Origin of the sequence: Neobacillus sp. GCM10023253, from assembly GCF_042653105.1 — a bacterium.
Classification (GTDB): domain Bacteria; phylum Bacillota; class Bacilli; order Bacillales; family Cytobacillaceae; genus Neobacillus; species Neobacillus citreus.
Genome location: NZ_JBHSHV010000003.1, coordinates 1,268,281 through 1,325,951, shown reverse-complemented (window position 1 = coordinate 1,325,951; position 57,671 = coordinate 1,268,281). Strand labels below are relative to the sequence as shown.

Below are 57,671 nucleotides of genomic sequence, written 5' to 3'. Positions count from 1 at the left end.
GGTGAAATTCTTAACAGCAGACGAGGCAATCGGGGAAATTCCCGAAGGTTCCAGTATTATGGTAGGGGGATTCGGTTTCCCTGGTATGCCGCGTCATCTTTCGAGGGCGCTAGTTAGACGGGAAGAGCTCCGTGATCTTACCCTAATCACAAATAGTCTTGGAAGTGTATCCATTCTGAATGATTTGTTTGAGCAAAATCGCATCAAAAAAGTAGTAGGGAGTTTCTTTTCCACAAATAAGGAACTTGTGAAAGCGAATCGTGAGGGAAGTGTTGAAATCGAGTTATTGCCGCAAGGGACATTTACAGAAGCGATTCGTCTAGGCGGAGCAGGGATTCCAGCATTTTTCACCCCAACAGCTGCGGGAACAGATCTGGCCCGTGGGAAAGAAACACGTACATATAACGGACGCGAGCATGTCCTTGAACAATCACTGACTGCTGATGTGGCAATTATCCGTGCCCATAAGGCTGATAAAGCGGGTAATCTTGTCTATAAAAAGACAGCGCAAAACTTTAACCCAGCCATGGCAACTGCAGCCAAATTAACGATTGTGGAAGTAGACGAAATTGTGGAAATTGGTGAGTTGGATCCGGATAAGATTGTTACACCATTTATCTTTGTTGATATTGTTGTAAAAAGGGAGGAAGTGTAAGATGAGCTACTCTGTTAAGCATTATATAGCATGGCGTTGTGCACAGGAATTATCTTTAGGTTGTGTAAATCTTGGAATTGGAATCCCAACCCTGGTGGCAGATTATTTGCCAAAGGGAGTTGTTACCCTGCATTCTGAAAACGGCATCTTGGGTGCCGGACCAGAACCCGGACCTGACTTTGTTGTTGATCCGGAAAATATGGATTTGGTGAATGCTTCAGGTGTTCAGCCAATCACAGCACTGCCGCATGCTTCCTATTTTGATAGTTCATTATCATTTTGTATCATGCGCGGCGGCCATCTTGATGCTACTGTTATTGGAGCCCTGCAGGTTTCCGAAACAGGAGATATTGCAAGTTGGGCAGTACCAGGAAAAGATGTTCTTGGTGTAGGAGGTGCAATGGACCTCGTTGTTGGAGCAAAACGAGTCATTGCCGCGATGACGCACCTATCACCTAAAGGAGAACCGAAAATCCTTCCGGAGTGTACCTATCCTTTAACTGCAAAAAATCGCGTCGACACTATCGTTACGGAGTATGCTGTATTTAAATTCCGTGAAGGGAAGCTTTATCTGGTAGAAATGGTGGATGAACTTACTTTCGAACAATTGAAGGAAATGACACCTGCTTCTTACGAAATTGCAGATGACTTCAAATGGGTAAAGAGAGATTCTATAACAGAAGAGCAACTTGTATTAAAATAGAATTTGGTATCTGAAACGATACAATATCAATAAAATAGGAAACCTCAAAGGTTCCCCAGATTGCCGAGAAAGGGTATTTTTCTCGGCAATTTTACATTTTGTTTAATTCATTAATGATTGTCCCTGCTAACTGGCCTGTTGATATTTCCGCTCCAGTCACCTTCTTTTCCTCGAGGAGGTACATGTTGTAAAAGGGGATGAAGTGTCCGAATATGTTCCTCCTTTCGGACAAAATCGCTTGAAAAAGTGAAGGAAGTGTCCGAACCCGTGCTATCTTCGGACAAAATCGCTTGAAAAAGTGAAGGAAGTGTCCGAACCCGTGCTACCTTCGGACAAAATCGCTTAAAAAAGTGAAGGAAGTGTCCGAACCCGTACAATCTTCGGACAGAGGCACTTGAAAAAGAGGAGGAAGTGTCCGAACCTGTACAACCTTCAGACAACAAAATTGCTTGAAAAAAGGGGAGGTGTCCGAAAACCCCGGTTATACGGACTTTTATCCAAACAAGTAAATAAAAGGCTATCGAAGTTTTTTCGACAGCCTGAGAACCCTTTGTATTCGTTTTTTAATTTCGCCTACCGCTGCCCAGAATGTAATGACTGGGATGGGTAAACCGGTTATTTCGCATAAAAGTTTTCGGTATAGTAAGGGTGCGACTCGTTATTAAATGCGACACCTACACCAAGATATCGATATCCTTCACGCAAAATATTTTCCCGATGGCCGAGCGAGTTCATCAGTCCTTCATGGGCAAAAATACTGCTAAACTGTCCATAGGCAAGATTTTCACCAGCCAAGTGAAAAATAATATTGTCTTCTTTCATTCGATCAAACGGGGATTGTCCTTTAAGATTGGTATGGTCAAAATAGTTATTAACAGCCATATCCGAGCTGTGCTTTCGCGCTGTTTCTCTCACGTGCTCATCCCATGTCAGGACAGGAAGCTGATGATTCACTCGAGCAGCATTGGTTAAATCAAACATCTGGTACTCAAAGCCCTCTTTTAATTCAGGACTTGCTTTCGTGTAGAAATCATTTTTCTCATCCTCAATGTCTTTTCTGATTATCTGCATCGCAGTAACCGTATTGCCCTCGTGTTTATCATAAAAAATAGTCACATACGCATTATCCTGCAAATATACATCAAAATCCCTGTCTTCCTCAAACTGGTAGACATACCGTCCTTTTTGAATTTGCTTTAGAGGATTACCCAGGATTGTATGAACCTCGTCCTTTGAGCTTCCGCGCTTTATCCCATTTGCAGAAGAGATTAAATCCTGGTCCGTATATACTCCTGAAGCTTTATTGTTTCCATCGTACATCACCATTAAAAAATTATGGTAATTAGTGTGGTAGGCGTACCAATTGCGCCCATACTCATTAAGGGAAGATCGTTTGGCTGCTCCTACATTCATTTCAATTTGTTCTTTAGTCTGGCCTAATTCAATATTTGATATAGAAAAGAGTTGTTTGTCAGGTGTTTGCAGCTCAATTTTTTCAATCGGTTCTTCTTTTTTTGGTGTCTTTGGAAGTTCTTCCAAGTTTACGTTTAACTGTTTCAGCAGCTGTTCAACTTGGGCAAATATTTGACCAATCGCTGACATGATTTCCGGAATATTTACCTCTGATTGGATCTTATCAATTGCTTGCACCTTATCGGTCTGGTCTAATTTTTGTTCAATTAGAGGGGCTGAATAATTAAATAAAAATAATAATGAAATAATAGCTAATATTCGAGTCAAATTTTTCCACCTCCATAACTAATTTCATTCTCGCCAATCCTACTGTTATCTATAAGTGTCTCTATGGGTTTAGTTACTATTTTAACAGAAAATGTTGCAAATTCGCTTATTCTTAATTTTTTGATGCCTTCATATCATAAAATTAAAAAGGTTGGACAAGGTGATTACTATTTTTGAGAAATTTTTTGCTACGATGGTTGGAAGTCTGCTGCTTGGTATCGGGGTTAACGGGTTCTTTATTCCTAACCATTTAATCGATGGCGGGATTTTGGGAATCGCTCTCATTATTTATTATTTTTTTAAATTCCAAACTGGGTTATCAATGATTGTATTAAGTCTCCCAATATGTATATTGGCATTGCTAAAAGAAAAGGCATATTTTTTAAGCAGCATTCAAGGGCTGCTTGTCTCATCATTATTTATTGATTTGCTTGCACCGCTTCGAGACGAATTTTCCGTTTCAAGTTTGACCGGTGCGCTGGTCGGAGGAATCATCATTGGAATCGGCGTGGGGCTTATGCTCCGTCATAAAACCAGTACAGGGGGTACGGATTTACTTGCCAAACTTATATCGAGACGCTTTTCGATCAATCTGGCACTAACCATTATTTGCATAGATGGACTGATTGTTTTGGCAGGATTCACGGTACTGGATGTTCATCACTTTCTTTATTCATGTTTGGCTATTGTAACTGTAGGGATTATCACATCCTTAATTGAAGGTTATTAACGTTGTGCTAATTGACTAATGTAAAAATAAAGAATCATTTCTATTAATGGTATATTTTAATAATGCTGAATCAAAAAAGGCTAAAAGCGAGAACTTAATAAAAATTAGCATTAATAAAAAGGAGAAAATATCATGAACGAGATGAAAGAAACACCGCATATCAAACCGAATGGGGCGGAAATTGCGGAAACCATCCTTTTACCTGGTGACCCCTTACGGGCAAAATTTATTGCGGAGACGTATCTGGAAAATGCACAGCAATTTAATTCCGTTCGGAATATGTTCGGATATACCGGAACGTATAAAGGGAAGAAAATTTCCGTCATGGGGACAGGAATGGGAATGCCAAGCATGAGCCTCTATTCCTGGGAACTGATACATATTTTTGGGGTAAAAAATTTAATAAGGATTGGAACCTGCGGAGCGATTCAGGATCATATGAATTTGTATGATCTTGTACTGGCGATGGGCGCATCAACAGACTCTCGTTATGTTCACCAATACAATTTACCCGGTGAATTTGCCAATATTGCATCTTTTGAATTATTGGACAAAGCAAAGAAAGCGGCCGATCAAAAAGGGCTCCCAGTGCATGTTGGAAATATTCTGACCAGTGATATCTTCTACAATGCTGACCCTACCGCACTGGAAAAGTGGCAGAAGATGGGGATTCTATCAGTGGAGATGGAGACGGCCGGACTTTATCTGAACGCGGCCTATGCAGGGGTAAATGCCCTGACGATCCTAACTGTAAGCGACCATATCCTTCGCCGTGAACAAACAACCCCAGAAGAAAGACAAACCGCCTTTACAAACATGATGGAGGTTGCGCTGGAGTTGGCATAAAGAGATGGATACATGAAAGGTGTCGGTACGAGGACCTGACACCTTTTTTCTACCAGCCAGCGTATTGTTTGACCAAATCCATATTGATTTTTTGCTCCTGAAGATCGGAAAAGGATTGATCCAAAATGGAGATTGCCAGGTCAATTTCCTCCTTAGAGATGGTAAGTGGAGGAGTGATTTCAATAACATTGCTGTTGATTCCGACATAAAAGACAAGCAGACCCAGTTCAAAGCATCGATAGCAAATAGCGGCTGTTTTTTCAGCTGCAGGGGTTTTTGTGAATCTGTCTTCCACTAATTCTACTCCAATCGCAAGACCTTTTCCACGAACATCGCCAATCCATTCGTACTTTTCTTGAAGCTTCTCTAGCTGCTTTAAGAAGTATTCTCCGTTATCACGTGCATTTTCTATTAATCTTTCATCTTCGATAATTTGCAGTGTTTCCAAGGAGGCAGCACTGCAAACAGGGTTCCCGCTTGTTGTAAACATATGAATACCGGTACCAACATCAAGAATTTCTTTTCTGGCCACTACGGCACTGACAGGCAGACCGCCGCCAAGGGATTTGCCGAGTACTACGGCATCTGGAACCACATCACAGTGATCAAACGAAAACCATTTTCCCGTTCTTCCTAAGCCAACCTTCACTTCATCAAATATTAGACTAATCTCATACCGCCTGCACAACATTTGAAGCCGTGGCAAGAAGTCCTCAGGGGGTACAATTAATCCGCCATCACTTTGAATTCCTTCAATAATGATTCCCGCTGTATGTTCTGGTGGGCAGATCGTTTTAAACACTTCTTGTTCCAAATATTGCAGCACTTGGTCTGTTAATCGATCCGTAACCCCAAAGGGTGGCCTGTATGGATTGGCATAAGGGATTTTGACCACATTTCCGCTTCCGATAAATTGCGATTGGGCAGGATGTCCTGAGAGGGAAAGGGAGCCCATGGTCTGTCCATGATAAGAACCCATAAAAGAAATCATTCGCGTACGGTTCTTTGCCAGCGGAACGAGCTTGGCGATACAATCATTGGCGTCTGAACCTGAATGACCTAGCCAAACTTTTTTAGGAAAATCACCTGGGGTGATTTTGATTAGTTTTTCTGCAAGAGAGACCATTGTAGGTTCTGGTGCAGAGAGCTGGGAGGTAAACGATAAGCTCTCATATTGCTCCTTGAGTTTGCTGCTGACCCTAGGATGTCCATAGCCAATTCCGGCAACCGCCCAGCCCGCTGTTAAATCGAGATATTCCGTCCCGTTTTGACCGGTGATACGAGTTCCTTTTGCTGATTGAACAGCAATCGGGTAAAAGCGGATTTTTAAACTGTTGGCAATCACTTGTTCTTCAGCTTTTAGAAAGGTCTGGCTCAAAATTGTTCCCCCTTTTATGAATAGATAAGATATTTTTTCAGCTTGTAATTTAGATTCTGCCTTGAAATACCAAGCTGTTCTGCTGCTTTTGTGATGTTTCCTCCAGAATGGTTCATCGCCTGTTCAATCATGATGCGTTCGAGTTTTTCAATTTGCTCGGGCATGGAGCCTGATAATTGGACGGATGATTCAGTTGCTAATGGTTGTTCGTAATTCTGAATTTTATTTTTCATAACCGGCGGTAAATGGTCAAAACCGATCGTGGTTTCGTCATAAACAAGATTTAAGCAGCCTTCGATAACATGCTCGAGCTGGCGGACATTTCCAGGCCAGTGATAACGGTAAAAGAAATGGTAAACTTCCGCTTCTAATCCGTTAACGGATACATCCAATGCTTTGGCATGTTTTGCAATAAAGTGGTGGGCCAATGTCCGGATATCGTCCTTTCGATTACGTAAAGGGGGAATCACCAGATTGACCACCCCAAGACGATAATATAAATCCTCACGAAGCCTGCCTTGGGATATCGCCTCAAGAGGCTCTTCATTCATAGTTGCAATCACCCTAACATCAATATCAATGACTTTTGCTGACCCCAAACGCTGAACTTTTCGTTCCTGCAGGACTCGAAGAAGCTTAGCTTGGAGGTTCGGGCTCATCGAATTAATTTCATCCAGTAAAAGGGTTCCGCCCTGTGCCTGTTCAAATAAGCCGGCGCGATCCACTGCACCGGTGAAACTTCCTACAGTCGTTCCAAACAGGAGGCCTTCGAGTAGGGATTCCGGCAGAGCTGCGCAGTTTTGAGCAATGAAAGGATTGTTATTCCGCGGGCTTTCATTATGGATGCTTTGAGCAAACAATTCCTTACCTGTCCCGGTTTCACCAATAATTAGAATGTTTGATTTAGACCTCGCTGACCTTCTCGCTTGTTCGATGGTTTGAGCCATTTCACGGCTTGAGAAAACAATGTTTTCAAATTGAAAACGGGTATGATTCTTTTGTAATGTTAGGGTTGAAGGAAGAGCAGAAGGGCTCTTTGTTTGTTTTTGAAGCTCCATAATGGTATCAGCTAATTGTTTTTGTTCCGTAATATCTTTTGAAATTTCCATTGCAGCGGCCCTTTGTTCCCCAAGTAGCAGCGGAACGGTACGTACAAGAGTCGTAACCGGTTTCCCGTTTGTTGTGAAATGTGTTTCTCGATGATTCAGTGTTCTTCCGGTACGAACGGTCGTCAATAGTGTACTTGTGTGTTCATCCACATTCCAGATGTCATGAACCCGTTTATTTCTAACTGCTTCCGGTTCTAAAGAATCCACTTCCCCAGATTTGCGATTGTAAAAAAGAATCTTACCGTGTTCATCAATAACACAAATCCCTTCCTCAATCTGGTCTAGGATAACGTCAAATAATTGCCTGACTTTATTCATTTCATTAATTTGTTCCTGCAACTGCTGGCTATGAGTGATGTCTTTTAAAAATAAATAGTAGGTAACACTTTTATCCATGTTTTCATGGCAGCCAATATTTCCGACAAACTGTTTGGTCCCCAAAGAAATCTGGATACCCGTTTTTCCCTTTTTCTGAAAGCTCTTCTCAAACTCTTCAGAGGGAATAAGTTCAAATACAGAAGATCCGATTAGATTGGAGGGACTGCCTTGAAATAACCTTGCCGCTGGGCGGTTTAAGGAAATAATTTTTCCATCTACATTGATAACCATCATACAATCAAAGGCATGATTCCATACTTCTTCTAATAATGGATGCTGATCAACATTCAATTTCATCACCTGTCTAACATGAAAAATAATGAGCGAAAATTTTTTGTCGCTTTAATAAAGGTAAATGTCCTATTTTCAAAATATTATCATAATGACAACAGGTTCAACACATATATTTTGAATTTTAGTAAAAGTGAAAAAGAATGACCGAAAAATATTTTTCAATAGAAAAAATTTTTTCTCGGAAATTACAGCCTTTATTAAAGAGGAATTTTATTTTTTCCTTGTTATGATAAGGATTTTTGAGTAATTTTCTGAACTTTAATAGTTGGCACGAAATTTGCAAGATTTTTGACATACAACAAAGGAGGGAATCAAATGAGAGTATCATTACAGGACTGTCAAGCGATTGATGTACATGCACATCCATACATAGCCTATTCGGAGCCATTTACAGCGGATGAGTTTGTAAGAAAGCTGTCGCTTGCTGTCATTCCGAATCAAATCCCAGAAAACTATCAGCGGGTTGCTAAACAGCCATATCCGGGAAGTAATATGTGGGTGCAAATTTTGATTCAGCGTTTAGCAAAATATTTTTCATGCGAGCCGACGCTTGAAGCAGTTGTGGAACAGCGAAATGCGAGGGCACTAGATTTCAAAAAGTATACACGGGAGCTTTTTCAGGATGCCAATATTACCGGAATCGTCGGAGACTTTGGGTATCCGCAGCCGCCGCTGTTAAAGCCCGAATATGCAGATTTATGCGGAGCGAGAATCTGGGAAATTTATCGAATTGAACCAGTAATGGTCCGTTTAAGCGAGGAATGTCAAACTTTTGAAGAATTTCAAGAGCAGTATCGTTCAGATTTAGCAAAGGAGTTGAAAAAAGCTGGAGTAGTGGGATTAAAGTCGATTATTGCTTATCGCAGTGGTCTTGAAATTGCGCCTATGAATGAACAGCTTGCCGCCGAAGAATATGCAGAATTTAGAGCTAACACAAGGGAAACGGCGAAAAGCTTCCGCGATTATTGCTTGCATGTTGCCATGGAGGAATGCACTTCATCGGATAAGGTTATGCATATTCACACAGGTGTTGGAGACGGTGAAGTGGTACTGCCAAAAGCAAGCCCTAGTTTTCTATTAGAAATGCTAAGAGATGAGAAATATCAAGATACAAAAGTGCATCTTGTTCACGGGGGCTACCCTTGGGTAGAAGAAGCGGCATTCATTGTCAGTATTTTACCTAATGTTTATATGGATATTTCCTTGCAGAATCCATTTAGCGGCCACGGGGTCAAGCGAATTCTATCACAAGTATTTGAATTTGCGCCATTTGATAAGGTGATGTATGGTTCAGATGCCTTTACGGTACCGGAAATGAACTGGCTTGGTGTTCATTTATTTAAGGAATGCTTCGAGGAGGTATTAACCTCTTGGGTAGAATCTGATTATATGGATGCCGAAACAGCAAGAGTCATTGGAGAAATGGTACTATTCCGTAATTTCGAAAATATTTATCAGAAATATTTAAAGGGGGCGATTGGATGAGCAACAATAATCAATTAGGGCTTGAATCACAGAAAAAGCTTGGCTACTGGTCAATTTGGGCACTTGGTGTAGGTGCCGTTATCGGCGATGGGATTTTCCTATTGATGGGGCAGGGGATTGCGACCGCAGGACCTGGAGCGATTCTAGCCTATGGTGTAGCAGGACTGTCGCAGTTATTCTTGATGATTGCGCTAGGGGAGCTGGCTGTCGGAATGCCTACTGCAGGAGCCATGTCTACATGGGTCGAGCGATTTATGGGAAAATGGTGGGGCTTTTTGTCAGGTTTTACCTTTGCACTCGGCTGGGTTATTGCCGGAGGAAGTGTTGGGCTCGCATTAGGGAAAATTACCATGTGGTTTTTTCCGCAGCTAAAAGGTGACTTATGGCCAATGTTTTTTGCCATTTTCTTTATTACCCTTTTTGCTGTACTGAATATTCTTGGAACAGAAATCGCTGCCAGAACACAGTTGATTCTCGTCGTGATCATGACGCTCGTCATGGCTCTTTTCTCGATCATTGGTATCAAAGATATGAACTTTGAAAACTTCTCACCATTTTTACCACACGGAATGGATGGGTTCTGGTCAGCGATTCCACTTGGAACCTACGCTTATTTAGGAGCAGTTACGCTTGCAACTGCTGGAGGAGAGGTGAAAAATCCCAAGGATCTGCCAAAAGCGTTAATTTGGTCTAGTTTAACTTTCCTTATTTTGTATTCAGCAGCACAAGTTGTATTGCAGGGATTAATTCCTTGGGACCAAATCACCATGGATAGTTCTCCATTTACTGAAGCTGCAGGAATGGTATTTGGTGTTGCCGGTGCCTACATCATGAATATGACCGCATGGATTGCGGCAGCTACTTGTATTTTAATGGGTACACTTTATGCATCCTCAAGGATTTTTTACGCACAGGCAAAAAGCGGATTTTTACCTTCCTTTTTTGCGTATGTTCACCCAAAGACTGGTACTCCTGTTTACGGAATTATTGTGGTTTGGGCGTTGTCAGTAGGATTAGTCATTTTAGGGGTGTTGAATCCTGATTTCCTATATGTTGAACTTTCTACTCAATTGGTTCTAGCCTGGCTGGTTTCTTGGACATTGGCACTAATTGCCGGAATTCTTTATCGTAAAAAAGCTCTCCAAGAGGTCCAGCAACTTCCATGGAGACAGCCGCTTTATCCGTTATTTCCAATCCTTGGCTTCGTGGGAATTGGAATCGTCTTCTACGGAACCTTTGTCGGCTCGCCAATGACCTTGGTTCGCGGCGCAATAGGCATGGTAGTCCTGTATGTGCTATTTAAGTTATTTAATAAGTCTAAAAATCTATCAAACACTTCACGTAAAGATACAACAATGTAAGGGGGCATTCAACAGTGCTTACCAAAAAGGAATTGGCAGTACAAAAAGACCTTGAAACAAAACTTTATGAAATACGCCGTCATCTTCATCAGCATCCTGAACTTTCCTTTCAGGAGCATGAGACCTCTCGCTTTATTGCTTCCTGTCTGAAAGAGTGGGGAATAGCTTATCAAGCGATTGGTGAAACTGGTATTTTCGTAGATATTATCGGTGAAAACGGCGATGGGGCACATATCGGAATTAGGGCTGATATTGACGCCCTTCCGATCCACGAACAAACCGGTCTCGATTTTTCATCGAAGAACCCAGGGGTTATGCACGCTTGCGGCCATGACGGCCATACATCGATTCTCCTTGGAACGGCTTATCAGTTATATCATTTAAAAAGCCAATTGTCTGGGAGAGTCCGCTGCATTTTTCAGCCAGGAGAGGAAGCAGATGGAGCGGCCGAGCAGCTTATTAATCTAGGAGTCTTAGAAAATCCGTCTGTTGATGCCATGCTGGCTCTTCATTTGTGGCCCCACCTCCCACATGGGACGGTCGGTGTAAAGTATGGGGCAATTACCGCTTCCTGCGACGATTTTGAAATTATCGTAGAAGGAAAAGGCGGCCATAGTGCACGGCCGCATCAAGCGATTGATGCGATTACGATAAGCTCGCAGATTCTTCAAGCATTGCCAACGTTAGTCACAAAGGCAAGCAATCCGGTGGAGCCTGTTGTGGTCCATGTTGGAAAAATTAGTGGAGGAACTGCCAGCAATGTTGTCGCAGACAAGGTAGTAATGGAAGGGACAACAAGGGCAGTTAACAGAGAGACTCGAAAAAGACTAGCTGCACAAGTAACAGAAATGTGCCAGAATATTGCCCAAGCCTTTGGCGGTAAGGTCATCGTCAACTATAAAGAGAGCCATCCTCCGGTTATCAATAGTGATTGGGTGACGAAAGCATTGGAGGAAGGGGCAAAAGAGCTTCTCGGACCGGAAAAGGTGTTCCAATTGAAGGAGCCATCGATGGGTGCGGATGATTTTGGGGCTTTTACGGAAAAGGTTCCAAGTACATATTTTAGGCTAGGAGTCGCTCAGGAGGGGAAACCTGCCTTTGATTTACACCATCCGCAATTTGAGTTTCATGAATCGATCATTCCCGTTGGGGTCGAGCTATTCACCCATGTCATTATGAGCAGATTGCATAAAGGAGTCGAATAAATATGATCACAAAAGAACAGGTACTAGATATTGTCGCGAAAGAAAAGATTGAATTTATCCGTGTGGAATTTCTTGATTATGCCGGCGTAACGCGCGGAAGAACGATCCGTCCGGCACAGCTTGAGGATGCAATGGAAAAGGGAGTCAATTTTAGTACAGCCATTATGAGCTTTGATACATTTGATGAGTATATTCCGAATCCTGCCTATGGTCCGAATGATGGAGATTTCTTCGCTGTACCGGATCCGAGCACTTTTGCTATCCTTCCTTACCGAAAGAATACTGCCCGCATGCTGTGTGACTTGGTTGATATTAATGGGGAACCATGGCACGGTTGTCCAAGAGGTGCGTTGAAACGGTTATTAAATGAGGTAGAAACTCTCCTAGGCGGAAAAATGTACATGGCTTTTGAGCAGGAGGCTTACCTTTTAAAGGACCAAGATGGACAGCTTGTTCCTGCCGATAACAGCCATTGTTTCTCGTCCGAAGGCGCCGATTTGCAAGAGGATTTCATCCAAGACTTTGTTTATTCCCTTGAAGGCATGGGAGTTACAACTGAGCAAATCTCAAGTGAATATGGCCCGGGCCAGCTTGAAATCAATTTAAAATACACCAACGCTTTAAAAGCGGCAGATGACCAAGTCACTTTCATGCATCTATTCAAGCAGATTGCCCGCGATAAAGGAATGGTCGGGACCTTAATGCCTAAGCCTTTTCAACACTTAGCCGGCAGCGGACTACATGTCCATATCAGCCTTTACGATGAGGCTGGTGAAAACCTTTTTGAAGATCCGACAGACCAACGCGGACTTGATATGTCCGAAAAAGCTTATCAGTTTATCGGAGGACTTTTGAAGCATGGTTCTTCTCTGATTGCAATTGGGGCACCAAGTGTTAATTCCTATAAAAGAATGCAGCCTGGTTCCTGGGCACCTGCTCATATCTGTTACGGCTCAGGAAATCGTTCTGTATTGGTACGTATACCAGAGAAAAGAAGAGCCAGACGGTTCGAATATCGTGGTGCGGATGGAACATGCAACCCGTATCTTTTAGCGGCTTGTTTGGTAGCGGCAGGTTTAAGAGGTATTCAAAACCAGCTTGAACCAGGCGAACCAGTTGATTTCGATGTAAGTGCTGCATCCGAGTTCCAATTGAAGGAAAGAAATATTAGCTGGGTGCCAAGAAGCTTAAAGGAAGCGGTTGATTATTTGGCACAGGATTCCGTGTTGGCCCAAACCATCGGCAGATCAATTTGGGAAGAATTTATCAAGATTAAAAGAACAGAATGGGACAAATATTCCCGCTACGTAAGCGATTGGGAACGAAATCTTTTTTCTGCCAGATTTTAAGAAACCTCTTAAACAAAGCAAGGGAGAAGAAAATTGAGAATACATTATCTACAAAATGACCCATTAGCCACATTAGGTTTAATTGAAGATTGGGCTTTGGAAAGAAATTATTCTATATCATGCACGACTGTCTATGAAAATGAAGCTTTTCCCTCGATGAACGATTTTGACATGCTGGTGATTTTAGGCGGGAGAATGGGAGCATACGAGGAAGAGCTTTATCCATGGCTTGTGGACGAAAAGAATTATATTAAAGAAGCGATCGATCAGGATAAATGGGTGCTGGGGATTTGTTTAGGGGCGCAGCTTTTGGCCGATGTTTTGGGCGGTAACGTATCTCCCCATACCCATCAGGAAATCGGCTGGCATCTGATTGAGGTAACTCCTGAAGCGGGGGAAATACCCCATTTTAATGGAGTGCCTTCTACATTTCATGCGTTCCAGTACCACGGGGATACCTTTGACCTGCCAAAGGGGGTTAAGAACCTCGCACAAAGTGAAGGGTGCAAGAACCAGGCCTTTGCTTTTGGTGAAAGGGTAGTTGGGCTGCAGTTTCATCCTGAATTTTCAGAGGAGATTATTGAATTCCTTCAGGGTACCTTTGGAGACCAAATTACACCCAACCGCTATATCCAAGAGCCAGTAGCTTGGCTCAAGCAGAAGGAATCAATAGATGGCGCTAGGACTGTATTATTTACACTGCTAAATAATATGGAAGCGGGATTTTTAAAATAGTAAGACAACTGATTTTGCAAGCACTATTTATGTTAATAGCGCTTGCTTAATTTATAATAATATTATGTTAACCTTAGCCTATCTTGGGCTTGGTGTGTAATAAATTTCCCATAATGAAGCACTCTAAAAATGGAGGTGAATTTTATGGAAAAAGAAAATAACCAAATTTCCGAAAATCAAACAAAAGAAACTGATGAAGCTATAATGAATAGAGTGAATCAAACCTTCGATAAAATTTCTCAAGATGTTAAAGATATGATCAATGAAAGTAACCAGTTATCATGAAGAACGCCAGAAATGGCGTTTTTTTGTGTACTTCGTGTTATTCCATTCATTATTGAATATGATAAATTAAATTTATAAATAAATTTTCCGACCCCGTATCTTTTCGTCTCCCAATAAACGTTTAGAGTGTAGAGAGTGCAAAAGGAGTGAAAACCATGTTACACAAGCTTAACCCGAAAGTCGATGAACAAGTGGATTCATACTGGCAGGAGCAGTATCCAAAACTAAAGCAGTATTGTCACTTTCTTACTCAAAACACTTGGGATGGCGACGATATTGCACATGAAACCTATCTAAAAGCATTAAAGTATGAAAATCATCCGCAAAGGGTAACACCCGCCCTTTTAAATAAAATTGCTTATAACCACTGGGTGGACGTCATTCGAAAAAGAAAAAAGGAAAGCATTCAAGAGGATACTGAATTTACCGGTGCATGCCTCAACGTTACTCGGGATCAACTATTCAATACGGTTGAGATGCTCATCAATCATTTCACCCCAAAGCAGTCGATTATCTTTTTATTAAAAGAGGCCTTTCAATATCAAATAAAGGAAATTGCCGAAATCCTAAACACATCAGAAATGGCGGTAAAGGCCAATTTGCACCGAGCGAAAAATCGTCTTGGAAAATTAAAGGATGAAGACCAGACCCCGACTGCAGAAACATATTGGAATATCGATGAACGCGAGCAATTAGCAGAACTCTTTTATGAAGCATTAAAGAGCGAAGATCCAACGCTTCTTATTGAAAGGCTATCTTCATTTATCAGCGAAATTCCAAAAGCAAAGTTTATTCAAACCTTCTCTCCTTCAAGCACTCTCTGTATGGCTGCTTAGCCAAATAGCTTAAAAGGAGACGGTTATGATGAATACAATTCCATATGTGATTGAAAACACGAATCGCGGCGAACGATCCTATGATATATACTCGCGCTTGTTAAAGGATAGAATTATCATTATTGGCGATGAAATCAATGACCATGTGGCCAACAGCGTGGTAGCGCAGCTTTTATTTTTAGCGGCGGATAACCCCGAGAAAGAAATTTCCCTTTATATTAACTCTCCGGGAGGATCGACATCAGCTGGATTCGCCATCTTTGATACAATGCAATATATTCAGGCGGATGTCCGCACCATCTGTACCGGAATGGCGGCATCGTTTGGAGCCATGCTGCTCCTGGCTGGAACAAAAGGAAAACGGTTTGCCCTGCCAAACAGCGAAATCATGATCCACCAGCCGTTAGGAGGGGCTAGAGGGCAGGCAACGGAAATCGAAATATCTGCCAGACGTATTTTAAAACTCCGCGAGCACATTAATCAAATCATCGCTGAACGTACTGGGCAGCCGATTGATAAAGTGGCAAAAGACACTGATCGTGACTTCTTCATGAGCGCCGAAGAAGCCAAAGAATATGGGATAATAGATGAAATTTTATATCCGAAGCGTTAACAAAAACCGCCTGGACGACAAATCCAGGCGGTTTTTCATGTAAATGGCATACCATTATGGCTGCTGACTCCAGCAGACCGTTCTTTTTTGATTCCAAACCACACAAAAAAGGACCCAAAGACAACAAACAACGGCTCCAGCCAATTGGCTTCCGGCCCATTGGTAATTCGATGAAGCTGGAAAATCCAATGAAAGACAACAATATCAAAGCTCAAGAACAAACCAGCGGCGACGGTAAACCCATTAAAGAATGAACGTGAAAAGAAGCGGTAAAAGACAGCCATCAAGATCAAAAGTACAAGCAACCCTAAAAAGACGGCGCCAATCCGCTGCGCTTGCGTTTCAGCCTTCAAACCCATCGCTAAGGCATCAATTAAATGAAAGAAAAAATCTGTAACAAAGAATGCCGTAATCGCACCAAGAATCCGCAATTTATATTTCCCCTTTTAGTAAAAAATGAAACCACTTTTAAAATTATATTCTAATAGACAAGCTTCGTTAATCTTTTTTTGAAAAAGAAATACATACATGAACCTCCACATTTTGGTCATAATGATATAGGTAGTAAATCATGACCAACAAAACGGAGGAATTATCATGTATACATCAATCCAAGAATTCGTGCAGGAATGGAACCAAGAGGCGGGGTCTACACAAAAAATCATGGATGCGTTGACCGACGGTTCCCTTCAGCAAATGGTGTCAGCGGATGATCGTTCGCTCGGGAGAATTGCCTGGCATGTCGTCGCCAGTACACCGGGAATGTTAAAGGAATTCGGTATCAATGTAGCCCAGGTTGAAAACGAAGGAACAGTCCCAACTTCAGCCAAAACTATCGCTGATGCATTTCGCAAGGTAAGTGCCGACACCGTGGAAGCAGTCCAGCAGCAGTGGACCGATGACTCTTTAAAAGATATGAAAGATGTTTTTGGGATGACGATGCCAAAGGCAGTTACCCTAAATCTTCTCATCAAGCACGTCATCCATCACCGCGGCCAGATGACCGTGCTAATGCGTCAAGCCGGACTTCAGGTACCTGGTGTATATGGTCCTGCCAGAGAAGAATGGGGCCAAATGGGAATGGAAGCACCAGCCATATAATCACTTTTCGAGCACACTAAAAAATAGTGTGCTCTTTCTTATGGAAAAAGGAAGGGAAATTTGCTCGGTTGGTTGAATATAGATGTAATTAAACTATAAATAACAGAAAGGTGGTAGAAATATGGAGGTTACACCAAGACCTGCATCCACAGTCGTGTTATTGGATCATCTCGATAGAGTTTACTTGACACAAAGACCGAAAACGATGAAATTTATGGGAGGTATTTATGTATTCCCCGGGGGAGCGGTAGATGATAGCGATGCCATCCATGATGATGAGTATATAAAAAACGAAAAGCGGGATGAATCAATAAGCCAGTCTTACTATATCGCCGCGGCACGTGAATTATTTGAGGAAGCAGGCATTCTTCTTTGTCAAACAGTCGACGGTACCCCAGTTCTTTTGGAAGAAGATACCGCCCTGGAATACCGCCGTCTGTTAATTAAAGGAGAAATTTCCTTTTTACACATGTTAAAAAAGGAAGCGCTTTATCTGAATCTAGAATACTTAACTTATTTTGGCCGAATTGTCACACCTAGTCAAAGCAAAATTCGCTTTGATACAAAATTCTTCCTAGCCAGGCTGCCCGAGGGTCAAACGCCAATACCAGATGAAAATGAAATTGATGATTCTTTATGGATTCATCCCCAAGAAGCTCTAACTCGATATGAAGAGGAAACAATTCCATTAGCACCGCCAACGATTCATACATTGAAAACGATTGTTCATTATGTAAAAAGCGGTCAACTTTCGATGCCGGAGTTTAATCGATCAGACTACAAGATTGTTTTTTAACATATAGGCTTCTTCATGCTGTGTGACGGATTCCTCGTTTATCAATTTGATTAAATGTGCCTCAGTTGTTCTTTTTGCCACTTCAAACACACTAGGATGAATGGAATCTTGATAAATCAAATTCGTTAAATCGACAGAAGTTAAACACTGATGTTCTTTCAGCAAGTCCTTAATTTGGTTTTCACGATACAATCTTCGGTTCAACACAAACTCAATGTGCTCATACGGCGTTGTAACCCATTCCCCATGGCCAGGACCGATTTTACTGATCTTTAACTGTTGCAGGCGATGGAGGGTTTTAAAATAATCACCCATGTCACCATCCGGAGGGCCAATCCAGGATGTTCCTTCCGCGACGATATTATCCCCTGCGAGGAGAATTTGCTTAGAAGGAATATACAGGTTCAACTGGCCAGCCGTATGGCCAGGGGCATGAAGTATATGTACTTCCTCACCCGCAACACGGAGAACGTCCAAATCATTTAAAAAAGAAATATTGCTCCAAGGTGAAATGGCTGATTGAGTTTCCTCTTTTTCAAGGTGATGACAGTACACAACCGGATTCCAGTCGATAAGCTGACAAACACCAGGAGCATGGTCAGGATGGGAGTGTGTAAGAATAATCGTTTTTGGGACAGCGATTTCATTTTCAACAAGGGCATTTTCTATTACACTTCGCGTTTCCGGCTGGTCATATCCGGCGTCAACCAAGATACTTTCCTCCCCATTCCCAATCAAATAGCAGTTGGTTGTCATATGGGGAAGTAAAGTAGGGGTCGGAACGGGCACACGTATTATCTTAAGATCATTTACTTTTTTCATAAAAATACATCCTTTCATCCTTTTTCGGCAGATTTCTATTTATTTACTAATTTATTCATCGTGCTAATGAAAAAATCCTGCTGAAAAATAGAGAAAAGGATGCACAGTCATTTTACTTCGGCCATTTTTGAGTTAAGGAATGAATAAACGTCTTCACATTTCGCTTTTCTTCCATGATAGGCGAATATATATATGAAAGAGTTCGATTAAAAGTTTGATTTTTTACATGAATAATAGATAGCAGTCCTTGCTTGACCTCCCTGTCAATAATACTGCCGGACAGAAGTGACAGCCCCATTCCGTTAATGAGCGTTTCTTTTATTCCTTGGCTGCTGCTGATGGTTAAAAAGGATTTGACCTTCAAACCATTGGAACGAATAACATGATTTAAATACTCACGGGTTCCCGAACCATTTTCCCGTGTTACCCATGTTTGATTCTGAAGGTCAGCCATGGTAACTCCTTTTTTTCGAGCGAGTTCATGATTGTTCGATGAAACCACGAATAACTCGTCTTCCATAAAAGGGTGGACCGATAGTTCCTTTTCATTTGTGTGACCCTCAATTAATCCAATATCCACTTTATACAATTTTACTGATTGTGCAATTTCCTCTGTGTTGCCGATCACTACATGAAGATCCAATTCCGGATAATCTTTCTGCAGATCAATCAGTAAAGCCGGGAGGATGTATTCCCCAATCGTAAAACTGGCCCCGATGATTAATTCACCTTTTATTGAATCTTGGTGTTCAAGAATGTCCTGGCGAGTTTGTTCATAAATGGTAATCATTTGTTTGGCTCGTTCGTAAAGTATCTCACCCGTCGGAGTGATTTGCAGGAATTTTGGAGAGCGCAGAAATAATTTTGTTTGAAATTCTTTCTCAAGATTTTTGATATGTAAACTCACACTGGGCTGTGACATTAGCAGCAGCTCTGCCGTTTTTGTGAAATTTTTCACCTCTGCAAGGGTGACGAACGTTTTTAATTCTTCGTAATGCATAGGAATCCCGCCTTATTATTAAAAAAACTAATAGTTTCGATAATTAATATTTATTTTACTAATGTTTAGATATTCGGTAAAGTGAAAATGACATATTCGCAAGCATACTTTTTCTATAATTCCTACTTGACTTATAGGAATAGTAAAACTATTATAATAGTAATCAATTTTTCAATGAAAATGATGTCTTAAAGCAATTTCAAAATGGCTTATTTTCCTTAGGGGAGTGATATTTTTTGCAACTTCAGGTATTGAACAGTCCATTTACTGAGGAGCAGGCAGAGCTCCTAAATCGTCTTCTGCCAAGCTTAACGGAATCGCAAAAGGTCTGGTTAAGCGGGTACTTTGCTGCCTCTGCGAATTCAATTGCATTGGGAGCACCGGCAGGTCAGCCTGCACAATCCCAAAGCGTATCCAAAGAGGTGACGATTCTTTATGGATCGCAAACTGGAAATTCCAAGGGTCTGGCGAAAAAAGCAAGTCAGGCACTTGAGGGGATTGGATTTAAAGCAACCGTTTCGGCGATGAGTGATTTTAAACTGAACAATTTAAAAAAGGTTCAAAACCTGCTCATTATTGCTAGTACACATGGTGAGGGTGAGCCGCCTGATAACGCAAAATCCTTCCATGAGTTCTTGTTTGGAAAACGGGCGCCAAAGCTTGACGGTCTGCAATTTTCCGTTTTGGCACTTGGAGACAGCTCATACGAGTTTTTCTGTCAAACCGGAAAAGATTTTGACAAACGTTTGGAAGAGCTTGGCGGCACTAGACTTTATCCACGCTTTGACTGTGATGTAGATTTTGACGAGCCGGCTGGTGAATGGCTGCAAGGTGTTCTTGGCAGCTTGAATGAAGTACAAGGGGGAAGTGAAGCATCAGCCCCTGTTCCTGTAGGAACAACTCAAACTGCTGAGTCTATGTACTCAAGAACAAATCCATTCCGTGCGGAGGTCCTTGAAAATATTAATTTAAATGGCCGCGGTTCGAATAAAGAAACTCGTCACCTTGAATTATCGCTTGAAGGATCTGGTCTAAGTTTTGAGCCGGGTGACAGCCTGGGGATTTATCCAGAGAACGATCCTACGCTAGTTGAACTGTTACTTCAGGAATTAACATGGAGTCCGGATGAAGTTGTTACCGTAAAACAAGGGGATGCCCGTCCACTTAAAGATGTGCTTACTTCTTATTATGAAATTACCGTATTGACAAAACCACTGCTTGAAAAAATCGCTCAGGTGTCAACAAATGTTGAGCTTAAGGAACTTGTTGCAGCAGGCAATGAGGATAAATTAAAGGCTTATATTGAGTCCAGAGATTTACTAGATTTGATCCATGATTTTGGTGCTTGGGGAGAATCGGCACAAGAGTTTGTATCCGTATTACGTAAAATTCCAGCACGACTTTATTCCATTGCTAGCAGTTTGTCTGCTAATCCGGATGAAGTTCATTTGACTATTGGCGCCGTCCGCTATGAGGCACATGGCCGCGAACGGAAGGGTGTCTGCTCAATTTTAACAGCGGAGCGTCTGGAAGCAGGAGATACCTTGCCTATATTCATCCAGCATAATGAAAACTTTAAACTGCCTGTTAACCAGGATGCGCCGATTATTATGGTTGGGCCGGGAACAGGGGCTGCGCCATTCCGTTCATTCATGCAGGAGCGTGAAGAAAACGGTGCGGAAGGTAAAGCTTGGATGTTCTTTGGCGATCAGCATTTTGTGACGGACTTCCTCTATCAGCTTGAATGGCAAAAATGGCTAAAGGACGGCGTACTTACAAAGATGGATGTAGCGTTTTCTCGCGACCAGGCTGAAAAGGTATATGTGCAGCAGCGCATGTTAGAGCAAAGCAAGGAATTGTTCCAGTGGCTTGAGGAAGGTGCTTACTTCTATATTTGCGGTGATGAAAAGCACATGGCACATGATGTCCATAACACTTTAATTGAAATTATTGAAAAAGAAGGCAATATGAGCCGTGAGAAAGCGGAAGAGTATGTAGCCGAAATGCAGCAGCAAAAACGCTATCAGCGTGACGTATATTGATTTGGTTTTGAAAGGAGTCTTTTCAACATGGTGAACTCAATTTTAAAAGCACCGGATGGTAAGCCAAGTGATGTCGAGCGTATAAAAATAGAAAGCGACTATTTACGCGGCACGCTGACGGAAGTAATGCAGGACCGGTTAAGCGCAGGTATTCCTGATGATGACAACCGTCTGATGAAGCATCATGGCAGTTATTTACAGGATGACCGCGATCTTCGTAATGAACGACAAAAACAGAAATTAGAACCAGCATATCAATTTATGCTCCGTGTCCGTGCACCAGGCGGTGTTGTAACACCGGAACAATGGCTGGTATTGGATGGGCTTGCCGATAAGAACGCCAACGGCACCATCAAACTGACTACTCGTCAATCATTCCAATTTCATGGCATTTTAAAATGGAATATGAAAAATACAATTCAGGAAATCCACAACACATTGTTAACGACTCTTGCTGCCTGCGGAGACGTGAACAGAAACGTGATGTGTAACACAAATCCATATCAATCCGAGATACATGCGGAAGTGTATGAATGGGCGAGCTATTTAAGTGAATATCTATTACCTCGTTCTAGAGCTTATCATGAAATCTGGCTCGATGAGGAAAAGATTGCTGGCACACCAGAAGTAGAAGAAGTGGAGCCATTATATGGACCAACCTATTTACCACGTAAATTCAAGATTGGTATTGCTGTTCCGCCATCAAATGATATTGATGTGTTTTCTCAGGACCTAGGTTTGATTGCAATTGTAGAAGACGGTAAGCTTGCTGGTTTCAACGTAGCAATTGGTGGCGGCATGGGTAGCACACATGGCGACAAAGCAACCTATCCACAGGTTGCGAAAGTCATCGGATTCGTTACTCCTGACAAAATAGTCGAACTGGCTGAAAAGACCATTTCGATTCAGCGGGATTACGGAAACCGCTCTGTTCGCAAGAATGCCCGTTTCAAATATACTATTGACCGCCTTGGATTGGAGACGGTTAAGGCAGAATTAGAAAACCGCCTTGGCTGGAGCTTGGATGAGGCAAAGCCGTACCACTTTGACCATAATGGTGACCGATACGGCTGGGTGAAAGGCGTTGGGGGCAAGTGGCATTTTACCTTCTTTGTTGAAAATGGACGTGTGAAAGATTTTGAAGATTACAAGCTGAAAACAGGCTTAAGGGAACTAGCCAAAATCCATACTGGTGATTTCCGTTTAACACCTAATCAGAATCTTGTGATTGCCAATGTTTCAAGTCAGAAAAAGAAAAAAATTTCCGAATTAATGGAGCAATATGGCTTAACTGATGGTAAGCACCATTCGGCTCTACGCCGTAATTCAATGGCGTGTGTTGCGCTCCCAACATGCGGATTGGCATTTGCTGAAAGTGAACGCTACCTGCCACAGCTAATTGAAAAGATTGAAGAGATTGTAGATGAGAACGGACTGCGTGATGAGGAAATTACAATCCGCATGACTGGCTGTCCGAATGGTTGTGCCCGCCCGGCGCTATCAGAAATCGCGCTGATCGGGAAAGCGGTCGGAAAGTACAATTTGTATCTTGGGGGCGCTTTTGACGGCAGCCGTATGAACAAAATGTACCGTGAAAACATTGGTGAAGCAGAAATTCTAAATGAATTGAGCGTCCTTCTTGGCCGTTATGCGAAGGAACGAAATGAAGGAGAGCACTTCGGAGACTACGTTATCCGTGCTGAAATCATTAAAGCTGTTACAGACGGAACTAATTTCCACGACTAATAAATAAGAAGGGGCATGAAGCCGCTGTGCATTAGGCAGTGCGGGTCATGCCCCTTTTCTTACTTTTATTTGGAGTTTGATAGGTTGCTAGAACAGCACCTATAATGGTTATGATGCCTCCTAGCAGGGTTGCCAACGACACGCTCTCTCCTAATAACAAAACACCAAATACAACGGTCCAAATGGGCAGCAAATTGATAAATGGCGCAGCTAGTGCCGGTCCAACCATTTCTACTCCTGCGCTCCAGGAGAAGAAGGCAACAACAGAAGCCAACGTGCTAACGTAGACGACTGCAAGCCAGGCAGAACCTGTCATATGGATCATTCCCGTATCGACGGTGCCTATGCAGCTTAACGCGCTCCATAGGGTACCATAAAAGGATGCGCCGGCCGTCATGGTTAACGGATCCATACTTTTCCCGTAGCGTTTCAAAAGAACGGTATACATTCCCCATGCCAAGCAGGATAACAGAATCTCAATTTCTCCGATTAGGGAGCTGTGGGATGCCCCGCTTTGTTTTCCCTGAATTAAAATCATCACACCAATCACTGAAATGACAGCACCAATCCACGATTTAGCATGAATCTTATCCTTTAAAACAAACGGTGTAAACAGCAAGATGGCAATCGGAATCCCTGCAGATATCATTCCAGCTTGAGAAGCACTTAAGGATCTTAATCCTAAGTAATTTAAGGTTGAAAAAGCAAACACCCCAAAAAACCCAAGAATCAAAAATTCCTTCCATTTTTTTCGGATAGGGAAATCCTTTTTATTAAAGGCAAGTATTCCCCAAAGAAGGATCGTTGATATGCCCCACCGAATCGTGTTTAGCAGCGTTGCCGGCAGAGCAGGTGCCAGAAAACGACCGCATATGTAATTACCGCCCCAAAGAATGGTGGCTAAGATTAATAGTGCAACACCTTTTTTCATGTAAATTACCCTTTCTAGTTAGTCTGAAACATTCAGTTTATACTATTAAATTATGATACTACTTTAAAATTATTTAGGAAAGCGAATGGTTTCAATTTTTCAAAACATTTAGAAATAAATTCTTGCATATAAGGATTTTATATTATACTATTTAAAATAATATCAATTTTCAATTATATGCTTTAGTAAAATAGCATTAAATTGAACTATTTATTTTTCAAAAAAGGAAGCGACTAACATTGAATTATCCATTTGCATCTCGTACTCAAAGCTTTGAATCATCTGCTGTCAGGGACATCCTAAAAGTGACGCAACAGGCTCATGTCATTTCATTTGCCGGAGGACTGCCAGCTGAGGACATTTTCCCAGTGGAAGCGGTAAGAACTGCCTATGATAAGGTTTTTTCCTCAGGAAACAACGCCTTACAATACGGTTTAACTGAAGGCTTTATCCCGCTTCGTGAAATGATTCAAACTAAAATGGAGCGAAAGGGAATTACATCTTCCCCTGAAAATATATTGGTTACAACAGGATCCCAGCAGGTCATTGATTTGTTCTCAAGAATCATGCTAAGCGAAGGGGATGTCGTTCTAACCGAGGACCCTACATATTTATCTGCCTTGCAGGTGTTCCACTCATACGGGGCGGAGGTAATTGCTGTCCATAGTGATCAGGAGGGAATGGACCCTGAGGATTTAAAGGTTAAACTGGAACAATACCAGCCTAAATTTGTTTATGTCATTCCAACTTTCTCCAATCCTGACGGCAAGGTTTGGAGCGCGGAAAGACGCCAGCATTTACTAGATCTTTGCTATCAATATAATATTCTGATATTAGAAGACGATCCATATGGGGATATTCAATTCCATGACGACGAGTATTACCAGCCGCTGGCATCACTTGATGAGAAACGTACCCATGTCGTTTATACGAGTACCTTCTCGAAATCTGTTGTTCCTGCACTGCGCACAGGCTGGGTAACCGGTCCGATCGAAATCATTCAAATGATGGCGAAAGCCAAGCAAATGAACGATTTGCATTCGAGCAGCCTAGACCAGCAGGCACTATATTATCTGCTGCGCGATTTCGACTTGGATTCCCATATCCAAACAATCCGCCGCGAGTATTATCTTCGAATGACGATTATGCGGGATTACCTTGCAAAGCTCGGCACTGACTTGTTCAAATGTGCTGAACCGAAAGGCGGCATGTTTATGTGGGTGGAAGCCAATGAAGAGATTAATACCACCGCATTGCTGCATCAGGCAGTTGAAAAGGGTGTAGCCTTCGTTCCAGGAGCTCCATTCTATGTAGGTCAGCCAAAGTATAACACCTTCCGCCTAAACTTCAGCCATTCTTCACCTGAACGGATTCAGGAGGGAATGGATCGGTTGGTAAGTGTCCTGCTGAAGCCGGCACATTCTAAATAAATTTAAATTGAAAAAAGTGTTAAGGATTAATTTCCTTAACACTTTTTTTGATGAGTCAATGCTTACTCATTGGTAAATTTCGACAACATTTTTAACCTATATTTGTTATGATTTCAGTCGTAAACGGAAAATGTCCAACCTATACCTTTACGGAAAAGGGGTAAATAAATGAACCGCAGCCAATTGCGTATTATTGATTTAAGTGTTCCATTGGATATTCGAGCGAAGGAGCCTTTCCCACCTGAAATCCTCTATGAATCGCACGAACAGGGGGCCGAGCAGGCCGCCAAAATCCTAGGATTAAAGGGCAGTGATTTTCCAGACAGCGCTGCCTGGGCGGTAGAAACGGTCACGCTGACAACACATACCGGAACACATGTTGACGCGCCGTGGCATTATGCGGCCAAAACAGCAGGAGAACCATCAAGAACAATCGACGAACTGCCTCTCGAATGGTTCTATGGCAACGGTGTTCTCTTTGACTTTAGCGAAAAACAGCCGGGCTATGAAATCCAAATAGAAGATTTAGAAAAACAATTGCAAGAAATGAACTATCAGCTGAAACCTTATGACATTGTCTTAATAAGAACTGATGCCGATAAAAAATATTTCGAAGAGAACTATGCTGCTGTCCACGCTGGCGTATCGGCGGATGCAACACGCTGGCTCATTCAAAAAGGAATAAAAGTCATGGGAACAGACGGCTGGGGCTGGGACATTCCGCTTTATCATCAGGCTGCCGATTATAAGCAAAATCCGCGTGATGGCGTCCTGTGGGCGGCCCATTATGTTGGAAAGGAAGCAGAATATTGCCAAATTGAAAAACTGGCAAACTTGGATTTACTGCCAAAACGATTCGGCTTCAAAGTAGCGGTTTTTCCAGTCAAAATAACAGGTGCCAGCGCAGGCTGGGCGAGACCAGTTGCCATTTTTGAATAAAGGAGACAATAGGAATGAAATTTATAACATTTATTGATGCAAACGGCCGCCAAAAAGCCGGCTGGATTAAGGATGAGAACGTTTATGATATAAATCTTGTTAGCAACGGTGAGCTGCCTGATAATCTATTAGAGTTAATTAAGAACTATTCCGGATATTTGCCAGTTTTGAAGAGTTTGGAGGGCATTGCGGAGCCATCTGCTCAGTTAAACGAAGTTACACTAACAGCTCCACTGCCAAATCCGCCAAGTGTAAGGGATTTTATGGCTTTTGAATTGCATGTGTTGAATGCCAGGAAACTAACAGGCCGCAAGGTACCCGAAGAATGGTATGAAATACCTGCCTTTTATTTTACCAACCATTTAGTTTTGTCGGGCCACAATGAAAAAATAGAACGTCCTCCCGGCTGTTTCGCGTTGGATTATGAATTGGAGCTGGGCTGCATCATTGGCAAGGAAGGGAAGAACATCAATGCAGAGGAAGCTGAAGACTATATTTTCGGCTACACCATATTTAACGATTGGTCGGCCCGTGATCTGCAGCAGAAAGAGATGAAAATCGGGCTAGGGCCGGCGAAGGGTAAGGACTTTGCGACCACCATCGGACCTGTCATCGTCACGAAGGATGAGCTTGAAAAATATCGATCCGGCCGCGGCTTTGATTTAACGATGACAGCCAAAGTAAATGGGGAACTGCTATCAAAAGGAAATGCTAAAGATCTCTATTACTCATTTGGGCAAATGATCGAAAGGGCATCGGCTGGAGTAACGCTCTACCCTGGAGATATCCTTGGATCTGGAACTGTCGGAACGGGCTGCCTCCTCGAGCTTGGACAAGAGGTTCACCGATGGTTAGAGCCCGGCGATTCCGTAGAGCTAGAAATCACCGGCATCGGTAAATTGAAGAACCAGATTATTTAATGCATGCTGAAGCCGCCGATATGTGAGGGCGGCTTTATTTGGCTAATAAGAAAGTATAAACTTTCTGTCGAAAGCTTTATACTTTCTTTACGCATAAGTGCAACCACGCCTCTGTCTTCGCCCTTAGGGGCTTGCCAATCGGCGAGTTTTCTTTATACCACTGATAGCAAAAAATAACAACAAGGATAAGTTCAATAACGTCACCGCCATAGTACATAAGCAAACTGCCAGACTCAGCCTGACTAGCTGGAACCCCTGCAGGTGGATGGGCATAAATGTACTTGGAAAGGATTCCGTGCCCGGCTAACGCCGCTACCATCACAATTCCACGGTATATAAAGCTCCTTCGATGCGATATTGGATCAATATACACAAGCGCGGAGGTAAATACATATCCTCCAAGAAAGACATGTAAATGGACTGCCACGTAAACAAGGGTGTGTTTATGCATAGCCATATAAAGGTCACTTGTATAAAGAACCCAAAGTCCTCCGACGTTTATCAGGGATGCAACAACCGGATCACTAAGAAAAAGAAAATATCTCTTTTTTAAAAAGGTAACAAGTCTCCGAGCAGCATTCACGTTTAATGTTCTTAAAATTATTGTCATCGGAGCCGCTAATACCATTAATAAGGGAGCCAGCATGCCCAAAAGCAGGTGGCTGAGCATATGTGCTGTAAAATCCTGATGGGCCCGCATAGCTAAGGGTCCGCTAACCGCGGCAACAGCACAAAATATAGCTAAAACAAAGAAAAATGTCCGGTTCAACGGCCATGTTTTTTTTCGAAATTTTAATAGGGAAACTGCTAACAGATACAAAAACAATACCAACATGAGCGGCAATAAAAGGACAACCTGTAAAAATGTATCGTCCAAAAAATGAGTAACATGATTATTGGAGTGCATTTTCTGTCATTTCTCCTGAAGGCAAAGATTTTCTCCGTGCTCGGTGCAGAAGAATGAAGCCTGCGATTATAATCATTATTGCCAGAATGTTCCATACGATGTCATAGGGCAATATTTCAACGTTATAGCGAATCTGGTGAAGCTTCATCAGTTTGTGCTGTATGATGCCATCATACAGATTAAATAAACCTGCACCGAGGCACATACCAGCTAACCACCTTGTTGTCTCCCATGCGTTCCGGCGGCGCAGATCTGCCACCATAAACAAAGCCCCTACAGTCGCAATCCAACTAAACGCATGGAAAAGTCCATCAGAAACCAGACCAATACCTGTAGTGGATTTGTCATAGAAGTGATGCCAGTGGAGAAGCTGGTGAAAAAAAGTCTCATCTATAAATGCCACCAATCCAATACCAAACAGGAACCCCGACCAGACATTTCGAGTAGAATAAACTTCGTGCTTATTTTTTTGTTTTATCGTTCGAGCCATATTACCAACCTCGTTTAATTGGCTGTTATTTATAACAGTCCATTTTTTTCTATTATTACTTTATCCGAAATAGAATAGCCATAATCAAGAATTAGGACTAAAGAACTAATTTAACCAGAAATGACAAGTTTCCTCCTTCTACTTAATAAAGATAGTTACGACAGACAGAAAATTTTTAAAGGGGGATCTACAATTGAAAAAGAAAAAGTTTCTTCTCTCTATGATTTTTGTTGTGGTCATGTCTATGATTCTGGCAGCATGCGGTTCTAGCACGAAGGAGGAAGAGACCACAACCGGTACAAGCGGCGGTGAAAAAGCAGAAGAAAAGCCAAAATTCATCAGTATTTTGACCGGTGGAACAGGCGGGACCTATTATCCACTGGGCGGTTCTTTTGCCAAGATTATTAAGGATGCCACAGGAATAGAAGCAAACGCTGAGACTTCAGGAGCTTCCGCAGAAAATATGAACACCTTAAAAAATGGTGACGGAGAAATTGCTTTCACCCAGACCGATATTGCGGCTTATGCTGTTGAAGGTAAGCTGATGTTCAAGGAAAAGGTCGGAAATATTAAGGCTATTGCCACCCTCTATCCGGAAACCATTCAAATTGTCACGACTAAGAAATCAGGTATCAAATCCATAGCAGATTTGAAGGGGAAAAAAGTTTCTGTGGGAGCACCAGGTTCCGGAACAGCAGCAAATGCAGAGCAAATTCTCGAAGTACATGGCCTTAGCTTCAATGATATTCAAAAGCAGGACCTTTCCTTTGATGAATCTACCCAAGGAATTCAGGACGGGACAATTGATGCAGCATTCGTAACGGCAGGTACGCCAACCGGAGCTGTAGAGAGCCTATCCGCGACAGAAAACGTGGTGATTGTCCCGATTGCCCAGGATAAAATCGACGCGCTGATTAAAAAGTATCCATACTATATCAAGGATGAAATCCCATCCGGAACTTATGGGCTCAGTTCTGTGGTTTCTACTGTAGCTGTCCAGGCCATGCTTGTAGCAAGAAGTGATCTGTCAGAGCAAGTCGTATACGATATCACGAAAGCCATTTTTGAAAATCTCGATAAAGTGACCCATGCCAAAGGGAAGCTCATTAAAGTGGAGAATGCCCTAAATGGGGTAGGGATTGATGTCCATCCCGGAGCAAAAAAATACTTTGATGAGAAAGGCGTCAAGGCCCAATAAAACTATCTTGTTCACAATTATTGACCGGCTCTGGCATACGCTAGCCGGTCTCGTTTTCTTCATTATTTAAGGAGGAAAAATGAAAATTAAAAAAATAGCACAAATATTCATTGTGCTAGCTATTTGCTTATCTATCGCTATGCTTGTAATAGCACTCATTCCACTCCGGCAGGCGCTTGTGTTCACACCGGTTCATTCAAGTGCCAAAGCCGCTTTTATTCTAGTAAACAATGAATCCACCTTTCAAATTAAGTACACCCATTCAATCCACCTGTCTGACGTAGTGGAAAGCTACAAAATCACCGCTGATCAGCAAATTCAGCAATATGAATTAGAGTATGAGGATACATCAATTGGAATGCCGGCAAATGCCGATAAGGGTGAACGTTTTGAACAGCTCAACGGAAAGTATTACATCAAGAACATGAAACGAATTTTCCCATCCTTTTATTTGCGAATCGGACAGGTCCGGGCCAATCACCGCGTCATTTTTAATCATAAGGAATATCCTTTAGCGCATACCATTAAACCGGGAACAGTCGTTAATGTAGAAATACGGAAACTGAATATATTTCAAATTTGGAAAGGAGTGAACATCCTTGAGTACTTATGAGGAAGCACTGTCTGAAGAACAACAGCAGGAGCTTTTAGAAAAATACGACCCGGAAGCAGGTGCAAGAAGGCTGAAGGGCAGGATTGGCTGGATTGTGTTTGCCATTCTGTTGGCCTTTTCTTTATTTCATCTCTATACGGGAATTTTCGGAGTATTAACTGCCCAACTGCAAAGGTCCATTCATTTAGGTTTTGCATTAGCGCTTATATTTTTACTTTTTCCGGCCAGCAAGAAAAAACGTGGGAAAGAGCATAAGGTTGCTTGGTACGATTATATTTTAGCCGCAATTTCAGTGGTTGTTGGCGCCTATTGGCCGGTCATGATCGATGACTTGGTATTACGGGCTGGCATGCTTACCGATCTTGACTTTTATGTTGGTTTGGCAGCGATTGTATTGGTGTTGGAAGCGACCCGCAGAGCGGTTGGTTTGCCCATCACGATTATTGCCATCGTTTTTATGGTGTACGCTCTATTCGGTCCATATATGCCCAGCTTTTTAGCGCACCGCGGCTTGGACCTGGACCGACTCGTGCAAACGATGTTTTTTACGACGGAAGGCATATTGGGAACACCGATTGCGGTGTCTGCTACCTACATCTTTTTGTTCTTATTATTTGGTTCTTTTTTAATTAAAACAGGAGTGGGCGAATACTTTAACGATTTGTCGATTGCGATTGCGGGCCGAAGTGTCGGCGGGCCGGCCAAGGTGGCGGTTTTCTCAAGTGCCTTGCAAGGAACAATCAGCGGTAGTTCTGTCGCCAATGTAGTAACGTCTGGGGCCTTTACAATCCCGATGATGAAAAATCTTGGTTATAAAAAGGAATTTGCCGGGGCAGTTGAGGCAGCCTCATCAACCGGGGGACAGTTGATGCCTCCTGTAATGGGGGCAGCGGCCTTCCTCATGGTCGAGTTTATCGGAAACGGGATTTCTTACTGGGATATCGCTAAAGCTGCGGCGATCCCAGCTGTCCTGTATTTTACCGGAATTTGGATTATGACTCATTTCGAAGCTAAGAAAATCGGCCTTCGCGGGTTGACAAAGGAAGAGATGCCAAACCGGAAAGAAGTATTCAGCAAGCTTTATTTATTGCTTCCGATTGTTGCCATCGTTCTGTTGTTGATGTCCGGGATGAGTGTAATACGCGCGGCTCTTTGGTCAATCGTCATCACCGTGGTGGTAAGTGCATTAAAAAAAGAAACCAGAATCGGCTTTAAAGGAATCATCGACGCATTGGCAGATGGTGCGAGGTCGGCCCTCGGAGTGGCCGCCGCTACAGCAGCCGCCGGCATCATTGTTGGGGTGGTGACGAAGACGGGGCTGGGCCTGAAAATGGCGAATGGCTTGCTCGATTTATCCGGTGGATATTTGTTGCCGACTTTATTTTTGACAATGATCGCTTCTCTGATATTGGGCATGGGTTCTCCGACGACAGCCAACTATGTCATCACCTCCACGATAGCCGCACCAGCCATCATTTTATTAGGGGTTCCAGATTTATCAGCCCATTTATTCGTGTTTTATTTCGGGATTGTCGCCGATATTACACCGCCAGTGGCCTTAGCTGCGATGTCTGCAGCGGCTATATCGGGAGGTGAACCATTCCGGACAGGGGTGGAGTCAACGAAACTGGCGATCAGTGCATTTATCATCCCGTATATGTTTGTGCTTTCACCGGAATTGCTAATGATTAATACAACCTGGACGTATGTTATTTGGGTGGTCTTTACGGCGTTTATCGGGATGATTGCCATCAGTGCAGGTGTAATTGGTTTTTGGATGAGAAAAATGCACTGGTTAGAACGGATTGTCGCCTTGATTGCCGGTTTATGCTTAATTTATCCGGAAAAAATAAGCGACATTGTCGGGCTGGTGGTATTCGCGCTTTTATTCGGCCTACAGGTAATGCATAAACGAGGAAATGCTGCGAAAACTAGTCCCTAAACAAAAAGCGGTTCCACCATAAAGTTCTAAGGTGGAGCCGCCTTTTTATATCCCGTCATGGGTTACTTCAGATGGAAACATCAATCAATACGATTTCCTCTGAGGCAAGTGCCTCTTTAAAAACTTTTTCAAAATATGACAACGTTTCGATCCGGAAACCTTTAATGCCGAAGCTATCGGCCAATTGGACAAAATCAGGATTCCCGAAGGTAAGGCCGTAGTTTTCTCCAAACATTTTGTTCATCGTTTGGACTTCAAGCTTGAGCATTGAGTCGTTTAAGACAATGATGATAAAAGAAAGGCCTAAACGCTTGGCGGTTTCGATTTCGGAAATATTCATTAAAGCTCCGCCGTCTCCGGTAATGCAAATAACCTGGTCGGAAGGGCAGGCAAGCTTCGCACCAATGGATCCCGGAATGGCAATCCCCATTGAAGCCAGCCCATTTGAGATTATCGTTCTATTCGGCTTTTTAGGCTGATAGGTTCGGGCAATTGCAACTTTATGGGCCCCTACATCGGAAATCACAATTGCGTTTTCGTTGGTGCATTTTTCAACTATATGAAGAATGTTTTCGATCGTTAAATTCGAATCGGTTTGCTCTGTTTGATAAGCTGTTTTTATTTTTTCCTGAAGGCCGCCGCCAGATGGGGCCCAAGTTTTGTGCGGAAGCTTTTGCTGCACAAGCATTTCAAGTGTTTTCTTGATATTTCCGACCAATTCAGCTTGAACTGGGTAATACTCATTTACTTCTGCCGGAACTGTATCAATATGGAAAACCGGCAGTTTTTTTGGATTCCAATCCTTTGGCAACTTTTCAACAACATCAAACCCTATGACAATGAGGAGGTCTGCCTCTTCTAGTCCAACTAAAACTTCGTCCTGCTCATTAAAGCCAAAGGTAAAATATTGCTGACGGTGATCTTTTGGCAACACCCCTTTGGCCATAAAACTATGTGTGACAGGGACATCGAGGGCCTCGATAAAGGAGAGCAGTGCGTCCCCGGCATCCTGACGGATGACCCCGTTTCCGACAATGATAAATGGCTTAAGATGATTTTCAATAAGGCGGACGGCATATTTTATCGCCTCCATATCAGGAACCAAGTCTGGAATCGGCGGCACCGGCAAAGGTTTGTTTGGGATCATCTGTGCTGCCAGATTTTCCGGGAGGGTGACCACTACAGAGCCGGGTTTTTCTAATTTTGCCGTTCTGAAAGCTTTTCGGATTGTAGTTGGAAGGGATTGAGACTCCAGAATTTGCGTGCTCCATTTTGTGACAGGTTCAAACAACTTGACAATGTCGACAAATTGATGGGATTCCGGATGCTGCCTATTCAAGCCTGCCTGGCCGACAATGGCCACGACCGGTGAATGATCAAGCTGGGCACTGGCAATGCCAGTTAATAGATTGGCGGCACCGGGTCCAAGAGTGGACGTACAAACACCAGGTTTATTAGCTAGCCTCCCATAAACATCTGCCATAAAAGCGGCACCTTGTTCGTGCCGGACATTTACAAACTGGATCTGCTCCGATTTTGACATGGATTCGGCAAAATCCAGCGTTTCCTTTCCGACAATTCCAAATATATATTCCACACCTTCGTTTTCCAGGCATTGTACAAGCACATCCGTTACTTTCAAATCATTCATCTCCCCAAAATTTTTTCATACTCTAGTTTTTACCAAATAATGTCCAAAAAATCTGCCCGTTTTCATTGTTCCTGAACGGGTGTCCCTGTCCCTGATACGCTTTTTACATATAATTACAAGAAAGCATTTTTTATAAGGTGAGGTGGAACAGTGAATCAGACAGTTCTCGTGGTTGCAGCACACCCCGATGACGAAATCCTCGGAATCGGCGGAACGATAAAAAAATTAATTAATCACGGCTATAAGGTTGTAACCGTTGTTGCTGCAAAAGGGAGGAAGGAAGAGGAGAATCATATCAAGCCCTTTATGCAAAAAGCAAACGAACAACTAGGGGTGGAAGAAACCGTTTTTTTAGAAATGCCGAACCTGTTATTAGAAATGATGCCCTTGCACGAACTTAATAAGGAAGTGGAAAAACTAATCGCCCAATATGACCCATGCATGATTTTTACCCATCATTATGGCGACCTAAACCGAGATCATCAGGTTCTGTTTCAAGCGGTCCTTACGGCAGCCCGGCCGCTGCCCGGCAGGAGACCGATAGAGATTCTCTGCTTCGAAACAGTTTCCTCAAGCGAATGGAGTCAGCACACAAATGACAAGGAGTTTAAACCTAATTATTTTGTCGATATATCCGATACCATTCATGATAAAATCAGTGCCCTAAAGCATTATGATGTAGAAATGCGCCCTTATCCTCATCCACGTTCTTATGAGGGAGTCACCTATTTGGCTCGAGTCCGCGGGATGACAGTCGGTGTCGAATATGCCGAAGCATTTGAAATCATCAGGAGGGTTTGGAAGTGACTGAAGAACAAAAAAATGAACCACCCTCCACACAAATCTTATTCCCGCAGCTCATCGCCCAAATGGACAAATATTATGGATTAACAGAACAATTGGAGGATAATGGAAAAAGGTGTCAGACACCTTCTTCTATAAGTTCTCAAAAAGATAAATTGCGTATTTTAATGACAACTTTTTGGGAATATCCGTTTGTGGGGGGCTTGCAGAATTATATTGCTGCTTTGAAGAGCGGGCTTGAGGATTTGGGGCACCAGGTCGATGTTTTGAGCCCGAATCAATTTCCAAGGGATGAAGTGAAAAAGCTTCGGTCTGAGATTACCGAGAATGCAAAACAATTTTTCATTAACCGTTATGGGAGTTATAATCAAAAAATTTTAAGAAATTATTGTGATTTATCTGTTTTTGAAGCTTTGGCAAAAAGTGTGGATTTAAAAGAATACGATATTATTCATTCGCAAGACCGGTTTACTGCACTGGTGATGGCAAAATTAAATCAGAAATATAACAAACCACTATTATTCACTCCGCATGGTTTTATGACCCAGCGCCGCTTAAAGTTCAATCTAATTGAAAAAGGCTCGTTAGAGGAATTCTACTTTTCTGAAATTGATAGACAAGCCGTAATCAACGCCAGTCATATCGTCATCTTATGCGAAGTATTCAGGCCTCTTTTGCAAAGTCTAGGAGCAGAAGATGAAAAGATGACGACCGTTTATACCGGTATCCAATTTGAAAGAGTGAAAGCGGCGAAGCAGAGGGACAGCATCGTGATTACCTGCGTTTCCCGTCTTCGCCCGCGCAAGGGCCATAAATATTTATTCGAAGCACTTGCCCTTCTTAAGAAAAAACTAGGAAATGTAGAAGTCCGTATTGTTGGTGACGGGGAGATGCGGGAGGAACTCGAGAAGCAGGTTCTGGACCTTCAACTGAAGAATGTTAAATTTTTGGGAAAGAGGACCGATATTCCGGATCTTTTAAGCGAATCTGACATCTTTGTCCTACCCACGACGAGTGATACTTTGCCAATTTCAGTCATTGAAGCGATGTTTGCCAAGCAAGCCATTTTAACAACTGATTGCGGCGGCATCCCTGAGATCATCCGTGATGAATATTCCGGACTGATAGCAGAACCCGCCAATTCCAAACAGCTCGCCAAAAAGCTGCTTAGGCTCGTAAAGGAACAGACCTTAAGGAAAAAATTGGCGAGACAGGCACGGAACTATGCGAAAAAACAATTAACTGTGAATTATATGGCTCTAAAAATAGCTGGAATCTATCAATCTTTATTATGAAAGGAGGGAAACGTGTGCATCACGATATCCCTGCCGTCGTACTTGATATGAGTGCCACCGGAATCGGTATCGTCAGAAGCCTGGCACAAAAAGGAATTAAGGTTTACGCCTTTGACACTTTAGGTAAATACAAAATTGGCAAAACGCGGCATGCCATTTGCGGCGCTTGTCCGAATCCGGTAACGGAAGAAGAGGCGCTGCTCTATTTTCTCTGCCAAGTTGGACTTAACTTTTCTCAGAAAGCGGTCATGTTAGCAGGCTCAGATGATTATGTTCATTTTATTTCAAAAAATAGATACGTTTTATCGCAATACTATCGTTTTTTATTGCCAGAGCACTCTCTGATCGAAGCAGTCCTCGATAAACGACTGACCTATGAATTAGCCGTTAAATCCGGCGTTCCCTGCCCAAAAACTTTTATCGTAAACGATGAGCAGCAGCTAGTTCAAATTATTGGACAGCTAATCTTCCCCTGTATTTTAAAACCCGTCCATTCCTCTCATTTTCGCTCTAATATTGATCACAAGCTGTATAAAAAAGCCATCTTGATTGAAGATGCCGCACAACTACAAGAGGAATATCTTTTTTATCGTCAATATGGAGAGCTAATGATTCAAGAAGCCATACCGGGTGAGGAGAATGCTATTTTCTCCGTTAAAACCTTTTTTGATAAGAAGATGGATTTAAAGGGTCTGTGGATGAATCAAAAGCTCCATCAATTTCCGCCGCACTTTGGCTCTTCTGCACTAGTAGTCAGCAAAAGGGAGGAGGAAGTCATCAAGCTTGCTGTACCCTTTCTAAAGTCAATTGAAATGAAAGGATTGGCCATTGCTGAATTTAAAAAGGATCCTAGAGACGGAAAGTTTAAATTCATCGAAATTAACCCAAGAATCGGTTTGACTCAAGGCTTATCGATTGCTTGTGGCGTTGATTTAGCCTATTTATATTATTTATCACTTACCAATCAAGATCCGGAGCCAGTCGTAGTGCAGAAGGATGGTATCAAATGGGTCTACTTTGTTCGTGATTTCTTGTCCTTCCGGCAAAAGAAAAGACTCGGTGAGATGACATTTTTCGAGTGGCTGAAGGGTCTTTCCGGGAAAAAAGTCGAGGCGCTGTTCAGGTGGGACGATCCGTTACCGTTTATTCGCAGCTTTGTCTCACATCTTCGCAATTTATGGAGCAGACGGTAAAAAATTTGCACAAAAGGAGGGATTTTTCCTTTGACCAGTAAGGAAGAAATTCTCAGCCAATGGCAGCATTATGGCTGGGAAGAAAAGTTTGCGGGCGTTCTTCAAAAACCCGTCACCTTAAGCGAAATAGAATGTTTGAAAAATTCAAGGGATAAAACAAGTGTTTGGAAACTAACTTTAAATTCGGAATCAGGAACCGTTCCTGTCATCCTGAAAATTTTTCAGCAACCGTTAAAAGAAAACCACCTGGTAGAAATGAATATGTATCGTAAGGCCTATCCTGTTTTTCAGGAAATGATGCCGAAAATGATTTGGCTGGAGTCTGATGTAAAGGACGGTGAATTCTGGCTGTTTACTGAATACTTGGTGCCTGTTCGGGGTCAGATTAAGCTGAGACCTTATCACCTGGAACGAATGATTCCAACGGTGGCCAAATTTCATGCCCTTACCTTTAAAAACCGTCTTTCAGATGAGCAGGCGACGTTATTTGATTCCTGGCTTCCCCGATATGAGTCAAGGGAGTTGACTGCAGAACGAATCGAGCATATTGAAAAAACAAAGGAATACCTGGATTTAGCCATGAAAGATCCAGATTTAAGGAAAGTGATAGAACCTGCCTATGATATCCTTAAAGTCATTTTGGCAAAGGGGCCATTATTTTTCCCTGAAGTCATTAAAGCAGGGCAGTGCCTCATCCACGGTGATCTTCATATTCACAATATTTGCTGTCAAGACACGAGTGATGAACACAATTGGCCTGTTCAATTGATTGATTGGGAGTCAGCCAAATACGCACCTTGCTGGTATGATCTTGTTGTACTTGTTGAACTGCTTATTGATTTCCGTGCCGATTGGCATAAGAAGGAGGAGGACATTCGCAGCCGCTGTGTAGAGATTTACAACAAGGAAATGGCAAAGTACGGAATTGTTTTTCAAGAAGATCCTGTTAAACTTTTAAAAATGACTTATTTGCAAAGGGTTTTGGAAAAAAGATTGCTAAATCATTTACGCAGGGTGTTAAACGGAGAAAAGAGCCTCCTTTTAAAAAGATACCTTGAGAAAATCGTGGTTTGGGGTAAGGAGCTCGATTTATATTAGGTTTTTTATTGAAAGTTAGGGGGATCATTTTTTGATGAGAAAGAAACAGGGCAGTCTCGCTGAACTTGATGGCAGTGAGTATAAATGAAGGTGCTGGTAACAGGTGGAGCGGGGTTTATCGGTTCTCATGTTGTGCAAAATTTAGTAAAGTCCGGCCATGATCCGGTTGTGGCCGATAATTTATGTACAGGTAGTCTTGAGTTTGTTGAAAAGGATGTCCCCTTTTATAAGGTAGATATAACCACGCCGCAGATCGAGACTGTTTTTGCAAAGGAACGTCCGGATGCGGTTATTCACCTAGCGGCACAGGTGGATGTCGCCTATTCAATTCAAGATCCGGCGGGTGACGCCAGACAAAATATTCTCGGAACAATTCAGCTTTTGGCCAATAGCCAGCGATTTGATGTGAAGAAATTTATCTTTTCCTCTAGCTGTGCTGTCTATGGAAAACAGGATGATGTAAGTATAGAGGAGACATTTCCTATTCAGCCTTTATCCTATTATGGAATTTCCAAGTATTCCTCGGAAATGTATATCAAAGCCTTTAACAGTTTGCATCAACTTCCCTATACGATTTTGAGATATGCCAATGTGTACGGACCTCGGCAAAGCACAAAAGGGGAAGGCGGAGTCATTTCGATTTTTGCGCAAAAGGTTCTTCACGGAATTCCGCCCTTTATTTATGGCGACGGGGAGCAGACAAGAGATTTCGTCTTCGTGAGAGATGTTGCCGAGGCTAATGTACTATCGCTTAACAGTGGTACGAATGAAACCTTTAATATTGGCTGCAATATAAAAACTAGCATCAATGAACTCTATCAATCTATCTCCAAACTTACCTCTAAAAACATCCAACCAATCTTCATGCGAGCCCGCAGTGGAGATATCCTTCACAGCCGCCTTAACAACTCCAAAGCTAAGTCACTTTTGGACTGGGAGCCAAATTATGATCTTCATAGCGGTCTAACCGAAACACTAAATTATTACTTGAACACAAATGAAAAAGGTTTATTTGGTGCCTGAATATCGCCTCCTAAAATGGGGGCTTTTATTTTTTAAAAATAAGTGCAACACTATAGGCAGACAGACTTAAGCTATTTGAGGGCAGGGATGAAAATGATTTTTACAAGCATCATAATCATTATCTTATTAGTATACTTTTTAATTGTACGACCGCTAACCAGCCGTAACCGTCCACAAATCATGGAACCTCCGCACAGAAATTACTACGGACGGCAGGATTATTACCCTTCTGGGGGCGGAGGTTTTGGTCGGTTTGGAACCTTCGCAGGGGGCATGGCGGCAGGCGCTTTATTGACCTATCTTTTTGAACAAGGCAGAATTGGCTTTGATCAATTTCAAACAATGCAGCACCTGCAAGACCATGAAATCATGCAGCAGTTGATGGAGCAAAATATTATCCAAGAGGATGAAATTGAACAGCTCCGGGAAGAGCTAGGTGATGACCCAAACCAGGATTACGATTATGACAATGCAGACAACGATAATCAGCAGGATGATTATGACCAAGGAGATTATGACAGCGGTGACGATAATTGGGTATAAGCTAGATTCATTTTGAATTTTCTCAAAATAAGTTTTATTGTAAGCGTATGCTATAATATTTTTGTAAATTGAATACAACAGTAAAAGGGAGCAGTCATGATGTTAAAAGATATATTTATGAGTCTATCGCAAAATCAATTCCTTAATAGTACTGCCAAAAAGTACGGCCTGAAGATGGGAGCACAAAGTGTTGTTGCGGGAACAAATATTGAGGAAGCAATAAAGAGTATTAAGGACCTCAACGCCAACGGAATCTCATGTACTGTCGATAATTTGGGAGAGTTTGTATTCAAAGAAGAAGAGGCAGCAGCTGCTAGGGAACAGATTCTTAAAGTTATCGAAGCAATACATAGTAATAATGCCGACGCACATATCTCTTTAAAACCGACTCAACTCGGGTTAGATATTGATTATAGTCTTTGCTTAAACAATGTCAGAGAGATTGTCGACAAGGCAAATCAATATAACATGTTTGTCAATATCGACATGGAGGATTTCAAGCATCTTCAGCCAACGTTTGATCTATTAGATGATCTTTCTTTAGAGTATGATAATGTCGGTACTGTTATCCAGGCTTACTTCCATCAGGCAATGGATTATCTTGAAAAATATAAATACTATCGGATTCGCCTTGTAAAAGGAGCCTATAAAGAGCCTGCAGAGATTGCCTATCAGGATAAAAAGGATATTGATGCCAACTATATCAAGTTGATTGAATGGCACCTATTAAACGGGAAATTTACATCAATTGCCACTCATGACCATCGAATTATCAATCATGTGAAGGAATTTGTTAAACTGAACAATATTCCTAACGATAAATTTGAATTCCAAATGCTGTATGGTTTTAGAAAAGAGCTGCAGTTAAAGCTGGCAAAAGAAGGCTTTAATTTCTGTACGTATGTCCCATTTGGCAACGACTGGTACGGCTATTTCATGCGTCGGCTTGCAGAAAGACCACAGAATTTAAATCTTGTGGCGAAGCAAGTATTCAATAAGAAAACAAACACGATTCTTGGTGTTGCGGCTGGAGCCTTTATTTTAGGACGTGTAACAAGAGGCAATAACAATAAACGTAAATAATGATCTTCAGACTCCCATTCTCACGAATGGGAGTTTTTTTAGCTAATACATGTATTTACATGGTAAATATAAGTAAAATCAAAGAAATTAATCACGAAAAATGATATAGTAATCTAGTTGAATAATTCGGCTTATTTTATTAAGGAGAGAGAAGCTTTGAAAAGATTTTCACGGAACCCAAGTTGGTTAATTGTCATTTCACTCATCACTTCATTGCTGTTGGGAGCATGTTCTAACGAACCTACATCAAAGGACACGAACAATACAAAAGTAGATACAGTTGCAAAGGAAAAAACGGAAAAGAAGGCAGAATCTGAAGAACAATCATCGGTGCAAACTGCAGACGAGGAGAATAAAAACGAGCCCGTTGCTGAGCCCAAACAAAGTCAAGAAGAGCTTGCCAAAAGTCTTGGTTTGGAGTTAGTCACTGTCGGCAGGGTTGTGGACGGTGATACAATTGTCACTTCAGACGGAAGAAAAGTCCGCTTTGTTGGGGTTAACACCCCGGAATCGACGACTAGACATGAAGTTTACGGGAAAGAAGCCAGCAATTATACGAAATCAAAGCTGGAGGGAAAACAGGTTTGGCTGCAAAAGGACGTCTCCTCAACCGACCGCTATGGGCGCTATTTACGGATTATCTGGATGGGTGTACCAACAAATGATATGGATGAAGCGGAAATTCGCAGCAAAATGTTCAATGCGGATTTGGTCTTAAATGGCTATGCGGAACCATCCACATATCCGCCGGATGTTAAATACAGCGAGTTTTTTGTAAAATTTGCCCGCGAAGCACGGGAAGCGAATAAAGGTCTTTGGTCATATGGCGCAGATGGAACGACGAAGGGTGATCTGGATGGAAGTTCCACTTCAAAAAGCAGCGGTTCCTATTCAACAGGGAGCAGCACGTCTTCAGGTTCTTCTTCGAGTGGAACGGATGCAAGCACCTCAGCTGGGACTAAATCTGAGGTTTTCCAAAATTGCACTGAATTGAGGAAGGTGTATCCAAACGGTGTTCCTGCCGGCCATCCAGCTTATCAAGCGAAAATGGATCGAGATAAAGATAATTATGCGTGTGAGCAATAAGGCGGCAGGGCGGTTATTTTTCCCGGTCAGTTCTAAAAAGTCATCTTTTGATGGCTTTTTTTGTTTTTAAGTCAGATAAACAGACAAAATTCGACATTACCTTTGTTTTATAATAATAAAAGACTGGATAATAATCCCTGTTTTCTCATTACATATTTTGTCGGTTAATAAGGTCATTTGAAGCAGATTGGGAAATACCTAGTCATGTTGACATGTATTCCGGAATAGGATAGTTCAGTGGGTCTCAAATATGGCGTTGATAAGACAACTAGATAAAGGATAAGGGGAGAAGTTGCGTAATGGGAAAGTGGAAGTGGGTCGTGCCAATTTGTTTAATTGCTAGTTTACTAGGATTGGCAGGCTGTGCTGAAAAAACGGTCAAAGAGAACACTGGCCCAAAAGTGACAGAACCGGCCAAACTGCCTGTTAAAACAGGAGAAGAAAAACCTCAGAAGGAAGAACCAAAACCAATTATAGTCAATGTTATTGATCCAAATACTAAGGAAACTATTAGAACGTTTTCGCCAAAGGAAATGGGCTTTGAAACAAATAAAGAAGCCTATCAAAAAGAACTTGAAAAATGGGCGAAGGATTTGGCAAGAGGAACTGAAGCGAAACCGGGATATGATCAGAAGATGGTTCTCGATAAAATCGATGCCAATGGTCAATTAATTAAAGGAAAACCGCGGATTATCCTTGAAGAATCGGAATTGGTGGAAAAAATAATGGCGGCATCTGTTGCAGGCGGGGATGTGGATCTGCCAATTTATGTAACAGAAAGCGGCTATAAGCCTGAAGATATTGCTGGTTTGGGAGAAGTAGTATTGGCATCGTACTCGACATACTTTGACAGTAGAGTGGCGGGGCGTTCCAAGAATATCGAGCTATCAGGCGAAGCCATTGATAATGTGATTGTTGGTACTGGAGATGTTTTTTCCTTTAATACAACTGTCGGCCCAAGTGATGCTGCTCATGGATATCAGCCCGCAAAGGAAATCGTCAATAAGAAGCTGGTCGATGGGATTGGCGGAGGTATCTGCCAAACGTCTTCAACATTGTTTAATGCCATTGACAAAGTAGGTGTGCAATATATTGAATGGAATCACCATTCACTTTCGGTTGGCTATGTCCCTCCTGGCCGTGATGCCACTGTCTCCTACGGCGGCAAGGACTTTCAATTTCAAAATACCACAGGAGTGCCGTTATTAATCAAAACCATTTACGGAAAAGGAAAATTAACCATTGAAATAAGAACATCCGCAGCCTATCAAACCCTTTATGCACAGGGACATTAGGTGTTTGTGGTGTCATACATCTATATCCATATTGGATAAAGAGGTATGACACCACTTTTTTATTTGGTTAATTTTTAAATGCATATTCCTTCTATACAAAGCGAAAAATAGCTTTGGTTTGTTAGAAAAATATAGGAGGAAAAGGATGAAATGGATAAATAAAATGTTCGTTTTTGTGGTTGTTCTTTCCTTGATGAGCTGGGCGGGAAACTTGCAGGTCTCCGCTCAAGGGACGGAGGGTCACCAGCATAATGAACTAATTTCTGAAACACATAGCGTTGAAACAGCGAGACAGAATCAAGGAGGAAACGGCGACCAAGGTTTATCTGAAAAGTATCATGGACATATTTCAGACCGACCGGAAACAAAGCAGAAAAAAACGAAGCCACCTGCTCCGAGTCAGCGCTATATTCCCATTCAGCTTTTGGGAATCAATGATTTGCATGGCCAGTTAAACGTAACCCGTAAGGTAAACGGGAAACCTGTCGGACGGGCTGATTATTTAGCGGCATATTTAAAGCAGCGTGCAGCAGAAAACAAAAACACCCTGCTTGTCCAGGCAGGTGATATGGTCGGAGCAAGCCCGCCCGTTTCGGCGCTTTTGCAGGATGAACCGACAATTGAGTTTTTAAACCGTATGGGATTTGATATTGGAACGGTTGGAAACCACGAATTTGATGAAGGGGTAAATGAACTGCTTCGGCTTATCCATGGCGGCTCCCATCCGAAAACAGGCAATTTTACAGGATCCCAATTCCCTTGGGTGGCCGCCAATGTCATTAATAAAGAAACAGGCAAAACGATCTTGCCGCCTTACCAAGTCATGAAAGTAAACGGAATGCCAATCGGCTTTATCGGCGTTGTCACAACAGAAACTCCAACGATTGTGGTACCAAGCGGTGTAGCAGGTTTGCAATTTACGGATGAGGTCGAAGCCATTAATAAAAACGTTGCAGAATTGAAAAAGCAAGGTGTCAAAGCGATCGTTGTTTTAGCCCATAATCCGGGTACTTCCGGACCAAATGGGGAAAACCCAACGGGCCAGCTGGTCGATATCGCCAATCGTGTTGATGACGAAGTGGATGTGATTTTTGGCGGACATAACCATGCGTATATGAATGCCACAATTGATAATAAGTTAATAGTTCAAGCCTACTCTTATGGAACGGCTTTTTCTGATGTCGATATCGAGATTGATCCTAAGACAAAGGATATTGTCACAAAAAGAGGTGAAATTGTGACTACATTTCAGGAGGGAATTAACCCAGATCCTGAAATAAAGCAAATGATTGAAGGATATGAATCAAAAATTGAACCGATTGTAAACCGTGTTGTTGGTTCCACGTCCGAACCATTAACAGCCAAGCAAAACGAAAATGGTGAATCGGTTCTCGGCGATTTCATTGCTGATGCCCAAAGGCAGGCCCTAGGAACGCAAATGGCATTTATGAATCCAGGAGGGATTCGCGCAGATTTTGATCCGGGGGATATCACATGGGGCGAAGTGTATACGGTTCAGCCATTTAATAATGATATGGTGAAAATGGTAATGACAGGTCAGCAAATTCGCAATTTGCTTAACCAGCAGTGGACAGACTCGAAAATGACCATGCTGCAGATTTCCGGATTAACCTATACTTGGGATTCTACGAAACCTGTAGGCCAACGGGTAGGAATTATCAAGCTCGCCGATGGAACGGAACTAGATCCTAATGCTTCCTATACGGTAGCGGCCAACGTCTTCCTTTCTGGAGGGGGAGACGGTTTCACAGAATTCACTAGGGCAACCAATAAAGAGATTGGTCCGGTCGATTTAGATGTTCTGGTGAATTACATTCAGGCGCAGCCAAAACCATTCACCTACAGCAACCAAAATAGGATTCAGAAGGTTAAATAATCGAAGCTATGCAATAAAAAAGGGCGCTGATTAAGAAAATCAAAGCCCTTTTTTCTTTTGACTCTAAAAACCATTCTAAACTCCAAGAACCATTTTACTTAAATTTGATCTCATCACGTCATTATTGCCAAAATGGATCGTCAATGCACGGGCATCCCGGTAATATTGTTCGAACGGATATTCTTTGGAATAGCCATACATCCCGTGTAATTGAATAGCGCTATCAATGATTTTTAATGCCTTTTCCGTGGTATTGATTTTAGCCTGAAAGACGGTTGGAATCGGTCCTGGTTTACTTGTATCCCTGTCACGGGCAGCTTGGTATAAAAGGCTTCGGGCTGCTTGAAGCTCAATCAGCATATCAGCAAAGCGCATCTGAACTGCACCCATTTCTCCTAGTTTTTGCCCGAGGATTTGACGATCCTTGAGATAAGTCTTTGTTTCATCAACGGCAGCCTGGGCTAATCCTAAAGCGATGGCCCCCGCGCCTAAAGCAGCCAATCCGCCTGCCACACCCATTACCTGAAGACCGGATCCAATTGATCCTAGCAGGGCATCACCTGAGAGGCGGCAATTTTCAAAAATTAATTCTCCTGTTGGGAGAGCGAGCATCCCAAGTTTATCCTCCAATTTTCCGAAGGTAAATCCAGGTGTGCCTTTTTCGACTAAAAACATACTTAATCCGGGTTGGCCTGATTCGTTTACTGTTTTCGCCATCACCAAATAAACATCTGCTGAGCCTGCACCACTGATAAAGGTTTTTGTTCCATTTAAAATATAAGAATCCCCGCTTTTGACAGCAGATGTTTGAATTGTAAATGGGTTCGAACCCCCGCCTGATTCTGTTCCAGCAAGGGCGCAAATCCATTCTCCCCGTGCCAGCGGCTTTAAGTATTTTTCCTTTTGTGCGGCTGATCCAAGCGCAAGAATGGCTAATGAAGCACCCAGATGTGTGTTGAATAGGAAGGCAGTGGAAGGGCAAGCCCGGCCGATGGATTCCATTGTAATAAGGAAACTGTATGTATCTGCACCCGCTCCTTCAAAAACCGACGGAAGCATTAATCCCATCAACCCTTGTTTTGAAAGAAGAGAGAAAATTTCAGCTGGAAAAGCTCCATTTTGATAAAATTGTTTAGATAAAGGTGCTATCTTTTCAACTGCCAAATCCTTCACCATTTTTTGGAGTTGAGTTTGTTCATCAGAAAGCAATAAATTCATAGCCCTAAAACCCCTTTCGATATCCTGAATTTTCAATCTATTGACATTATAAAGAAGGCTGTGCCATTGTTCTATGAGCTGTATCACAGAGTTCAATAAAATGTTATTGTTATAGTAGTGATATTTTTGCATCCTAGGAGTGGGTAAGATGATAAATTTTATCAAGCAAACAGCGAAAACGCTTTTTCCCGGGTATTTTGCTGTGGTAATGGCTACCGGCGCATTATCGATTGCCGCCTTTTTGCTTGGAATGAAACTAATTTCGATAGCTTTGTTATATGTTAATGTGGTGGCGTATATTATTCTGTGGTTCTTAACGTTGATCCGGTTATTTAAATATTTTCCTAGTCTTAGAGCAGACATCTCCAGTCATACAAAAGGACCCGGTTTTTTTACCTTAGTCGCAGGGACCAGCGTCCTCGGAAGCCAGCTTATTATCGTTGAGAAGAATTATTCAATCGCGGTCTTTTTATGGTACCTTGCCATATTTTTATGGATTTTGGTTATGTATACATTTTTCGCCGCCGTAACCATACGAAATGATAAACCTTCTTTGGCAGATGGGATTAACGGGGGTTGGTTAATTGCGGTTGTCGGGACACAGTCTATTTCTATTCTCGGCACCTTGCTTTCCCCGCATTTAGTGGCAGGGAAGGAAATGGTTTTATTTTTCACCTTGTGTATGTACTTTTTAGGGTGCATGCTGTATATCAACATTATTACCCTTATATTTTATCGATTTACTTTTATAGAGTTAAAATTCTCTGCTATGACACCGCCTTATTGGATTAATATGGGGGCAGTTGCGATAACGACCTTAGCGGGTGCTACATTGATTCTCAATTCACAAAATTGGTCATTTCTTGTTGAAATAACGCCATTTATTAAGGGATTTACCCTATTCTTTTGGATTACCGGTACTTGGTGGATACCACTCTTATTCATTTTGATGGTATGGAAGCATTTATATCATCGTGAGCCAATAAACTATGACCCGCAATTCTGGGGAATGGCCTTTCCACTTGCCATGTACACGCTTAGCACATTTCAACTTTCGAAAGCCCTCAAGGTCCCATTTTTAACCGTTATTCCGGACATTATGGTGTATATCGCGATGGGGGCATGGGTGACAGTTTTTATTGGACTTATTCATCATTTGTATCGCCACATTAAAACCAATCATAACAATACGGGTGTTGGGCATGGTGCCTAACACCCTATTGAACTCATAACATCCGAAGGCCCGAAGGAATTAGAGCCCCGGGCGTTATGAAGAGCTCATAACAACTGAACGCACGAAGAAAACAGAACTCTGGTCGTTATGAAGTGGTTATAACTCCCGATCGACCGAAGGAATCAGAGCCCCGGGCGTTATGAAGAGCTCATAACTCCCGAACGCACGAAGGAATCAGAGCCCCGGGCGTTATGAAGAGCTCATAACTCCCGAACGCACGAAGGAATCAGAGCTCCGGGCGTTATGAAGGCCCTTATAACACCCGAACGCACGAAGGAATCAGAACTCCGGGCGTTATGAAGGGATCATAACTCCCGAACGCACGAAGGAATCAGAGCTCCGGGCGTTATGAAGAGCTCATAACACCCGATCGACCGTAATAATTAGAACTTCAGTCGTTATGAAGGGCTCCATAACACCCGAATGCCCGAAAAAATTAGAACTCCGGTCGTTTTGAAGGGATCATAACTCCCGAATGCCCGAAAAAATTTAGAACTCCGGTCGTTTTGAAGGGATCATAACTCCCGAATGCCCGAAGGAATCAGAGCTCCGGTCGTTATAAAAGGTTCATAACACCCAAACGGCTGAAGAAATGGGAGCTCCAGTGGTTATGAAATTCAATCATTTACAAAAAAAGGCAAAATGTCCGCCTCAGGTGGACATTTTGCCTTTTTGTCTTTTTGCAATGCCTGACACCCAATTCAATTATTCGTAAGACCGCTCAAGTTCCTCGATTAGTGACCCAACATAAGCGACCGCTTTCTTGATTGGTTCCGGGCTAGACATGTCGATGCCGGCATGTTTTATCAATTCTAATGGTTTCATGGTTCCGCCAGCGCGAAGGACATCGAGCCATCTGTCAACCGCAGGCTGGCCTTCTTCCTGGATAATCTGCGCCATGGCCGTGGAAACAGCCAAACCCGCGGAGTAAGTGTACGGATATAACCCCATATAATAATGCGGCTGGCGCATCCAGGTCAGGCGGGCACCTTCATCAATCACCACCGTGTCTCCCCAGAACTCGGAAAGAACAGTGCCAGTTACTTCTGTTAATGTTTTCGCAGTCAACCCCCTGCCTTCTTCGGCCAAAGCATACACTCTACGTTGATACTCAGCCTCGAGCAGGTGAGTGACAAAATTATGATAGTAGGTTCCTAATAACTGCAAAACAACCCAGCGGCGCATCTGCTTATCATCCTTGTACTTAGTAAGTAAATGCTGGCCTAGCAGCATTTCATTCATGGTTGAAGGAGCCTCGATGAAATACATCGAAGGGCGGACATTCATGATTCGTTGATTCTTATTTGCTAAATAAAAATGTCCAGCATGGCCGAACTCATGTGCAAGGGTAAAACAGCCGCGCATGTTATCCTGCCAAGTAATCAGGATATACGGATGTGCCCCGTAAGGACTTGAACAGAAGGCCCCGGTTGATTTGCCTATATTGTCCGCTCGGTCGACCCATCTTTCATTAAAACCTCTTTCAATTACTTCACAGTATTCAGGTCCCAGGACTTTCAAAGATTCCAAGATTACCTGGCTGGCTTCTTCAAAGGTGGTACTTGGATTGAAATCCGGATCGAGCGGTGCTTTCAAATCACAGAAAAGCATTTCATCAAGACCCAAGACTTTCTTCTTCAAAAGTGCAAACCTGCGCATGTGCGGAGCCAATTCTTTAAAAATGATATCAATCTGATTGTTATACATTTCAAGCGAAACCTGCTGAGGCTCCAGGAGCATGTGAGTGACAGATTCATAATTGCGTAAGCGGGCAAGTGTAACTTGCTTTTTCACCTCTGTCGAATAAGTAGCTGCCATTGTATTCGTGTACTGTTTAAGCGTCGAAACAAAAGACTTATAGGCTTTACGACGAACATCTGTATCTTCCGAAAACTCATAGCGGCTTTCAAAAAGGGCAAAGGAGACCGGCAGCTCATTTCCGTTTGAATCTTGAATTGTCGCAAAGTCCATATCTGCCAATTTTGTCATTTGATAAATTTGATAGGGGGCACCATGAACGTCCCCGAGTGCGGCAAGAGCTTCTTCTGTTTCAGGGGAAAGCCGATGTTTTTTCGTTACTAAAAGCTCATTTAAATTTTTTCGGAATGGTTCTAACCCAGCCTCTTCTTGAAAAAACTTTTCAAGGATTCCTTTTTCAAAATCAAGGATTTCCGAATTGATAAACGATAGGGCAGCAATACTCTTTGTCCGTAATAAAGCAAATTTTGCAGAATTGGCTTGGTTTACCGGATCTGACCCGTCAGCCGATTGCTTTAAGTTCACATATGTCCAAGCTTTGATAATCCGCATCGAATGCTGCTCCTGTGCCGACAGGCAATCCAGCAAGGCTTTAGAACTTGTATGTAAAGTACCCTTATACTGATCGAAGAAGGCAATCTCTTTATCTATTATGTCTAACTCTGCTTCCCATGCCTCTAAAGATGGGAATAAATCACTGAGATTCCAAGTGAAATCCTCGGGTACTTCGGACCTGCTCAGCCGTTTTTCGATTGTTCTATCCATACATGTATTCCCCCTAAAATATTTAGCTTTCCTAAATTTTATCATATGATTCACCTAAAAATTTAGTCAACTTTATTTTATAGAAAAAGTTAGGATATCTCACAAACATCAGCTCTGATTTAAATTTCAGTGTTAGATAACCTTACAACTTTGCAGAATGTTCCTTCACGATATGCCATACTTGCATTATTAAAACGATTCCTGCTCGTTAAACGATAAAAATGAGCTGACAGGAGGGTGGGAACCGATGGTTAATTATTTTGTTCAATTCATCACAATCCTTTTGATTTATCTGATTGGAAATGGATTGGTGAACTGGCTTAATCTTCCTGTTCCTGGGAGCATAGTCGGAATGGCCCTTTTATTCCTCGGTTTGACCTTAAAGGTCTGTAAACTTAAATGGGTCGAAGCTATAGCACAGCTCCATATCAAACATATTACACTCCTATTTATTCCATTTGCCGTTGGAGTTTGGCATTATACGGGAATCTTTCGAGTTGAAGGATTAAAACTGACTGCCATACTCGCAGCCAGCAGCATCGCAGTATTGCTTGTTACGGCGGGAATGGCAGAGTTTTTCGAAATAAAAACAAAGAGGGGGAGGCAAAATGGAAAAAATGATTGAAAGCATCCTTTTATGTACCGCTGTCACGGTAATCAGCTACCTAATCGGATTGAAAGTTTTTAAGAGATATCAAAAGCCGTGGTTAAACCCTTTATATACCGTTACAGTTTTCATCATTTCGATGATTTCGTTGTTCCACTTAAATATGAAGGATTATACTTCTGGTTCTGGGGTGTTCTCCCTGCTTTTGGGAACAGCCACTGTTTCATTGGCTATTCCTTTATACAAACATATCAAGCTAATAAAAAAATATTTTTTGGTCATTCTATGGTCAGTCCTGTCAGGTACAATAACGGGTGTGGCGACGGTTGTGTTTTTGACCAACTTGCTCCATGTAAATAGGGAAATAATGATTACCCTCATTCCAAAATCAGTTACTGCACCCATTGCACTTTCTATTTCACAATCGGTTGGAGCAAGCTCTTCACTAACCTTGATGTTCGTTCTGTTTTCCGGTATTTTATCCCTTACTATTGGGCCTTCTATGTTAAAGTACGCGCGTATCAAAAGTGGAATTGCCAAAGGCTTAGCATTGGGAGCTTCTGCGCAGGCAATCGGGGCCAAGAGGGCATTTGAGTGGGGAGAACTCGAAGGTGCTATGGGAAGCATTGCTATGATTACCGCTGCCATCATTATGTCTGTATTCGCCCCTTTAATCCTTTATATTTACTGAACAAGATTGACATTTTGTAATATAAAAGAAGGAAGATGCTCAACTTCCTTCTCTTTTCTATTTCCAATAAAAATAAAAAATGTTTTTATAATATTTCGTCAACTCGTTGACCAAGCTATTTTTCCAATGATATCATGACAATGTAAACGTTTTCGATAAACATTATTTTAAAAAAGCATTTAAAAAAATTCATAGGGGAGGAAGTAAAAATGAGTTTCGGTAATCACGTCCAATTCAAGGTTTATCAGCAGTACGAGAAAAATATCATTCCGGTATCCTACGAAGAACTAGAGGCAAAGGCTAAGGAAAAGCTAGAAAATAAGCCCTATTATTATGTAGCTGCTTCAGCGGGTGCCGAAATCACGGCGAAGCAAAATAACAAGGCATTTGAAAAATGGCAAATTGTCCCTAGAATGCTTTGCGATACATCTTCTAGAGATTTAAGCATCGAGTTATTCGGCAAAAAATTGGCTTACCCAGTTTTGTTGGCACCAGTTGGGGTTCAGTCTATTGTCCACCCTGAAGGTGAACTCGCAACAGCCAGGGCAGCAGCAGCCATGGATGTTCCGTTCATTGCAAGTACAGCCTCTACATACAGTTTGGAAAAAATAGCTGGTGAGATGGGACAAGCTCCCCACTGGTATCAATTATATTGGAGTAAAGATAGGGAAATTGCAGCGAGTATGGTGAAAAGGGCGGAAGCAGCTGGCTATGATGCAATCGTCATCACCTTGGACACACCGATGATGGCATGGCGCGAAAAGGATATTGAGAATGCCTATCTGCCATTCCTGGATGCTCAGGGAATCGGCAATTATTTGGAAGACCCTGTATTCTGTTCAAGACTAGACAAATCTCCACAAGAGGATTTGCAAGCGGCTATCATGCTGTGGGCGAGGGTTTTCGGCAATCCGACTTTAACATGGGAGGACCTTGAATTCATTAAAGCTCAAACCTCCTTACCAATTCTACTAAAAGGAATATTACATCCTGAAGACGCAAGGCTTGCAGTAGAACATGGTGTAGATGGAATCATCGTCAGCAATCACGGCGGCAGACAGGTCGACGGTGCCATATCTGCAATCGATGCCTTACCGGATATCGTCGACGCTGTAAACGGTGAAATTCCAGTACTAATGGACAGCGGAATTCGAAGAGGCTCTGATATTATTAAAGCACTTGCGTTAGGGGCGAAGGCAGTTTTGGTCGGACGTCCATATATGTACGGTTTGGCTCTGGCGGGTCAAGACGGGGTTAAACAAGTTTTAAGAAACCTAATCGCCGATTTTGACTTAACACTTGCTTTATCCGGTAAACGCTCTGTTACTGAATTAAATAGAGATTTGTTAAAAAGAGTTTAGGGGGCAAGTAAAATGGGGGAATTGGTGTTAAACGCGATTCAGGACGAATATCCGGATGATTTTGCCTGGTGTTATGGCTGCGGTCGCTTAAATGAAGCAGGTCATCACTTTCGAACCGGCTGGGACGGGGAAAAAACCGTTACCATCTATACCCCAAAACCTGAACATCTAGCGCTGCCGGGTTTTGTTTATGGAGGGCTTGTTGCTTCCTTAATTGATTGTCATGGTACGGGTTCAGCAGCTCTTTTCCTGCACCGGAAAAATGGCCATGAACCGGGGGAAGGGGCTGAACCGCCTCGTTTTGTCACGGCATCCTTAAATGTCAATTTTATGAAGCCAACTCCACATGGCATACCATTAAAAGCGGTGGGCATAGTGGAGGAGATTCACCCTAAGAAATTTAAGGTGACAACCGAAGTTTATGCAGATGAAACTCTCTGTGCAAAAGGTGAAGTTGTTGCAGTTGTCATGCCTAGCACATTTGTCCAAAAGGGGTGATTAATGAAAAAAGCAGTTCCTTTACCAAAACCGGGTAAAAGGACTGCTTTTTCTATTTTACTTATCAGTTTTATCAAGACCGATAAAAAAATCTTCAACTATACTTTCCAATTTCTTTAGGTCTTCCTTCAGAATGCCCCGTAGTTGTGCATTTAAAGAAAAAAGGGCGCTTTCAATTAGGAATTTACGAGGCTTTTTTGTATCGAGCAGCTCTTCTTCAATAAAATCCAAAAGGCTAATAGAGGCAGATTGCTCATTTTGGCCCAATTTGTTTTTGAGGGTAAAAATGGCATGATGAATCCTCTTTTGAAAATCATGCTGATTTTTTTTACAATCAGGGAACCAGGATTCCAAAGTCAGCGGACTAATTAATTGCTCATCCTGTACCGCCACTTCATTCACCATATTTACTAACCGGTTAACTGTATAACGTACTACATGGCTGAGATTGGCATTTGAATCATGGGTCAATAGCGAAAACTTTAAGTTCTCTCTAAGCATTCCCATAAACATAATGGCACAATCTAATAAATAGTCTTTCTTTTTTTCGCCAAAAAGATCAATTAAACGCAGGTAAACCCAATGTATGTTTTTTACTTTTCCCCGTTCAATAAATTGCTTTAGGTCGGCATCATTAGAAACCAACACCTCTTCAAAAAGGGTGATTAACTTATTTTTTCGATTCGTCTTTAATTGAAGTTCAATCTGCTTAATAAAGATTTCAATATCTGAACGATCTTGGCCAATTAATAACTCATTTCGTAATGTCGCTAATTCCGAATAAACTGATTTAAAAATAGCAATTAATAATTCATTTTTTGAGGAAAAGTAATTATAAAAGGTCCCTTTGGAAATGCCGCTGTAATCTAAAATATCCTGAATCGATGTTGACTGAAACCCTTTATCAATAAATAGCTGATGGGCCATTTTGACAACATGCTTTTTTCGTTCATTCATCATTTATCACCTTGATTTTTTTTTGTACCGAGTGTATAAATTCATAGTACCTGAATTTTCACTAGTTTACAAACCAATAAAACACGCAGATTTTTTTATTGCAAAAATTGAACAGCGCGTATATTATTATGTAAGTATGAAACAGGGGTATAAAAAAATGAACAACTAGTTTATAGGGGGAAATAGAATGGATCAAACCATAAATAAATCCGGCCAGCCGCCATATGGCATTATAGCGGTGTTAATGGTCGGTGCTTTTATAGCGTTTTTAAATAATACATTATTAAATATTGCTTTGCCTTCAATTATGAAGGACTTGGATGTGGAAGCATCAACTGTGCAGTGGCTGACCACTGGCTTTATGCTCGTAAACGGAATTTTAATTCCATCCACTGCTTATTTAATTCAAAAATATTCAGTTCGACGATTGTTCTTATCGGCAATGCTATTATTTTTAGCTGGGACAATTCTCGCAGGTACTGCTCACGTTTTTCCTATATTATTAGGCGGACGGATGCTGCAGGCCTCAGGTTCCGCCATTTTAATGCCGCTGTTAATGAATGTTATGTTAGTAAGCTTCCCAGTTGAAAAAAGGGGAACGGCAATGGGCGTGTTCGGCCTCATCTTAATGTCTGCACCAGCCATTGGGCCTACCCTTTCAGGCTGGATTATTGAACATTATGATTGGAGAATGCTCTTCCACTTTATTACACCAATAGCCATCGTTGTAGTATTAATCGGCTTTTTCTTACTGAAAGATAAAAAAGAAAAAGTGAATATGCGTATTGATTTAATTTCACTTGCGTTATCTAGTCTTGGCTTTGGCGGAATCCTTTATGGATTTAGTTCCGCTGGAAAGCGAAGTACTTCAGGAGATACAGGCGGCAGTACATGGGGCCAAGGCGGCTGGGATGACCCGATTGTCTATGGCTCAATTATTATTGGAGTCGTCTGCTTGATTGTGTTTATTTTACGACAGCTAAAGCAAGAAAATCCTTTACTGAATTTCCGAGTTTATAAATACCCAATGTTTGCTTTATCTTCTGCAATCGCCATGGTTGTCAATATGGCATTGTTTTCTGGGATGATTTTGCTTCCTATTTACGTTCAGACCATTCGCGGCATTTCGCCAATGGATGCGGGATTGATGCTGCTTCCTGGAGCGATTTTGATGTCCGTCATGTCGCCGATCACAGGAAAATTGTTTGATAAGTTTGGCGGCCGTATCTTGGCGCTTACCGGTTTAACTATATTGACAGTAACAACTTTTATGTTTACTAAGCTTGAGCTGCATACTTCCTATACACACTTGATTATTCTATATTCCGTCCGGATGTTTGGCATGTCGATGGTCATGATGCCGGTATCAACGAATGGCTTAAATCAATTACCAGCCCGCTTATATCCACATGGAACAGCAATGAACAATACCTTAAACCAGGTGGCTGGTGCGATTGGTACTGCCTTGTTAGTAACGGTTATGACCAACAGGACTACTGCAAAGGCAGAGGAACTTGGGGCTGCTGCGCAGGCAGCCATGAAAAACGCTACCCAGTCTCCAACACCGGAAGTTATCGCGCAAATGAAACAAGAAATTATGATGAAAGCCATGTTAGATGGAATTAATTACTCCTTCATCTTTGCGACTGCTATCTCTGCAGTTGCACTAGTCCTCGCCTTCTTTATTAAGCGGGCAAAGCAGGCGGAGGATCCTAGTGAAACAAAGCCAGCAGGTACCAAGGTAACAACTAAATTAGCAGGAAATTAATCCGCACCAAATTTTTTACCAGGTATTCCTTTCGGATGCCTGGTTTTTATATATAATGGAAAAAAAGAGATGTTTCGGAGGGGAGAAGGAAGCTTTGAGAGTGATTTCATTGTGCCCGAGTAATACAGAACTGATGGAGTACCTGGGCTTGACACACCTTTTAGTGGGTGTTGACGATTTTTCAGATTGGCCTGCATCTGTTTCAGGTCTGCCTAAATTGGGGCCAGATTTATCAATAAATATGGACTTAGTTGAAGAGATGCAGCCAGATATGGTTCTGGCTTCACTAAGTGTACCCGGAATGGAGAAAAATGTAGAGGCCCTAAAGGAGCGGGGGATTCCTCATATTGTTTTAAACCCGCAATCATTAAACGATATTGAGCGGGACTTAATTATAACCGCTGAAATACTTGGAATGCCGGAACAGGGGACGACGGCCGCGAAGCAATTTCACGAAAGGCTCGACGCCATAAAATCCTTAGCCGCCAAGGAAACGAATCGTCCGGCATTATATTGGGAGTGGTGGCCAAAGCCGATTTTCACGCCGGGAAAAATCAATTGGCTGACTGAAATATCGGCAGCAGCAGGTGCCCAGAACGTCTTTTCAGATGTGGATTTGGCGAGCGTCCAGACAGATTGGGAAGATGTGTTAAACCGGAAGCCTGATTTTATATGTCTCGCCTGGGTAGGAGTCCGTAGGGAAAAGGTTCAAAAAAATGTTGTCAAGAAGCGGCTCGGTTATGAACGATTAAACTATTTGACAGATGATCGGATACTCATCCTCGAGGAGGAACTATACTGTCGTCCATCACCAAGACTATTAGATGGCTTGGAAAAATTATATAAGCTTATACATAAATAAGAAGGTGTTAAATATGAACGAAAAAGGGTTGAGAGGGAAGAAGATTATTATTTGCGGATCAAGAAAAATCGAAGAGATTAGTACGATTATTGAGAAACAAGGCGGAATTCCAATCGTCCGGCCCCTCCAAGGGACAGTTTTTTTAGCTGAAAAAGAAGTGGAGTCTGACCTAGTTAAATTTGTAAAAAACGGGACTGATTGGGTAATCCTTACGACCGGAATTGGAACTGAAACACTCGTTAGCTTAGCGGCAAAGCTCGGTTTGGAGGAGCTTTTCTTAAAAAGACTGCGTGAGGCTAAGGTGGCGGTAAGAGGCTATAAAACGATTTCGGCGCTAAAAAAATTAGCAGTACAACCGGTTGCCACAGCAGAAGATGGTACTACAAAGGGATTAGCTTTAGCACT

General features: G+C 42.2%; 53 protein-coding genes (2 of these 53 only partly in view). 40 read left to right on the top strand and 13 right to left on the bottom strand.

The window, feature by feature from the left end; all coding sequences use genetic code 11:
* Both ACFPA1_RS06740 and ACFPA1_RS06735 read left to right on the top strand, forming a co-directional pair.
* Window positions 1-655: the 3' portion of a CoA transferase subunit A gene (locus ACFPA1_RS06740; protein WP_213139948.1), read on the top strand. The gene continues 32 nt to the left of window position 1, outside the view; 655 of the gene's 687 nt are visible here — the last part of the coding sequence; its start codon lies off the left edge, out of view; the stop codon is at window positions 653-655.
* A gap of 1 nt (window position 656) precedes the next feature.
* Window positions 657-1,358 carry a 3-oxoacid CoA-transferase subunit B gene (locus tag ACFPA1_RS06735; protein WP_213139949.1) on the top strand — a complete coding sequence of 234 codons (702 nt, stop codon included), beginning with the start codon at window positions 657-659 and terminating at the stop codon, window positions 1,356-1,358.
* Between the two features lie 615 nt (window positions 1,359-1,973).
* Here ACFPA1_RS06735 and ACFPA1_RS06730 read toward each other — a convergent pair.
* A complete protein-coding gene (locus ACFPA1_RS06730) occupies window positions 1,974-3,098 on the bottom strand; it encodes a CAP-associated domain-containing protein (protein ID WP_378581802.1) in 1,125 nt (374 codons plus the stop codon).
* A 160-nt stretch (window positions 3,099-3,258) separates the two neighbouring features.
* Here ACFPA1_RS06730 and ACFPA1_RS06725 point away from each other — a divergent pair, with 160 nt between their 5' ends.
* Both ACFPA1_RS06725 and deoD read left to right on the top strand, forming a co-directional pair.
* A complete protein-coding gene (locus tag ACFPA1_RS06725) occupies window positions 3,259-3,828 on the top strand; it encodes a YitT family protein (protein ID WP_338088260.1) in 570 nt (189 codons plus the stop codon).
* 132 nt (window positions 3,829-3,960) lie between these two features.
* Complete coding sequence (gene deoD, locus ACFPA1_RS06720) at window positions 3,961-4,674, top strand: purine-nucleoside phosphorylase (RefSeq protein WP_378581801.1); 714 nt, start codon at window positions 3,961-3,963, stop codon at window positions 4,672-4,674.
* A 49-nt stretch (window positions 4,675-4,723) separates the two neighbouring features.
* On the opposite strand, the gene ACFPA1_RS06715 is transcribed toward deoD, so the two are convergent.
* Window positions 4,724-6,052, bottom strand: a complete 1,329-nt coding sequence (locus ACFPA1_RS06715; RefSeq protein ID WP_378581800.1) for an aspartate aminotransferase family protein — start codon at window positions 6,050-6,052, stop codon at window positions 4,724-4,726.
* A 14-nt stretch (window positions 6,053-6,066) separates the two neighbouring features.
* A complete protein-coding gene (locus ACFPA1_RS06710) occupies window positions 6,067-7,830 on the bottom strand; it encodes a sigma 54-interacting transcriptional regulator (RefSeq protein WP_378581799.1) in 1,764 nt (587 codons plus the stop codon).
* Between the two features lie 318 nt (window positions 7,831-8,148).
* On the opposite strand from ACFPA1_RS06710, the gene ACFPA1_RS06705 reads away from it, so the two are divergent.
* From ACFPA1_RS06705 to clpP, 8 genes are all read left to right on the top strand, one after another.
* Window positions 8,149-9,318, top strand: a complete 1,170-nt coding sequence (locus tag ACFPA1_RS06705; RefSeq protein ID WP_378581798.1) for an amidohydrolase family protein — start codon at window positions 8,149-8,151, stop codon at window positions 9,316-9,318.
* Window positions 9,315-10,679 (top strand): APC family permease, encoded by a 1,365-nt coding sequence (locus tag ACFPA1_RS06700; protein WP_378581797.1) that lies wholly within the window; start codon window positions 9,315-9,317, stop codon window positions 10,677-10,679. The genes ACFPA1_RS06705 and ACFPA1_RS06700 overlap by 4 nt, the downstream gene beginning before the upstream one ends.
* 14 nt (window positions 10,680-10,693) lie before the next feature.
* Complete coding sequence (locus ACFPA1_RS06695) at window positions 10,694-11,884, top strand: M20 metallopeptidase family protein (protein WP_378581796.1); 1,191 nt, start codon at window positions 10,694-10,696, stop codon at window positions 11,882-11,884.
* A gap of 2 nt (window positions 11,885-11,886) precedes the next feature.
* The gene (locus ACFPA1_RS06690) at window positions 11,887-13,233 is read left to right on the top strand and encodes a glutamine synthetase family protein (protein ID WP_378581795.1); all 1,347 of its coding nucleotides are present in this window, start codon (window positions 11,887-11,889) and stop codon (window positions 13,231-13,233) included.
* A 33-nt stretch (window positions 13,234-13,266) separates the two neighbouring features.
* A complete protein-coding gene (locus ACFPA1_RS06685; protein WP_378581794.1) occupies window positions 13,267-13,968 on the top strand; it encodes a type 1 glutamine amidotransferase in 702 nt (233 codons plus the stop codon).
* Window positions 13,969-14,112: 144 nt separating this feature from the next.
* Complete coding sequence (locus ACFPA1_RS06680) at window positions 14,113-14,253, top strand: hypothetical protein (RefSeq protein ID WP_213139958.1); 141 nt, start codon at window positions 14,113-14,115, stop codon at window positions 14,251-14,253.
* A gap of 155 nt (window positions 14,254-14,408) precedes the next feature.
* On the top strand, window positions 14,409-15,089 hold the full coding sequence (locus tag ACFPA1_RS06675; RefSeq protein WP_378581793.1) for a sigma factor-like helix-turn-helix DNA-binding protein: 681 nt from the start codon (window positions 14,409-14,411) through the stop codon (window positions 15,087-15,089).
* Window positions 15,090-15,117: 28 nt separating this feature from the next.
* Window positions 15,118-15,702 (top strand): ATP-dependent Clp endopeptidase proteolytic subunit ClpP, encoded by a 585-nt coding sequence (clpP, locus tag ACFPA1_RS06670; protein ID WP_213141231.1) that lies wholly within the window; start codon window positions 15,118-15,120, stop codon window positions 15,700-15,702.
* 35 nt (window positions 15,703-15,737) lie between these two features.
* On the opposite strand, the gene ACFPA1_RS06665 is transcribed toward clpP, so the two are convergent.
* Entirely contained in the window at window positions 15,738-16,133 is a 396-nt protein-coding gene (locus tag ACFPA1_RS06665; protein WP_213139960.1) for a DUF2243 domain-containing protein, read from the bottom strand.
* A 166-nt stretch (window positions 16,134-16,299) separates the two neighbouring features.
* Here ACFPA1_RS06665 and ACFPA1_RS06660 point away from each other — a divergent pair, with 166 nt between their 5' ends.
* Entirely contained in the window at window positions 16,300-16,803 is a 504-nt protein-coding gene (locus tag ACFPA1_RS06660) for a DinB family protein (RefSeq protein ID WP_213139961.1), read from the top strand.
* A 121-nt stretch (window positions 16,804-16,924) separates the two neighbouring features.
* The gene (locus ACFPA1_RS06655) at window positions 16,925-17,599 is read left to right on the top strand and encodes an NUDIX hydrolase (RefSeq protein WP_378581792.1); all 675 of its coding nucleotides are present in this window, start codon (window positions 16,925-16,927) and stop codon (window positions 17,597-17,599) included.
* Here ACFPA1_RS06655 and ACFPA1_RS06650 read toward each other — a convergent pair.
* Entirely contained in the window at window positions 17,576-18,421 is an 846-nt protein-coding gene (locus ACFPA1_RS06650; protein WP_213139963.1) for an MBL fold metallo-hydrolase, read from the bottom strand. The two genes, ACFPA1_RS06655 and ACFPA1_RS06650, sit on opposite strands and share 24 nt — an antisense overlap.
* 112 nt (window positions 18,422-18,533) lie before the next feature.
* Entirely contained in the window at window positions 18,534-19,421 is an 888-nt protein-coding gene (locus ACFPA1_RS06645; protein WP_213139964.1) for a LysR family transcriptional regulator, read from the bottom strand.
* A 236-nt stretch (window positions 19,422-19,657) separates the two neighbouring features.
* Here ACFPA1_RS06645 and ACFPA1_RS06640 point away from each other — a divergent pair, with 236 nt between their 5' ends.
* Entirely contained in the window at window positions 19,658-21,463 is a 1,806-nt protein-coding gene (locus ACFPA1_RS06640) for an assimilatory sulfite reductase (NADPH) flavoprotein subunit (RefSeq protein ID WP_378581791.1), read from the top strand.
* Window positions 21,464-21,490: 27 nt separating this feature from the next.
* Window positions 21,491-23,209, top strand: a complete 1,719-nt coding sequence (gene cysI, locus ACFPA1_RS06635) for an assimilatory sulfite reductase (NADPH) hemoprotein subunit (protein ID WP_378581790.1) — start codon at window positions 21,491-21,493, stop codon at window positions 23,207-23,209.
* Window positions 23,210-23,240: 31 nt separating this feature from the next.
* Here the strand turns inward: cysI and ACFPA1_RS06630 are convergent, their stop codons facing one another.
* Window positions 23,241-24,140, bottom strand: a complete 900-nt coding sequence (locus ACFPA1_RS06630; protein ID WP_213139967.1) for a DMT family transporter — start codon at window positions 24,138-24,140, stop codon at window positions 23,241-23,243.
* Between the two features lie 239 nt (window positions 24,141-24,379).
* Between ACFPA1_RS06630 and ACFPA1_RS06625 the strand changes: the two genes are divergently transcribed.
* From ACFPA1_RS06625 to ACFPA1_RS06615, 3 genes are all read left to right on the top strand, one after another.
* Window positions 24,380-25,570 (top strand): PLP-dependent aminotransferase family protein, encoded by a 1,191-nt coding sequence (locus ACFPA1_RS06625; protein WP_378581789.1) that lies wholly within the window; start codon window positions 24,380-24,382, stop codon window positions 25,568-25,570.
* Window positions 25,571-25,738: 168 nt separating this feature from the next.
* Complete coding sequence (locus ACFPA1_RS06620; protein WP_378581788.1) at window positions 25,739-26,509, top strand: cyclase family protein; 771 nt, start codon at window positions 25,739-25,741, stop codon at window positions 26,507-26,509.
* Window positions 26,510-26,523: 14 nt separating this feature from the next.
* Window positions 26,524-27,429 carry a fumarylacetoacetate hydrolase family protein gene (locus ACFPA1_RS06615; protein WP_378581787.1) on the top strand — a complete coding sequence of 302 codons (906 nt, stop codon included), beginning with the start codon at window positions 26,524-26,526 and terminating at the stop codon, window positions 27,427-27,429.
* Between the two features lie 76 nt (window positions 27,430-27,505).
* Here ACFPA1_RS06615 and ACFPA1_RS06610 read toward each other — a convergent pair whose 3' ends face one another.
* Both ACFPA1_RS06610 and ACFPA1_RS06605 read right to left on the bottom strand, forming a co-directional pair.
* Window positions 27,506-28,336 carry a cytochrome c oxidase assembly protein gene (locus ACFPA1_RS06610; protein WP_378581786.1) on the bottom strand — a complete coding sequence of 277 codons (831 nt, stop codon included), beginning with the start codon at window positions 28,334-28,336 and terminating at the stop codon, window positions 27,506-27,508.
* The gene (locus ACFPA1_RS06605; protein ID WP_378581785.1) at window positions 28,323-28,826 is read right to left on the bottom strand and encodes a DUF2243 domain-containing protein; all 504 of its coding nucleotides are present in this window, start codon (window positions 28,824-28,826) and stop codon (window positions 28,323-28,325) included. The genes ACFPA1_RS06610 and ACFPA1_RS06605 overlap by 14 nt, the downstream gene beginning before the upstream one ends.
* Before the next feature lie 193 nt (window positions 28,827-29,019).
* Here ACFPA1_RS06605 and ACFPA1_RS06600 point away from each other — a divergent pair, with 193 nt between their 5' ends.
* The 3 genes from ACFPA1_RS06600 to ACFPA1_RS06590 all read left to right on the top strand — a co-directional run bounded on the left by ACFPA1_RS06600 (window position 29,020) and on the right by ACFPA1_RS06590 (window position 32,579).
* Window positions 29,020-30,024 (top strand): TAXI family TRAP transporter solute-binding subunit, encoded by a 1,005-nt coding sequence (locus tag ACFPA1_RS06600; protein ID WP_213139973.1) that lies wholly within the window; start codon window positions 29,020-29,022, stop codon window positions 30,022-30,024.
* 79 nt (window positions 30,025-30,103) lie between these two features.
* Complete coding sequence (locus ACFPA1_RS06595) at window positions 30,104-30,637, top strand: DUF1850 domain-containing protein (RefSeq protein ID WP_213139974.1); 534 nt, start codon at window positions 30,104-30,106, stop codon at window positions 30,635-30,637.
* Window positions 30,624-32,579, top strand: a complete 1,956-nt coding sequence (locus ACFPA1_RS06590) for a TRAP transporter permease (RefSeq protein ID WP_213139975.1) — start codon at window positions 30,624-30,626, stop codon at window positions 32,577-32,579. Before ACFPA1_RS06595 ends, ACFPA1_RS06590 begins: the two co-directional genes overlap by 14 nt.
* Window positions 32,580-32,646: 67 nt before the next feature.
* Here ACFPA1_RS06590 and ACFPA1_RS06585 read toward each other — a convergent pair whose 3' ends face one another.
* Window positions 32,647-34,230 (bottom strand): acetolactate synthase large subunit, encoded by a 1,584-nt coding sequence (locus ACFPA1_RS06585; protein WP_378581784.1) that lies wholly within the window; start codon window positions 34,228-34,230, stop codon window positions 32,647-32,649.
* A 150-nt stretch (window positions 34,231-34,380) separates the two neighbouring features.
* Here ACFPA1_RS06585 and ACFPA1_RS06580 point away from each other — a divergent pair, with 150 nt between their 5' ends.
* From ACFPA1_RS06580 to ACFPA1_RS06535, 10 genes are all read left to right on the top strand, one after another.
* Window positions 34,381-35,037, top strand: coding sequence for a PIG-L deacetylase family protein (locus ACFPA1_RS06580; protein WP_213139977.1), 657 nt, complete (start codon window positions 34,381-34,383; stop codon window positions 35,035-35,037).
* Entirely contained in the window at window positions 35,034-36,329 is a 1,296-nt protein-coding gene (locus tag ACFPA1_RS06575) for a glycosyltransferase family 4 protein (protein WP_241113711.1), read from the top strand. The genes ACFPA1_RS06580 and ACFPA1_RS06575 overlap by 4 nt, the downstream gene beginning before the upstream one ends.
* Before the next feature lie 14 nt (window positions 36,330-36,343).
* The gene (locus tag ACFPA1_RS06570) at window positions 36,344-37,522 is read left to right on the top strand and encodes a carbamoyl-phosphate synthase (RefSeq protein ID WP_213139978.1); all 1,179 of its coding nucleotides are present in this window, start codon (window positions 36,344-36,346) and stop codon (window positions 37,520-37,522) included.
* Window positions 37,523-37,552: 30 nt separating this feature from the next.
* The gene (locus ACFPA1_RS06565; protein WP_378581783.1) at window positions 37,553-38,620 is read left to right on the top strand and encodes a phosphotransferase; all 1,068 of its coding nucleotides are present in this window, start codon (window positions 37,553-37,555) and stop codon (window positions 38,618-38,620) included.
* An 84-nt stretch (window positions 38,621-38,704) separates the two neighbouring features.
* Entirely contained in the window at window positions 38,705-39,643 is a 939-nt protein-coding gene (locus ACFPA1_RS06560) for an NAD-dependent epimerase/dehydratase family protein (RefSeq protein ID WP_378581782.1), read from the top strand.
* Between the two features lie 93 nt (window positions 39,644-39,736).
* Complete coding sequence (locus ACFPA1_RS06555; RefSeq protein WP_378581781.1) at window positions 39,737-40,186, top strand: hypothetical protein; 450 nt, start codon at window positions 39,737-39,739, stop codon at window positions 40,184-40,186.
* A 96-nt stretch (window positions 40,187-40,282) separates the two neighbouring features.
* Window positions 40,283-41,269 carry a proline dehydrogenase family protein gene (locus ACFPA1_RS06550; RefSeq protein ID WP_378581780.1) on the top strand — a complete coding sequence of 329 codons (987 nt, stop codon included), beginning with the start codon at window positions 40,283-40,285 and terminating at the stop codon, window positions 41,267-41,269.
* A gap of 156 nt (window positions 41,270-41,425) precedes the next feature.
* Entirely contained in the window at window positions 41,426-42,355 is a 930-nt protein-coding gene (locus ACFPA1_RS06545) for a thermonuclease family protein (RefSeq protein WP_378581779.1), read from the top strand.
* A gap of 299 nt (window positions 42,356-42,654) precedes the next feature.
* On the top strand, window positions 42,655-43,650 hold the full coding sequence (locus tag ACFPA1_RS06540) for a VanW family protein (RefSeq protein ID WP_378581778.1): 996 nt from the start codon (window positions 42,655-42,657) through the stop codon (window positions 43,648-43,650).
* A 145-nt stretch (window positions 43,651-43,795) separates the two neighbouring features.
* Window positions 43,796-45,547, top strand: a complete 1,752-nt coding sequence (locus ACFPA1_RS06535; protein ID WP_378581777.1) for a bifunctional metallophosphatase/5'-nucleotidase — start codon at window positions 43,796-43,798, stop codon at window positions 45,545-45,547.
* 75 nt (window positions 45,548-45,622) lie between these two features.
* Here ACFPA1_RS06535 and ACFPA1_RS06530 read toward each other — a convergent pair whose 3' ends face one another.
* The gene (locus ACFPA1_RS06530; protein WP_378581776.1) at window positions 45,623-46,765 is read right to left on the bottom strand and encodes an acyl-CoA dehydrogenase family protein; all 1,143 of its coding nucleotides are present in this window, start codon (window positions 46,763-46,765) and stop codon (window positions 45,623-45,625) included.
* Between the two features lie 148 nt (window positions 46,766-46,913).
* Between ACFPA1_RS06530 and ACFPA1_RS06525 the strand changes: the two genes are divergently transcribed.
* Window positions 46,914-47,978: a tellurite resistance/C4-dicarboxylate transporter family protein gene (locus ACFPA1_RS06525; protein WP_378581775.1), complete on the top strand. Its 1,065-nt coding sequence runs from the start codon at window positions 46,914-46,916 to the stop codon at window positions 47,976-47,978.
* Between the two features lie 726 nt (window positions 47,979-48,704).
* Here ACFPA1_RS06525 and pepF read toward each other — a convergent pair.
* Window positions 48,705-50,522 carry an oligoendopeptidase F gene (pepF, locus tag ACFPA1_RS06520; protein ID WP_378581774.1) on the bottom strand — a complete coding sequence of 606 codons (1,818 nt, stop codon included), beginning with the start codon at window positions 50,520-50,522 and terminating at the stop codon, window positions 48,705-48,707.
* A gap of 247 nt (window positions 50,523-50,769) precedes the next feature.
* On the opposite strand from pepF, the gene ACFPA1_RS06515 reads away from it, so the two are divergent.
* The 4 genes from ACFPA1_RS06515 to ACFPA1_RS06500 all read left to right on the top strand — a co-directional run bounded on the left by ACFPA1_RS06515 (window position 50,770) and on the right by ACFPA1_RS06500 (window position 53,679).
* Window positions 50,770-51,147, top strand: coding sequence for a CidA/LrgA family protein (locus ACFPA1_RS06515; RefSeq protein ID WP_378581773.1), 378 nt, complete (start codon window positions 50,770-50,772; stop codon window positions 51,145-51,147).
* Entirely contained in the window at window positions 51,131-51,820 is a 690-nt protein-coding gene (locus ACFPA1_RS06510) for an LrgB family protein (protein ID WP_378581772.1), read from the top strand. The genes ACFPA1_RS06515 and ACFPA1_RS06510 overlap by 17 nt, the downstream gene beginning before the upstream one ends.
* Window positions 51,821-52,029: 209 nt before the next feature.
* The gene (locus ACFPA1_RS06505) at window positions 52,030-53,181 is read left to right on the top strand and encodes a lactate 2-monooxygenase (RefSeq protein WP_213139990.1); all 1,152 of its coding nucleotides are present in this window, start codon (window positions 52,030-52,032) and stop codon (window positions 53,179-53,181) included.
* A 12-nt stretch (window positions 53,182-53,193) separates the two neighbouring features.
* Window positions 53,194-53,679, top strand: coding sequence for a PaaI family thioesterase (locus ACFPA1_RS06500; protein WP_378581771.1), 486 nt, complete (start codon window positions 53,194-53,196; stop codon window positions 53,677-53,679).
* Between the two features lie 57 nt (window positions 53,680-53,736).
* On the opposite strand, the gene ACFPA1_RS06495 is transcribed toward ACFPA1_RS06500, so the two are convergent.
* Window positions 53,737-54,639: a TetR/AcrR family transcriptional regulator gene (locus ACFPA1_RS06495; RefSeq protein ID WP_378581770.1), complete on the bottom strand. Its 903-nt coding sequence runs from the start codon at window positions 54,637-54,639 to the stop codon at window positions 53,737-53,739.
* Between the two features lie 184 nt (window positions 54,640-54,823).
* On the opposite strand from ACFPA1_RS06495, the gene ACFPA1_RS06490 reads away from it, so the two are divergent.
* From ACFPA1_RS06490 to ACFPA1_RS06480, 3 genes are all read left to right on the top strand, one after another.
* The gene (locus ACFPA1_RS06490) at window positions 54,824-56,404 is read left to right on the top strand and encodes a DHA2 family efflux MFS transporter permease subunit (RefSeq protein WP_378581769.1); all 1,581 of its coding nucleotides are present in this window, start codon (window positions 54,824-54,826) and stop codon (window positions 56,402-56,404) included.
* 94 nt (window positions 56,405-56,498) lie between these two features.
* Entirely contained in the window at window positions 56,499-57,266 is a 768-nt protein-coding gene (locus tag ACFPA1_RS06485) for a cobalamin-binding protein (protein WP_378581768.1), read from the top strand.
* 13 nt (window positions 57,267-57,279) lie between these two features.
* Window positions 57,280-57,671: the start of a uroporphyrinogen-III synthase gene (locus ACFPA1_RS06480; RefSeq protein WP_378581767.1), read on the top strand. Its footprint extends 418 nt past the window's final position; 392 of the gene's 810 nt are visible here — the first part of the coding sequence; its start codon is at window positions 57,280-57,282; its stop codon lies beyond the right edge, outside the window.

What these genes read in the sequence shown, in the direction of transcription:
- ACFPA1_RS06705 (WP_378581798.1), top strand. Translation starts at nt 8,149, where the DNA reads ATGAGAGTATCATTACAGGACTGTCAAGCGATTGATGTACATGCACAT.
- ACFPA1_RS06630 (WP_213139967.1), bottom strand. Translation starts at nt 24,140, where the DNA reads ATGAAAAAAGGTGTTGCACTATTAATCTTAGCCACCATTCTTTGGGGC.
- clpP (WP_213141231.1), top strand. Translation starts at nt 15,118, where the DNA reads ATGAATACAATTCCATATGTGATTGAAAACACGAATCGCGGCGAACGA.
- ACFPA1_RS06535 (WP_378581777.1), top strand. Translation starts at nt 43,796, where the DNA reads ATGAAATGGATAAATAAAATGTTCGTTTTTGTGGTTGTTCTTTCCTTG.
- ACFPA1_RS06615 (WP_378581787.1), top strand. Translation starts at nt 26,524, where the DNA reads ATGAAATTTATAACATTTATTGATGCAAACGGCCGCCAAAAAGCCGGC.
- ACFPA1_RS06610 (WP_378581786.1), bottom strand. Translation starts at nt 28,336, where the DNA reads ATGCACTCCAATAATCATGTTACTCATTTTTTGGACGATACATTTTTA.
- ACFPA1_RS06595 (WP_213139974.1), top strand. Translation starts at nt 30,104, where the DNA reads ATGAAAATTAAAAAAATAGCACAAATATTCATTGTGCTAGCTATTTGC.
- ACFPA1_RS06645 (WP_213139964.1), bottom strand. Translation starts at nt 19,421, where the DNA reads ATGCATTACGAAGAATTAAAAACGTTCGTCACCCTTGCAGAGGTGAAA.
- ACFPA1_RS06505 (WP_213139990.1), top strand. Translation starts at nt 52,030, where the DNA reads ATGAGTTTCGGTAATCACGTCCAATTCAAGGTTTATCAGCAGTACGAG.
- ACFPA1_RS06605 (WP_378581785.1), bottom strand. Translation starts at nt 28,826, where the DNA reads ATGGCTCGAACGATAAAACAAAAAAATAAGCACGAAGTTTATTCTACT.
- ACFPA1_RS06560 (WP_378581782.1), top strand. Translation starts at nt 38,705, where the DNA reads ATGAAGGTGCTGGTAACAGGTGGAGCGGGGTTTATCGGTTCTCATGTT.
- ACFPA1_RS06525 (WP_378581775.1), top strand. Translation starts at nt 46,914, where the DNA reads ATGATAAATTTTATCAAGCAAACAGCGAAAACGCTTTTTCCCGGGTAT.
- ACFPA1_RS06550 (WP_378581780.1), top strand. Translation starts at nt 40,283, where the DNA reads ATGATGTTAAAAGATATATTTATGAGTCTATCGCAAAATCAATTCCTT.
- ACFPA1_RS06495 (WP_378581770.1), bottom strand. Translation starts at nt 54,639, where the DNA reads ATGATGAATGAACGAAAAAAGCATGTTGTCAAAATGGCCCATCAGCTA.
- ACFPA1_RS06500 (WP_378581771.1), top strand. Translation starts at nt 53,194, where the DNA reads ATGGGGGAATTGGTGTTAAACGCGATTCAGGACGAATATCCGGATGAT.
- ACFPA1_RS06530 (WP_378581776.1), bottom strand. Translation starts at nt 46,765, where the DNA reads ATGAATTTATTGCTTTCTGATGAACAAACTCAACTCCAAAAAATGGTG.
- ACFPA1_RS06510 (WP_378581772.1), top strand. Translation starts at nt 51,131, where the DNA reads ATGGAAAAAATGATTGAAAGCATCCTTTTATGTACCGCTGTCACGGTA.
- ACFPA1_RS06735 (WP_213139949.1), top strand. Translation starts at nt 657, where the DNA reads ATGAGCTACTCTGTTAAGCATTATATAGCATGGCGTTGTGCACAGGAA.
- ACFPA1_RS06700 (WP_378581797.1), top strand. Translation starts at nt 9,315, where the DNA reads ATGAGCAACAATAATCAATTAGGGCTTGAATCACAGAAAAAGCTTGGC.
- deoD (WP_378581801.1), top strand. Translation starts at nt 3,961, where the DNA reads ATGAACGAGATGAAAGAAACACCGCATATCAAACCGAATGGGGCGGAA.
- ACFPA1_RS06515 (WP_378581773.1), top strand. Translation starts at nt 50,770, where the DNA reads ATGGTTAATTATTTTGTTCAATTCATCACAATCCTTTTGATTTATCTG.
- ACFPA1_RS06655 (WP_378581792.1), top strand. Translation starts at nt 16,925, where the DNA reads ATGGAGGTTACACCAAGACCTGCATCCACAGTCGTGTTATTGGATCAT.
- ACFPA1_RS06690 (WP_378581795.1), top strand. Translation starts at nt 11,887, where the DNA reads ATGATCACAAAAGAACAGGTACTAGATATTGTCGCGAAAGAAAAGATT.
- ACFPA1_RS06540 (WP_378581778.1), top strand. Translation starts at nt 42,655, where the DNA reads ATGGGAAAGTGGAAGTGGGTCGTGCCAATTTGTTTAATTGCTAGTTTA.
- ACFPA1_RS06675 (WP_378581793.1), top strand. Translation starts at nt 14,409, where the DNA reads ATGTTACACAAGCTTAACCCGAAAGTCGATGAACAAGTGGATTCATAC.
- ACFPA1_RS06620 (WP_378581788.1), top strand. Translation starts at nt 25,739, where the DNA reads ATGAACCGCAGCCAATTGCGTATTATTGATTTAAGTGTTCCATTGGAT.
- ACFPA1_RS06660 (WP_213139961.1), top strand. Translation starts at nt 16,300, where the DNA reads ATGTATACATCAATCCAAGAATTCGTGCAGGAATGGAACCAAGAGGCG.
- cysI (WP_378581790.1), top strand. Translation starts at nt 21,491, where the DNA reads ATGGTGAACTCAATTTTAAAAGCACCGGATGGTAAGCCAAGTGATGTC.
- ACFPA1_RS06490 (WP_378581769.1), top strand. Translation starts at nt 54,824, where the DNA reads ATGGATCAAACCATAAATAAATCCGGCCAGCCGCCATATGGCATTATA.
- ACFPA1_RS06680 (WP_213139958.1), top strand. Translation starts at nt 14,113, where the DNA reads ATGGAAAAAGAAAATAACCAAATTTCCGAAAATCAAACAAAAGAAACT.
- pepF (WP_378581774.1), bottom strand. Translation starts at nt 50,522, where the DNA reads ATGGATAGAACAATCGAAAAACGGCTGAGCAGGTCCGAAGTACCCGAG.
- ACFPA1_RS06555 (WP_378581781.1), top strand. Translation starts at nt 39,737, where the DNA reads ATGATTTTTACAAGCATCATAATCATTATCTTATTAGTATACTTTTTA.
- ACFPA1_RS06650 (WP_213139963.1), bottom strand. Translation starts at nt 18,421, where the DNA reads ATGAAAAAAGTAAATGATCTTAAGATAATACGTGTGCCCGTTCCGACC.
- ACFPA1_RS06585 (WP_378581784.1), bottom strand. Translation starts at nt 34,230, where the DNA reads ATGAATGATTTGAAAGTAACGGATGTGCTTGTACAATGCCTGGAAAAC.